The organism is Allostigmatella hybrida, from assembly GCF_020103775.1.
GTDB lineage: Bacteria > Myxococcota > Myxococcia > Myxococcales > Myxococcaceae > Hyalangium > Hyalangium aurantiaca.
Genome location: NZ_JAHXBH010000013.1, coordinates 57,672 through 115,342, shown reverse-complemented (window position 1 = coordinate 115,342; position 57,671 = coordinate 57,672). Strand labels below are relative to the sequence as shown.

The window sequence follows — 57,671 nt, the reverse complement described above, 5'->3', positions numbered from 1 at the left end:
CGAGGTGGCAATCAGTTCGAACTGCTCGGCCTGGCTGCGCTGGCGGTGCTCCTCCGGAAGGAGGGACATCGAGATCTTTCCGCAGCACTCCGTCATGCCGTAGGACATGAAGAGCTCGCAGCCGAAGATCTGGAGGAGCTTGTCCACCGAGCCTGCGTCGAGCGCCGAGCCCCCGCAGGAGAGGATCCGCAACCGGCTGAAGTCGTGCGTCCCCACGCCGGGACTGTGGATGAGGAAGTGCGCTGCGGCGGCGGCGAGGTTCGTGCACGTGATGCGCTCGCCCGCGAGCAACTGCAAGAAGTGGGTTGGATCCGGGTCCGAGACGATGACGTGCTGGCCGCCCAGCCACGTCAGCGCGTAGATCGCGAAGGCATCCACCACGTGGTACATGGGCGAGAAGTGCCCCCAGACATCCTCGCCGGTGATGCGCATTTCCTCCGCGGTCGCGATCGCGTGATGGAACACCTGGCGATGGGTAAGGAGCACTCCCTTGGGAAAGCCCGTCGTGCCGCTCGTGTAATAGAGGTGGAACGCGTCGAACTCGGAGCCTCGCTCCGGGACGAAGGGAGCGTTTGAACCGGTGAGGGCCTCCTCGTAGCCGTGCGCCATGCCGGGCTTCAGGGCCTGCCCGGGAGGCGCCTGGCGCTCCTGTCCGCTGTGGGTCCACAGCACGCCGTTGAGCTGCAGGCCACCGAGGCTGACGGCCTCGGAGAGGGTCTGCGCGAAGTCCGGCGATGCGACGATCCAGCTCACGCCCGACTGCTGGAAGATGTGGTGCAGCTCGCGCGCGGTGAGCCGCACGTTGACGTTCAGCACGACGGCCCGGAGCCCGGCAGCGGCGAAGTGGGTCTCGATGACCTCCGTCCGGTTGCGGAGCATCACCCCCACGACCTTGCCTGGACCGACTCCTTGCTCCCGGAGGAACTGCGCGAGCCGTGACGCCCGGGCATGCAACGCGCCATACGTGTACTGCCGGGCACCGTCCCGGATCGCCACACGCTCCGCGAAGTGGGTCTTCGCGCGTTCGATGACGGCCCACAGGTCGCCAGGGGGCCCTTCGACGGAGGGCAGCCGCGGGAAGGCCTTGGGCACGGGGACCGCTGCGGACGCGAGGGCCCCCCGGAAGAAGTACGACTTCTTCTCGGGATCCACCAGGCACTCGATGAGCGTGCTCTGGCCTGCTTCCCAGGCGGTCCGCGCGGCCTGAACGCACGGGGCCAGCTCATCAGGGGTGGAGACCGATGCGAAGCGCAGGCCTGGGCGCCGGTCCTTGAACGCGCTCAGGTCGAACTCGGCGAGCTGGGTGCAGACCTCCGGCCGGTTCGTCGCCCGCTGGATGTCGCCGATCATTCCAAGGCGGCGGTCCCGGAGCACGACGGTGATGAGGGCTGGGGTGCCGGGCTCTCCCATCAAGCCCTTGAGCCCCGTCATCAGGAACGCGCCGTCGCCCACGAAGGACACCACGGGCACCGAGGGGTGCGACCAGGCGGCGCCGAGCGCGGCGGGGACCGAGTAGCCCATGCTGTTGTAATCCGCTGGGCAGAGAAACCGGTCCGGCGCGCTGAGCCGGAGCGCCTCGAGCGTGTGGATGGTCCCATTGCCCGAGTCAGCGCAGAAGATCGTCTCCGGAGGGAGCTGAGCCTGGACCGTGCGAACGAGTTCATACGGATCCAGCCCGCTCCCCAGCTGCCTCCGGCCACGAAGATCCTCCTCCACCCAGGCGTGGGCCGCCTGGAGCCGCTGGATCGTGCCGTCCGCCTGACGGGGAAAGTCACCGCGGTAATGCCTGTCGAGATGCTTCAGCAAGGACTGGAGAAAGACCCTGGCATCCGAGGTGATCCCGATCGCGGCAACCGCCTTATTCGGGACCGCTGGGTCGATATCCACATGGAAACAATACGGGGGGAAGCGCGCGCGATAATGAGCGCTTCCCAGCTCGCTGAGCCGCGCTCCAAGGATGAGCGCGCCGTCGCACTCCTCCGCGAGGGCCTTCATCGGGGGAGGAGTCAGGGGACCGAAGCCGCCCCACAGCCACAAGGGGTCCGTCTCGGGAAACACGCCCTTGCCGGAGAGCGTCGAGGCGACGACAGCGCCCGTCCGGTGCGCCAGCTCCACGAGCTCGGCGGAGCACGCCCGCGCGCCACGTCCCACGAAGAGCACGGGCTGCTTCGCGCGGAGGAACATCTGCGCCACGGCGTCCAGCTCGGCCTCCGTGGGAGCAGCGGCGGGAGCCTGCTGCTGGACCTTCGGCGCTGCGGGGGACGGACCGCCAGCCGATGCGCCGAGGGCCACGGGACACACCAGGCAGACGGGGCCTGGAGCGGAGGACATGCTGAGCTGGACCGCTTCCTGGAGGGCGCGTGTCATCTCCCCGGCCGAGGAGAGGACGGTCACCGACTTCGACAGGTGTCTCAGGGACCCAAGCCAGGGCATGGACGGAGAGGAGGCCACGATCAGGACCACGAGGGGAACCTGGTCGAGGTGGGCCTCACCGACTCCCGACAGGACCGAGGAGAGCGCCCACTCCTCCGGGAGGATGATGGCGGCGGGCTGCTTCGATGAGCGCGAAGCGCCGTCCGCGACGAACCCCAGGTTCTGATCATGACGCACGGTCTTGACGGGCAGTTCGCCCGAGGACAGGGCCTCGGCCACGGCTTGCAGCCGTGCGTCTCCAGCGATGAACACGGAGCCGAGCCCGCTGGCCTGGATGCCTTGCTGCAAGGCTGGGAGCCACGAGGCGCCGAGGGCCACGGGGCTGGGAGCCACCGCCTGGGCCGCGGCATGGCTGACTTCGCAGATGACCACTTCGGGAGTGCGAAGCGTCTCCACGAGCTGGCGGGCCAGGGCCGCCTCGTCCGTGGCCCGGAGGAGCCGGACACGGGCGAGCCGTGAGACGAGTTCGAGGCTTTCATCCTGGGCCGAGCCGCGCCCGGCGAGAATCACGAGGGGAAGGCGCCGCTCGGCCGCTAGGGTGAGCTCTGGCGCGAAGGCCACGAGCGACTCGGCATCCGTGGCCGCGACCGCGAGCTTCTGCGAGAACGCGGCGCCCAGCGCCAGGGGAACCGCGCCCCGGCGGGAGGGAACTCCCTGGTGGTTCAGGTCGCTGACGGCGTAGAGCCCGCCACGCCCCAGAGTGGCCGCACAGGTCTCCAGTGCGCTGGCCAGCGCCGGAGGGAGCGAGGCGTTCTGCCACGTGGAGGCGCTTCCCAGGGGCCTGACGGCCTGCGCCGGGCCGCGGAAGGCCGACGTCCGCCGGAGCAGGTGCATGGGCACCTCGAGCGCGCACGGACCGGGCTCGCCCCCCAGCGCGGCATCCACGAGCCGCGCCACGGTCTCATGCACATCATCGTCCTCGGTCAGACGGTGGACCGCCTTGCAGAGCGGGGCGAGGACGCCCAGGTTGTCGACATCGTGCAGCTGGTACGAGCGGCCCTCTTCGCGCCCACAGCCCGTCGTGAGGATGAGCAGGGGCGTCTGCGTGCGGAACGCGAACTCGATGCCCGGCAGGGCGTGGGTGATGCCGGGGCCGCCGATGACGTTGACACAGCCGAGCTGGCCGCTGCTCTGGTACTGCCCGGCGGCAAGGTACGCCGCACTCGCCTCGTTGGCGATGAGCACGGGCTCCACCACGCCGCGCCCGAGCATCTCGTACAGGCGCAGGTTCTGGACTCCTGGAATCCCAAAGCAGCGAGGGATGCCAGCGGCCCGGAGCGCAAAGCCGAGGAGCTGACTGGTGTCATAGGTCTCGTGGAGCGTGGGACGCTCGAACAGCTCACTCTGTATCCGCATGCTTCGCCTCGCGTCTTCCCGCTTCCCGCCAGGCCGGAAGCGGTAACCATGTCCCGTCAGGGGACCTCTTGTAGTGCGAAACCCCGGAAGACCCCGACGGGCCTCCCCCGCTCATCCCAGGAGACCACGTGGAGAGACTGCCGGCTGTCCTGGGTGCTCTTCCGCCGGGCGAAGACCTGCACCGGGCCCTGGGGAACGGCATAGAGATCCGCGGCCTCGATCTCCAGGGGAAGCAAGGTTCTCGCGCGCGACAGCACGCCCAGGGAGAACCCCACGTGGAGGACGGCATTGAGCAACGTGGAGGGCCACCCGGGTGTGTCCGGGGCTTCCTGCCAACCGCGCTGGGGCCGGCCGGGAGAGGCGACGGCCGCGAGCAGCTGATCCGGTGAGCGGTGCCGGTAACAGACGCCCGCGAGGAAGGCCGGCCCGTGCCGGATCTCCTTGGGAAGGGCATAGAGCTCCGCGTAATCCGCGGCACCGGCGAAGTCGACCCGCTGAAACCGCGCGGCGCGCGCTTCCGGCTCGCCCATCAGCACCTCGCCGGAGGCATGCGTCCGGAGGATGTACGGCGAACCCCCCCGGGGCGGAGCCATGCGGGACGAAATGACGACGGAGATCCGGTCCGGTTCCGTCTCCACGGGCTCCGCGGTGACCGTGAGCTGGAGGCTGCGGTGGCCCTTGAAGCGTGCGGCCTGGACAAAGCGCACGTTGCGCACGCCCCGCACCGTCCGGTGCGGCAGCATGCGATGGGCCGCCTGCGTCATCAGCCCCAGGAGGTACGCGGCGGGAAGTACCGGCAACCCCTCGACGACATGGTCCAGCAGGTAGGGATCCGTCTGGATATCCATGGCGCGCTCAAAGCGCCACGTTCCTTGCTCCACGGAGACATTCCCCAACTGCGGCTCGTAAGCGCTCATGCCGAGGCTGCCTCCGCGATGTGGAGCACCGCCAAGGCGTAGCCGCGGCCCAGGGCGATGAGCCCCGTCACCGTCCCTCCGGCGGGGCGGGTAGGGTGCAGGGTGATCAACCGCGAGAAGGCCTCTGGCTCATCCGTGAGCCAGGGGATGGCGGCGGGCACCACTCCCTGCTCCGTCCACCGGGAGAAGCCCACCTGCAGGAGGGAGTCCCGAAGGCCATGCCCCGTGCACTTCACCATGGCTTCTTTGATGCACCAGCCCAGGCTCCACAGCTCATCGGGCGTCCGGCCATGGAGACGCTGGCAGTGCATGAGCCAGTCTTGCTCGGCGGCGGTGAACACGTCCTCCAGGAAGCTGGGCTCCCGCTGCCTCACCCGCTCGAGATCGACGCCCACGCGTCCTCCTTCCGTGGTGCTGGCCACCGCCAGCTCGTGAGAGTGGGTGATCGACACGTCACAGGCCGGACACCCGGGAGGCAGCTGTGCCATGGGGCGTCCCTGCTCAGGGCCCGCCATGATCTGGCAGAGCCCCAGGTCGTGCGCCGCCAGTGGGACTCCGCCGAGCTGGAGCTGGTGGAGCAGCGCGGACTTCGCGGCCACCCTCCCGGCCAGGTGCGCCACCCTGCGCTCGGGCATCCGATGCATCCCGCTCACGGCAAGCTCCGCCTGGGTCAGGACCGTGGCGAGTGTTCCCTGAGGGTTGGACTCCCACGCCTGGCGCACGAGGGGCTGGGGCACCACCGCGAGGGTGATGTGCGGGCCTCCTGGCAAGCTCACGCGGAGCGGATCCACCTGGCACCATTCAGCCATGGGGGGCAGTGAGCAGCTGCTTCAGCGCCGGACCAATCCGCCGGTGGAGAGAGAAGCGGAGCTCATCGATCTCCGCGTACACCTGGAGGGTTTTCGGATCAAAGGCCACCACGCGGACCCTCGCGGTCTCCTCGGTGCTTCCCAGGTAGGTGCACAGCACGCAGATCTCCTGGTCATAGGGCAGAGGCGCATGGAGACGAAGCGCCTCGGCTCCCGCCGGCAGCGCGATCCGCTCATGGTGGAAGTAGGTGAGGATTCCGCCCGCGTGGTGGATGGAATCCAGCGCCAGCGGCGCCACCCGCAGCTCCGGCTTCTGCGCGAAGGAGAAGAACTCACCGGCACGCTCTTGTGTGATCCACGCGGCCATCTGGTTCCCCTCGAGGAACCGCAGGTGCCGGAACCCCTGCATCAGAGGGCCCAGGAACACGTCGTGCGTGGGGTTGTAGACCTTCCGGGCATCGCTCCGGCCGGCGGCGGTGAACAGCGCTGCCGTGGCTGGCGCCACCTTCGCAGGAGCGGGTGGGTGAGAAGCCAGCAGGACGGTGGCGGAGGCCAGCTTGCGGCGGATCGGCGCCAAGTCCGCGCGCGGCCGCAGCTCCATGTCCATCTGGACGGTGAGGGGCAGGGGCCCTGGTGCGTGTTCCTTTCCCTCCTGGACGGTGACCACGAGGCGGGTCGAGCGTCCGGGCCAGACCTTCGCGGGGTGGTGGAACTGGATCTGCCGCATCCCCACCACCTGCATCCCCGGCTTCAGCCGCAGGCTGGCCTCCGCCATCATCTCCATGGCGAAGGAGCCGGGCAGGACCGAGACCCCCTCCACCTGGTGCTCGCGGAGGTATGGGTCGCTGTCGAGGTGCAGATTCCTCGCGGCCTGCAGGGAGTCCGCGGTCCGTTCGAGGACTTCCTCGATCAGGGGGTACTCCTCCCGGCCGTGAGACGCGGCCTCCCGAGGGCTCTGCCGGCCCTGATACTCCTCGACGATCAGGTGGTAGTTGGTCCCGCCCATTCCAAAGGCGCTGATGCCGGCCCTGCGAGGGCCCCCATTCTCAGGGGAGGGCCATGGCCTCTTCTCGGTGTTGACCGCGACGGGCAGCTGAGCCCAGGGGAGGTCGGGGGTGGGGCGCTCGCAGTGAATCTGGGGCGGCAGGACCTTGTGCTCGAGGCTCTTGAGAACCTTGATGAGGTTGACCACCCCCGCCGCGGAGTGGAGGTGGCCGATCATCGACTTGACCGAGCTGATGGCGACCGAGCCGGGCGGCCGTCCCGCGAGGACCTGGGAGTAGGTGGTGACCTCCGTGACATCCCCCACCGGTGTCGCCGTCCCATGGCAAGCGATGTACTGGATGGAATCGGGCTGGACTCCCGCGTTGGCCAGGGCTTGCCGGACGGCCAGCTCCTGGCCTGCCGAGCTGGGCGCCAGCAGGGACTTGCCCTTGCCGTCGCTGGAGGCGCCAAGGCCTCGGAGGATCGCGAAGATCCGGTCACCGTCCCGCTCCGCGTCCTGCAAGCGCTTGAGGACCACGACGCCCGCGCCTTCTCCTGGGATGAAGCCGGAGGCGCCGGCGTCGAAGGGACGGCTCCCCTTGTCGCTCAGCCCCTGGAAGGTGCAGTTCACGGTGTACAGCTCCGCCGTCATGTCCGCGAAAGAGCCGCCCGCCAACACCGCATCCGTCTCCCCGAGCTGGAGGCTTGCCACCCCTGCCCCGATGGCGGCCATGGAAGAGGCACACGTGCTCTCGAACGTCCCGGTGGCGCCCTTGAAGCCGTAGCGATGGGCAATCAGCGAGGACTCCGTGCTGCCCGAGGCTCCCGCCATCGAGAAAGGGGACAAGGGGGCAATGCCCTCTTTGAACTTCCGCTCGGTCTCACCCGCGATCCGGCTGGCACTCTCCTCGGAGAGCCCGCAGGAGACGAGCACCTGGTGCAGGCCCGCATCCATCTCGGAGTAGCCGACACGCACCTCGATCTCACGCTCTCGCTCGCGCCAGGGCATGTCCGCCATGAAGACGGCGGTCCGCTCCGCGGCGGGGGGAGAGATCTTCGCCGTCCGCATGGCCTCGGCCGCGGCGGTCAGCGCGTACTGGTGGGTCCGATCCAGCTGCGGAACGAGGGACGACGGAAGGCGAGCGGCCTCCGCATCGAAGCGGAACCCATGTATGAAGCCGCCGAGCGGGCAGTAGATCTTCCCCACCCCTCGCTGCGGATCGTAATAACGCTCGAGCGCGAAGCGCTCGGGTGGCACTCGAACGATCTGATCCTTCTTCTCCAGGATGTTCTCGAAGAAGGTGCCGCTGTCCTGGGCGCCCGGAGTCAAGGAGCCGAACGCCACGACGGCGACCGGCACTCGCTCGGGCTGCTTCCGTGTCTTCGCCGCCAGCCGCGCGTGGAACTCCGGGACGTACTCCTCCAGCGTGAGGTGGTAGGCCTGTCCCCCCATGGCCAGCGCGTTCAGGCTGGCCCGGCGGGGAACTCCCTGAGCGGGGGCCTCCCAGGCGGCAGGCTTCGAGAGAACACGCAAGGGCGAGCCTTCCGCCCGCAGCTCGGGACGCAGCTGGCGCACGTGCCGCTGCGCCGGAAGCTCCCGGTGCTTCAGGGCCATCAAGGTCCGGATGAGGCCGGGCACCGCCGCCGCCGCGTGGAGCTCGCCGGCCATGTCCTTGGCCGAGCCGGCCGTCACACTGCCAGGGGCCACTCCCTGGAACACCTCGCCCATGGCGGCAAGCTCCGCGGTCTCCAGGAAGTCCACGCCGTTGGCGTGACACTCGAGCAACTGCACGGATTCGGGCCCGTATCCTGCCTGGGCGTAGGCACGCCGGGCCGCCAGGGCCTGGGCCCGGCCGGGAGGGGTGAGCAGCGCGCCAGGGCTGCCCTGGTTGGCCCCGCTGATCCCGCGGATGACCCCGTGGATGTCGTCCCCGGCCTCGAGCGCATCCCCGAGCCGCCTCAAGGCAAAGAAGCCAACGCCCTCTCCCAGCAGTGTCCCGCTGGCCCGCGCATCGAACGGGCGGGGGAGTTCCTCTCGGGTCAACATGCCCATGCGATCGAACGAGACGAAGCTCGCGGGCGATAGATATGCGCTGGCGGCTCCCACGAGCGCGAGATCGTAGTCGCCCAGGGCCAGGCCCCGGGCGGCATGTTCGAGCGCCGCCAGCAGGGACGTGCTGGCGGCGTTCACCATGTAGTGAGGGCCCTTCAGGTCGAACAGCGCGCAAGCCCGGCCCAGCGCCAGGCTCATCCCCGCCACGGTGCCGCGAGTGACCTCTCGATGGCTGATGCCGCTCAGCGCCCGGTCCGCCTCCGCGAAGAGGCGCTGGCGGTCCTGTTCGGAGCGCCCGGACGTCTCGAGCGCATGCTGAAGCGCATCCCGCAGCTGAGGCATGTAACGGAGGTAGGGGTGGGCGATCCGCAGGTCCAGCCCCAGCTCCGCCCCGCCCAGGATGACGGCCGTGCGCTCCCGTGCGAAGGGACGCTCATGCAGGCGGGCATTCTCGAGGGCCCGGCGGATGGCCTCCACCGTGTAGAACTCGCTGCGGGGCAGCTCGTCGAGCATCTTCGGCCCCATCTTGTATTCCCGCCACGGCACCTCCAGCGGCTTGAGGAAGGAGCCTCGCCACACGGCGCCCTTGTCCAGCTCCGCGGGGTTGTTGCTGTGGTACGTCTTCCAGGAGAAGCGGTGGGAGGGAACCTCGGAGAAGCCAGGCGTGCCACCGGAGAGGTGTTGCCAGAGCTGCTCCGGCGTCTCCACGCTTCCGACCAGACACGAGGCTCCGATGATGGCGATGGGCATCGCGGCCCGGCCAGGTGACTCAGCGCTGGGGTTCATTCCACATACTCTTCGAGGACAGCGTGGTAGTTGGTCCCGCCAAGCCCATAGGAGTTGACGGCGGCCCGGCGTGGCGTCCCCTGGGTGTGCCAGCCCTGGGGCTCGCGAGGGAAGGCCAGCTGGCCGTCCCACGGGACGCGCGGGTGGAGGGTGGCCCCCGTGAGGCTCGGCGGCAGCATCTGGTTGCGCAGCGCGAGCACCGTGCGGATGAGGCCCGCGGTGCCGGAGGCCACGTACGAGTGCCCGATGATCGGCTTCAGCGCGCCGATGGAGGCGGGGTTGTTCTTGCGGCCATAGACCTTGAGCAGGGCTCCCGCCTCGGGAATGTCGCCTTCGGGCATGGCGGACCCATGCGCCTCGATGTACTGGATGCTCGCAGGCTCGATGCCGCCAGCCTCTAGGGCCCGCCGGATGGCCAGCTCCTGGCCTCGCTCCTGGCTGGCGAAGAGGGACCGGGTGAACCCATCGGAGGAGCCACCCGTGCCCCGGATCAGCGCGTGGATGCGGTCGCCGTCACGCTGGGCGTCCGAAAGCCGCTTCAGGACGAGGAGCCCACACCCCTCGCCATGCACGAACCCATCCGCCTCCTGGGCGAATGGCTGGGACCGGCCTGTCGGGGAGATGACCCCCGCGTAACACATGCTCACGCAGAAGGGCACGGTGATCTGGGACCACGCCCCTCCGGTCACCGCCACGTCCCAGCGGCCGTCCCGCAGGCCCTGGATGCTCAAGGACACGGCGGTGAGCGACGAAGCGCAAGCGGACTCCACGGTGAAGGCCGGGCCGCGTGCATCCAGGGCCCGCGCCAGCCGGGTGGCCGGTGCGCTGGTGAGGATGCCCGGGAGCGTCTCGGAGGAACTGGGCAGGGTCTGCCGCTGGAAGAGCTCCCGGGCCTCTTCGATGAAGGATTCCACCCGCTCCGCCGGAACCCCCGCGCCCTGGAGCGCCTTCCGGTAGACGTCCGCGAACTCCGGGTACGCCAGCCGGGCTTCGATCAGGGTCTCCCGGTGGTTGCCCGGAGAGGTGGCCACGATCACCGCCGTCCGCTCGGAGGGGAGGGCTCGCCGCGGACCATACCCCGCGTCACGCACGGCATCCCTGGCGACCTCGAGACACCACAGATGGGTATGGTCCATCTGGGCGACCGCGGTGGGCGGCAGGCCAAACTCCCGGTAGGGGAAGGGCCTGCTCTTCACCAGCGCGGCCTTCGGCGTGTAGACCCGGAAGAAGGCCTCCCGGTTGCGCGCCGCCACCTTGCCGGGCTCGTGATAGAGCGACACGGGCCAGCGCTCCTCGGGCAGATCCCCCACCGCGCTGCGCCCCTGGATCGCGCGCTCCCAGAGAGACTCGGGATCATCCGCGCCCGCGTACCGGCAGGCCATCCCCACGATGGCAATGGGCTCCACCGGGGGCGGAGGGGCGGAGACCTGGGGCCTGGGCCGCGAGTCCCCGGCGACGTACTCCTCCAGCACCGCGTGGTAGGCGATGCCGCCAAAGCCGGCGGCGTGGATGGCCGCGCGCAGGGGCCCGTGTTCAGGCAGGGCCCGCTCCTCGTTGATCCGGAAAGGGGTGGCCTCCAGCGGGAGCTCAGGATGCCGCGTCCGGAAGGTCCGTTGAGGCAGGAGCTGCCGGTGGCGCAGCGAGTGGATGACCTTGAGCATCGCCGCGAGGCTCGACGCGGCCTGGAGATCCCCGACGGATTCGGCGACGGCGCCGAGTGAGACTTGGCGCGCGCCCTGGTAGGCGCCCCCAAGGCCCGCGATGAGGTTCGCGTCCCAGCCCGGCACGCCCGTGGCCCCCGTCTCCAGGTACGCGATCGAGTCCAGGTCCACATGGGCCCGCTGGAGTGCCTCGGCCGCCGCCCGCTGGTGAACCTGGGCGTGCGTTGCCGTCATGACGGGGCCGCTTCCCTGGTTGACGCCCGCGACTCCGCGTAGGACGGCGTGGATGGTGTCGCCATCCCGCTGAGCGTCCTCGAGCCGCTTGACGAGCAGCATCACCGCGCCTTCCCCGAGCGCCGTTCCATCGGCCCGGGCATCCAGCGGGAAGGCCCCGTGAGAGGACAGCCGGCGCAGCTTGCTGTGGAGCACGTACTCCATGGGCGAGAGGGCGGGGCTGGCGGCTCCCACGAGTGCCATGTCCCACTCGCGGCTCATGAGCCCCTGAACGGCGGTCTCCAGGGCCGCCAGTCCCGAGGCCGCATGGGCATCCACGCAGAAGTGCGGTCCCTGGAGCCCGAAGAAGCCGCAGATGCGGCCCAGCACCGGGCTGACGAAGCCCCAGAAGGCCCAGTCATCCGATTGATCCACGTACTGCTGGATGAACTCCTTCTGGACGGTGTCCAGGATGTGCCCAGCTTGTTCCGCGGGCATCTGCTTCAGCGCTGGGGACTGCCGGGCGGCCGCGAGCAACTCCGGCAGCCGCCACTTGAAGTTGAAGCACTGGTTGCTCTTGCGCCCCATGCCCGAGGAGCCAGCGATCACCGCGAACCGCTCCCGGGGGAAGCTCCGCTCGGGCGTGTACCCGGCGCCCATCATGGCTTGATAGGCGGCCTCCAGCAGCATCAGCTCCATGGAGTGCAGCAGCCGCGTCTCGATGGGCGGCAGCCGGAAGCGCTTCCAGTCGAGCCGCAGCTCGCCGGCGGGCGCCCCCATCAGGGAGTAGGTGCGATCGATCGCCTCCAGCTCCTCGCTGCCGTACTTGCTCCAGTCCCAGCGAGGCTCCTTCAGCTCCCGGACGGAGACATGCCCGGACTGGAGGTTGCGCCAGAACGCCGGGACGTCGTGCGCATCCGGCAGAATGCAGCCCATGCTGATGATGGCGACGGGCTCTTGCCGTGGGCTACCCATGGGCCAGGCTCCTTTGCGCGCGGAGGAATCCGGACGGATCCAGCGAGCTCACGAGGGATGACTTCTGCTGGGGCGTGTAGGCATCCACGCTGATCGAGCAGTAGTCACGGGCCTCGAGGCAGACCCTTCCCTCCTCATTCCACACGGTGAAGTTGTAATAGAGCAGCTCCCCCTCCTCCCGGGTCAGCTCCGCCCGGCACCAGAGCCGCTCTCCCGGCTTCGGGTCGCATCCCAGCGACAGCCGGCTGGCGGCCTTGGGCACGGGGGCCCGCAGGTTGTGGAGGATTCCCAGCGTGCCGGCCAACTGGAAACATCCATCGAGGAAGAACGGATCCACCCAGAACCGGGCCCGGGGGACGGAGGCAAAGTAGCCATCGGGCTCGGGCACGCGCAGGCACGCGATGGCCTGCCGGGGGCTCAGGTAGCTGATCCAGTCGACCCGCCGGAATCGTTCCCCCACGTGGAAGTAGGCGTCCTCCACGTAGGAGCGGCTGAAGGGGATCTCCCCATCGGGTCCGCGGGCTGCTCCGAAGCCCGGCTCCACGCGCCTGTCAGGCCGTGGGCCCAGCAGGACCGACGCCCGGTAGTGCAGCACCTCCGGGCGCAGCACGGGGCCTCGCGGGTGGTGGATGTCCACGTACGCGGAGAGCTCCCATCCTTCTCCCCGGGGCTCGCTTCGCACCTGCGCCTTCACGGAGCGATCGGGCCGCACCCGGATGAACTTCTCCAGGGAGACATCGCGCAGCTCGGCCACCTCGCCACCGCCCACGAGCGCGGCCACCTCCGCCAGCCACTCGATGGCCGCCGCACCGGGCAACACGGGGGTGCCGTTGACGAGGTGCTCCTGGAGATACACATCCTCCTGGAGATCGAACGTGCGCTCCCGCCCTCCGGCCTGCCGGGCCGTCCCCAGCATGGGAAACCGGCCCACGGGCTGAACCGGAGCCGCAGAGGCGCTCTCCACCTCGGGGAGCCGGTCCTGGAACAACGGCCGGAGCGCCAGCCGGCGCCTGCGCTCCAAGGCGGCCGGAATCCCTCCCGCGGCGAAGTCCATCGTCAGCGTGGTGGGCTCGTAGGCCATGCTGAGCACGTTGTCCGCCCGGCAGAGGGTCCTCATCGAAGGGGAGGCCCCGCCGCTGGGTTCACCGCAGTCCCGCAGGAACTCCACGGCGGTGTCCAGGGTGATACGGCCCCACCGCTCACCGATGAGCTGCTCCATCCGGCGATAGCGGTGGATCGAGTCCTCCTGCATTTCCTGGAGCATCTCCAGGGCGGCGGCTTCATGGCCCCGAGCCTGCTTGTGTGCGGCGACGAGGTGATTGGAGGAGACCACGAAGTCCTTGCCGGCTCCGGTCCTGTACTGGCCGGAGTAGGGGCCCGTCTGCTCCCAGACCTGCGCCGTCCCGGAGCGGTGGGCCAGCATCAGGTTCCAGCTGCCCCCGCGCGGCAGTCCTTCGAGAATGCGGGACGCCTCGTCCATCGTCCTGGCGCGGGAGAGCAGCTCGCGGTTCTGGAACGTGAGCGGGTAGAACGTCCGCCGGTCCATGGGGGCCACCGGGACGTTGATGCCCAGGCTCAACCCTTCCGCATTCATCCCGGCGCACGCTCCCAGTGCGCCGGCCCAGAAGGTGATCGAGACATAGGGAATGCGCCCCGTCACCCGGTAGACGATGCAGCATGGCTGCATGAGCCCGGCCAGGGTGGGGTAGGGGATGTCCAGGTTGTGCCCATGGAGGACATTCCCATGGGCGGTGGCCTGGCCCAGGACGGCGAACTGAGAGCAGCCGATGGGCGCGCCGGACACGATGTCCAGGATGAGCGCGTAGTAGAGGAGCGTCTCCCGGGCAATGCCGCTGGTGTCGGCAATGCCCTGGAGCTCCTCGTGAACGTCGGGTGGCAACAGGGCGGCCAGTCCTGACATCCGCGCCGTCACGTCCTGCGCCTTCATTCCCAGCTTCGTCAGGACGGGGCGGAGGGCGGACGCTCCAAGCGTCACGGTCCGCTCGAGCTCCTGCCGCATGAGGCTGCCGTACTGCCTGCCCACCTCATACGGACTTCCCGACAGGACCAGCAGCGGCAGTGACGCTGCTGCCTCAGATGGCATAGCGGGTTCCACCCGCCTGCTTGGCGGTTACCTGGAGTGCCTCCTTCTCGTGACGCGGCCACCCGCGGGAAGCGAAGGTCCTGTCATCCGCGATGACGACCTCGCCCGCCCTGCCTCCGTACAGCAGCTCGCCCACGAACCAGTAGGCCCCCTCGGCGGTGTCGATGACGCAGACCCCCGCCTTGCCCAGGCGCTCCAGGTAGTCGCGGTTGTTCTCCACGATGCCGGCGCCCACCCAGACGGGCCAGTCAATCGTCACGCTCCGCACCTCGGGCCGCAGGGCGCCGTACACCAGCCCGGCCTTCGCCACGAGGGCGTTGGCCGCGGAGTAGTCGGTCTGGCCCTGGTTTCCGTAGCGGCCACTGCCCGAGCCGAAGTTGATGAAGAATTGAAGCGCATCGCCCCGGGTCTCGTGGGCCAGCACCTGCCAGAGGTGCGCCTTGGAGGCCAGCGTGCGGACAATCGCGTCCGCCGACTTCATCGGCAGGCTCTTGGACTCCTCGATCGTCGCGCCATGCACGATGCCGTCGATCCGGCCGTACTGCCGGCGAACCTCGGCGAGCAGGCCCCGGACGGCGGCCGGGTCCGTCATGTCACAGACCTTGTAATCCAGCTGGAGCCCCTGGGCCCGGCAGTCCTCGAGGCTCTGGTGCAGCTCCCTCCGGCGCGCGATGTCCGTGTCAAAGGCCTTCATGCCCTGCACCGGCGTGGCCCCCGGATGGGCGGCCATGTAGCGCTTCACGAAGCTCATCCGGTAGGCCGGCAGGTCCGCCTCGGGGATCTTCAACCACTCCTCGTTCCCGTTCGGAGGCACCGTGCGGCCCGTGATGATCACGCGCGCACCGGTCACCTGAACCAGGAGCTTGGCGCAGTGATAGACGACCCCGCGGCCTCCTCCCGAGACGAGCACCACGGAGCCCGGAGGGATGGACGCCGCCGGCCCGGTGGCCGCGAGAGGCGTCTCGATATCCCGGAAGACGTACCGGCGCCCGCCGTTGTAGCCGGTCTCGACATCCGGATCGGAGCTGACCAGCTCCGTCCAGAGCTGCTCGGCCCAGGCGGACGGCTCGCGAGGATCCAGGTCCACGGCCTTGCACCGGGCGCTGGGCAGCTCCCGCTTCAGGCACTTGATGAAGCCTCCCGCGGCACCGGCCAGAGGAACTTGGCCCTGGGCGTTCCGATGGCCGAAGAAGCCGCCGCCCGCGGTCGCCACCAGATACCAGCCGCCTCCCGCCATCTCGCCAATCCGGTCATATACGGACAAGGCGCTGTGGTAGAGGCCCAGCGTGAACGCATTCACGGTGGAGGCCCACGTGGCGGCATCCAGCTCCGCGAGCTTGGGCGCCGGAGCGGTGGTGTGCAGCAGGATCAGCCCATCGAGCGGCTGAGCCGGGGCCGCCCCCGGTTGCAGGACGGCCACCCGGGCACCCGCTGACTCCAACCGCTGCGCCAGCTGCTTGTAGGTCCCCTGGGCGTCGGCGGTGATGCCCAGCGTCTTGCCTCGCAGGTGAGCGATGTTCTCACCCTTGGGCTGCGTGGATTGCTCGACGGGGTGGACCTCATACCGCTTCGCGGAGAACTGGGCCGGAGGGGTGAGCGGTCTGGCGGGAGCGTCCAGCTTGCCGCGGAGGTGCGCGGCCAGCCGCCGCAGCGACTCCGCATCTCCAGTGGCCTCACAATGGGCCACGAACCGGCGGACATCGTCGAGGCTCAGCTCCCCCTGAACGGCCGCAGGCGGGGCCAGAGGCTCGGGCCTGGGCGGGGCGGCGCTCTCCGCGCGGGGCGGGCTCGCGAGGCAGGCCGCCATCTTGCGCAGGGTGTTGCAGTCGCGTACCCGGAAGCGCTCATCCGGGGGCACGCCGAACGCGGCCTGGGCGGCGGAGAAGGCTTCGAGCTGGGTCTGGGGATCGATTCCCAGGTCCACTTCCAGGTCGAAGTCGGGGCCCAGGACCTCCGTGTTGTAGCCCGTCTTCTCCTGAAGGGTGGTGGTGAGGAACGCCAGGAGCTGCTCCTCACGGGTTGCCACGGCGGCAGGGGGGGCCGCACTCCCAGAGGCCTTGCCCACGAGGTAGTCCACCATCTTGCGGAGGGTGTTGTAGTCGCGGAGCCGGAAGTTCTCGTCCTTCTCCACGCCCAGGTTGACCCGGACCATGGCGAAGGCTTCCACCTGCTTGACGGTATCAATCCCAAGATCTGCTTCCAGATCCAGGTCCAGCTCGAGCATGTCCTCCGGGTAGCCGGTCCGCTCCACCAGGGCGCCCACGAGCTGCTTCGTGATGGCGTCAGCCTGGGCCGCAGGGGCGGCGCTGCGAGGCTGCGGGGTGACAGGAGCCGGGGTAGGGGCAGGCACTGCCTTGCCGGTGGCCGGAGCGGAGCCCGAGGCTTTGCTGGTCAGATACTCGGCCATCTTCCGGAGCGTGTTGTAGTTGCGGACCCGGAAGTTCTCGTCGCGCTCGAGCCCGGACTGGGTGCGCGCCACGGCAAACACCTCGATCTGGGTGATGGTGTCGATGCCCAGATCGACCTCCAGGTCCAGGTCGGGCTGGAGGATGTCCAGCGCGTAGCCCGTCTTCTGCGCCATCGCGCCCTGGAGGAACTCCAAGGTCTGTGCGACGGAGCCGGCCGGAGGGGCCACCGGGGGCGCCACGGCCACGGGGGCGGCTCCGCCCGGGGCCCGCTGCACCAGGTAGTCCACCATCTTGCGGAGCGTGTTGTAGTCCCGCAGACGGAAGTTCTCGTCCTTCTCCACCTTCAGGCTGACCCGGGCCTGGGCAAAGGCCTCGACCTGCTTGACCGTATCGATGCCGAGATCCGCTTCCAGATCCAGGTCCGGCTCCAGCATGTCTGCGGGGTAGCCCGTGCGCTCGACCAGAGCGCCTGTCAGCAGCTTCATCACCTCTGCGGCGGGGACGGGGGCCTCGGGGGCTCCTGGCCCGGGCGCCGCGGCACCTTCCTTCTTCGCGGCGTCCATGCGGGCCAGAGCACGGTGCGTCTCCTCCAGAAGGGTCTCCAGCGGGGGGCGCTCGTTGCGCAGCGCGCAGCCGTCCACGAAGGCGAGGACCTGGGTGAGCGTCACCTCCCGGCCCGAGGCGGCGGGCCGTTCCTGGGGGAGGCGCTTCAGAATGCCTTGCGCGATCGATGCGATGGTCGGGTGCTGTTCAGGATGCAGGGCCATAGGCGTGGGAATGCCGAGCTTCCGTTCGGCGGCGGTGACAGCGTCGTTGATCTCTTCGGGCGTCATTCCAAGGTCGTTCACCAGATCCACCTCATGGCCGAAGAGCTCAGGCGGGTAGCCCACCCCTCTCACCAAGGCGGAGATGACTTCTTCCTGGATCGACTCCAATGTCGCGAGAGCCATGCGGGAGCCCCTAGCTGCCCATGAGGTGGTGGACGTGGCTGAAGGCCAGCAGGCGGTGGAATTGCTCGGTCTCACCCGTCTTGGGGTGGCTGCTTGCTTGAGCCATGTACGGTTCGCCTTTGAGCGTTGCCTGGATGAAAGCCGTCAGGGACCACTTGGGCCCGGACTCGAGGAAGATGCGGACTCCGTCCTCATGGAGCTGGCGCACGTGCTGCCAGAATCGCAGGGGCAGCACGTATTGCAGGGCCAAGTGGCGGGCCATGAAAGCCGGCTTCACCGGGGTGGGGTAGTAGCGGCCATGCACACTGGAGAGGACTGGCAGCTGAGGCTCCATCCAGGCAAGCCGCCCCAGCTCCGCCCTGAAGGTGGGCACGGCCTTGGCGATGAGCTGGGTATGGTAGGCGTGAGAGACGGGCAGCGCCCGGGCCTCGAACCCATTCGCGCTGCACCAGCGCAGGACGTACTCGACGGCCTGGGTCTCTCCGGCCACGATTCCCTGCCCTGGAGCGTTCTCCGCGGCCACGGTGGCGTACCCTGGGGCCTCCCGGATCACCCCACGGAGCCTGTCGAAGTCTCCGCTGATGCTGGCCATCAGGCCTGGCGTGCCAACCGGCAGCCGGGTGACCGCGAGCGTGCGCTGGTAGATGGCGCGCAACGCCTGCTCGAGAGAGAGCATCCCGCTGGCGGCCAGCGAGGCGTACTCGCCAGAGCTCTGCCCCAGCAGCACATCCACCCGGATGCCCCAGGAGCGAATCAGACGGAAGAGCGCCACGTTCGCCAGGAAGACGGCGGCATGCGCGGTATCGTCATCCTGCCGGTACGCGCCCTCGGTGCCCGGAGGCACCCAGAAGGTGTCAGAGAGGCGGCGACCCGCGAGGGACTCGAAGGCCGCGTCGGCCTCCGCGAAGGTCCTGGCCACCACGGGGTACTCCGCGGCCAGCTCCCGGAGCATGTTTACGTACTGGGGCCCCTGACCCGGGAAGACCACCGCCACCTTGCCCGAGTGCAACTGACGCGGGTCCCGGGTGTCGTAATAGAAGAGGCCCTGCTCTGGCAGGCTTGGCGTCCCAGCGCCGGCCAGCAGCCGGCGCGCCCGATCCAGCAGCTTGCTCACGGGCTGTCCCTTCGGCAGCGTCATGGCGAACCGGCAGGGAACTTCGGTGCCGGTCCGAGGCGTCCGAAGGTCCAGCTGGGGCTCACGTGCCACCCTCTGGATCAACCCCTCCACCTGCTGGAGGATGTCGGCCTGGCGGGTTCCCTCGAGATGAAGGAACGGTGGGCGCTCCGGCTCCACGGCGGTCACACGCGCGGTCCGGCGCACAGGGCTCGGCGGAGCCTCCTCCACGATCGCGTGGAAGCTGGTTCCGCCCAGCCCGAACGAAGAGATACCTGCCCTGCGGACTCCGTGGGCGGAGGCTTCCCAGGGCACTACCTCCGTGGGGACCCGGAAGGGGATCTGCTCCCAGGGGATGCGGGGAGTGGGGCGCTCGAAGCCCAGGTTGGGCGGCACCTGCTTGTGGTGCAGCGCCAGGGCGACCTTGGTCAGCGCGGCCGCTCCGGCCCCGGAGTTCAGGTGGCCGATGTTGGACTTGATGGACCCCAGGAGGATCTTCTCGGTGCGAGAGGCTTGGCCGTAGACCGAGTGGTAGGACTCCACCTCGATCGGATCGCCGACAGGGGTTCCCGTCCCATGCCCTTCGACGTATTGGATGGTCTCGGGGGACACTCCGGCCTTCTCCACCGCCCGCCGGACCGCCTGCACCTGGCCTTCCGAGCTGGGCGCCCAGATGGAAGCGCTCTTCGGATCCGTGGCGCCAGCGACCGAGCGAATCACCGCGTAGATGCGGTCCCCCGCAGCCTGGGCATCCGTCAGGCGCTTGAGCACGAGAAGGGACGCCCCCTCACTCGAGATGTAGCCATCCGCCCGGGAGTCGAACGGGAAGGAGCCCGTCTGTGACAGGCCTCCGAAGGAGCAGCACTGGCTGAGGGCATCCACGCCCAGCGAGGCGTACATGCCACCCGCGAGCATCAGGTCGCACGCGCCCGTGCGCAGCTGGCTCATGGCGATGTCGACCGCCGCCAGACTGGACGCGCAGGCGGACTCCACCATGAGCGCGGGCCCCTGGAAGTCCAGATGGTGGGCGATGCGGCTCGCCGAGAGGCTGCCCAGATAGCCCAGCAGCGTGTCCTCCGTGACGGGCGGCAGCTCGCGCTTGTAGCGCTCCTCCGACTCGCTCCGGATGCGAGCCGCCGTCGCCTCATCGATGCCGTGCCGTCTCAGGTGCGCGGCCAGGCGCCCATCGAACTCGGCGTAGTACACGCGGGCCTGCGTCTGGAACTCGCGCTCCAGAGGCGGCAGGTACCCCATGACGACCCCCACTCGCCCCGAGTCCACGGCCGCCGGGGTATAGCCCGCGTCATCCAGCGCCTGCAGGGCCGCCTTCATGGTCCAGCTGTGCCCGCGGTCGATCTGCGAGGAGACCTTGGGGGGAACGCGGATCCGCTCTCCGGGCCAGGAGCCGTCGACGATGGAGCCCGCCAGGTCCGTGTAGGGCCTGACCTTGCTCTGGCGGGTAGGGTCCAGATAGCGGCCAATGGGCGCGCGCTCGGGAGGGATGGAACCAATCGCACAGCGCTTGTCCAACAGGTTGCGCCACAGCTCTTCCGGGGTCGCGGCCTGAGGAAAGACTCCTCCCAGGCCGACGATCGCGATCGGCTCGGAAGAGGGAGGGGCTGGCTGCGTCTTGGCCAGCCGCGCGTGATACTCCGGGGAGTGCTCCTCCAAGGTGAGGTGGTAGCTGATCCCCCCGAAGCTGAAGGCGCTGACGCCGGCGCGCCTCAGCCCTCCCTCCACGCCCGGCCAGGGCCTCTCGTGGTTGGAGATGTAGAAGGGGGTGTTCTCGAACTCGAGGCCTCGGGCCGGCTCCTGGAACGAGTGCTGCGGCGGCAGGCGCTGGTGGGACAGCGCGAGGATGGCCTTCATGAGCCCCGCGGCCCCTGCCGCGGCTTGGAGGTGGCCTGTCAGCTCCTTGACGCCTCCCAGCATCACGCTGCTGGCGGCAGCCTGGCTGCCGAAGACTTCCTTCAGGCTCTCGAGCTCCGTGCGATCGCCCAGGGCAGTGCCCGTGGCATGGCACTCCACATACTGCACGTCCGCCGGGCCATACCCGGCCTGGGCATAGGCGCGGCGCATCGCCAGCACCTGCCCCCGGGAGTTGGGCGCCAGCAGGGACTTGCCCTTGCCATCGGAGGCGGCCCCAACGCCACGGATGACGGCGTAGATCTTCTCTCCGGCGGCCAAGGCATCCTCCAGCCGGCGCAGGACGAAGACGGCGGCGCCCTCGCCCAGCAGCGTCCCTGACGCGCGGCGATCGAAGGGCGTCAGCGAGGAGACCGCCAGGCCCCCCAGCTTGCTGAAGGCCACGAGATCATGCGGCGTGAGCAGCTGGCTGCAGCCCGCCGCCAACGCCACGTCACAGTCGCCGAAGTGGAGCTGGTGGCTGGCCGTCTGAATGGCGGCGAGGGTGGAGGCGTACCCCGCGTCAACGGTGGTGTGAGGGCCTCGGAGGTTGAAGATCTTGGCCGCCCGGCCCACCCACACACTGCTGAAGGAGGCAATCGCCTCGTCCTCGGTGAGCCCCGCCATCTCGGCTTCGAGCTGCTGGACGGCCGAGGCGCGCACCTGGGCGACGGTCTCCTCGCCCAGGGCCGCCAGGGTGGGGGACTCGGAGAGAGCGCGCACCATGTCCAGCAGCCGCGTCCGCACCCGGGTGTCCGGGCGGAGTCCTCCGCCCAGGGAGCCGAGGGTGAAGCTCACGCGCTCTGGGCGCACCCGCGCCAGGACGGCCCGCGCATCATCGAGCGCCTGCGAGACCGCCTCCAGGAAGGCCAGCTGCGTCCGGTGCATGTCCTGGAACGTCTTGGGGGGGATCCGGTACTTCCGGTAGTCGAGCTTCAGCTCCTCCAGCAGCGCGGCATGCTTGCAATACGTCCGGTCTGGAGCCGTGGGATCTTCGTCGTAATACCAGCTGGGGAGCTCTTGAGGGCCGTCACTCAGCTCACGGATGGCGATGCGCCCCGTCTGAAGTTGCTCCCAGAAAGCCTCCACGCCAACGGCTTTGGGAAAAACATTCCCAAGGCCCACAACGGCGATCGGCCGGAAGTGAGGAGCTTCCATAGCGCGTTCATCACCCACGTGTGAGCAAGGCCCAGCGGCCTTGTGTGTGCGCAAGGGTGGGAATTCCTGCGATGACCGCTGGCGCCTGCTGTTCAGTTATTAACTTAATTGATGCACCTGTGTCAAATATTTCTAAATCTACAGTGCTAACGTGTCTCTGAAGAAGGACGTGACAGACCGGTTTGAACTCGAACGACTTACCAGCATGGATTTTTCCGGGGCAGGGCTCCCAACGGCTCGGAATGGGGCAGAGGGTGCTGGAGCGCTCGCCGGCTGCCCGCCGGGTGTTCGAAGAGGCCTCCGAGGCCGTGGGGATGAACCTCACGAAGTTGTGCCTGGAAGGTCCACCGGAAAGGCTCACCGCCACCGAGAATGCTCAACCCGCCATTGTCACATGCAGCGTGGCATGTCTGGCCATGCTGGAAGAGCAGGGGCTGCAACCGGCTGCCGTCGCCGGGCACAGTGTGGGAGAGTTCTCGGCCCTGGTTGCCGCCAGGGCCCTGACGCTCTCCGCCGCGGTCCGGGCTGTGCGCAAGCGGGGCGAGCTGATGGCCAGTGTCACGGCGCCTGGAGGAATGCTCGCGGTCATGGGGCTCGACGAGGCGCGGGTTCGTGAGCTGTGCCAGACGGCGAGCCAGGGCGGCATCCTCGCGGTGGCGCTCCACAACAGCCCGGGGCAGTTCGTCCTCTCGGGAGAGCACGCGGCCCTGGAGCGGTTCAAGCAACGCGCCCTCTCCTCGGGGGCCCGGGAGTGCGTGCTGCTCCAGGTCAGTCACGCCTTCCACTCACCCCTGATGGGGCAGATCCTGGAAGAGTGGCGAGCGGTGGTGGCGGGCATTCCGCTTCGCATGCCCCGGTACCCCATGGTCCTCAACACCACGGCCCGGACGGTGAAGACGCTGGTCTGTATCCGGCGGTCCATGGTGGACCAGCTGATCTTCCCGGTGTTGTGGATGCAGTGTGTTCAGGCGCTCGTGGGGATGGGAGTGACCCGGGTGCTAGAGGTAGGGGACAGCAAGGTGGTCTCTTCCCTGGCGAGGCGCACGGAGCCCTCGCTGCAGACGGCGACGGTGGATGCCTTTCTGTGAGCAGTTCTCCCGGGGAGGTGATGACTCAGATTGCCTCGGTTGGATGGAGTTGGAATATCCCCATGGCGAATGTCTTCCAGATGGCCCACGTGTATTGGTGACTTGTGCGCGTGTGGCGGAAAAGGTGTCGCACGGCTCTTCATACGCACAGGGCTTGTCATTGGCATTCATGTCTCGGGGCCGTTTGCCTTGAGGAACATGGCTCCTGGAGGTTTGGCTCACGTGAGGAGCGCCGGTCAGCAGGCGGATGAAAACAACGCGCTCAACCCTTCCCGATACATTGGGTGCGGTATGCAGTAAACCCTACTCAATGAATTGGAATCTCAAAGTGTAAGAAACTTATTCTGTGTTTCGCGGGAACTCCTTGTTGACCGGTGTTTCTTGCCATGGGGTAGTGTTCAATACTGTGCGTGACCCCATCGCGATTGTTGGCATCGGTTGTCGGTTTCCGGGAGGTGCGAAGTCGCCTCGTCACCTCTGGGACCTTCTTACACAAGGACGCAGTGCGATCGTCGAGGTGCCGAAGGACCGCTGGGATCATCGCCGCTACTACGATCCTGATCCGGACAAGCCGGGCAAGACGTACGTCCGCCACGGCGGCTTTCTGCAGGAACCGATCGACGTCTTCGACGCCGCCTTCTTCTCCATCTCGCCACGCGAGGCGGCGACGCTCGATCCGCAGCAGCGCCTCCTCGCCGAGGTAGCCTGGGAGAGCCTCGAGGACGCGGGCTTTCCGCCGGACAGCCTGGCGGGCAGCCAGACCGGCGTCTACATCGGCGGGTTCATGCTCGACAGCATGCTCACGCACATGGGCTCGAAGAACCGCGAGATGATCGGCCCGCACACCGCGGTCGGGTCGACCATGACGGTGCTCTCCAACCGGCTGTCCTTCATGTTCGACTTCCGGGGGCCGAGCATCTCGCTGGACACGGCGTGCTCCTCCTCGCTCGTCGCCGTCCACCTCGCCTGTCAGGACCTGTGGAGCGGTACGACATCGCTCGGGCTGGCCGGTGGCGTGAACGTCATGTTCCGGCCCGAGATTTTCGTGGCGATGAGCAAGGGCAAGTTCCTGTCGGCCGATGGGTACTCCAAGAGCTTCGACGCGCGCGCCGATGGTTACGGCCGGGGAGAAGGCGCTGGCATCGTGGTGCTCAAGCGGCTCTCTGACGCGGTGCGCGACAACGACCGCATCTACGCGCTGATCCGGGGGACAGGTGTCAATCAGGATGGGCACAGCGACTCGATGACGGCGCCAAGCGCGCGTGCACAGGAGGCGCTGGTCCGTCAGGTGTGTGCCAGCGCCTCGGTGAATCCGGCCGAACTCCATGCCTTCGAGGCCCATGGGACGGGAACCGCCGTCGGAGATCCCGCGGAGATGGGCGGGCTGGGCGCCGTCTCGAAACGGCCCGGTGGGCAGGGGCCGTGGGTCGGATCGCTCAAGGCCAGTATCGGGCACCTCGAAGCGGCGGCCGGCGTGGCGGGGTTGATCAAGGCGAGTCTGTGCCTGCAACACCGGCAGCTTCCTCCGCAAGCCAACCTCCAGAAGCTCAACCCGGCCATCCCCTTCGAGAACCTGGGGCTCCGGATTCCGCAGCGCCTTGAGGCGCTTGAGCCCAGGAATGGCGAATCCCTGAAGATGGGCGTCAACTCCTTCGGCTACGGCGGGACGAATGCGCACTGCTTGCTTGAGCAGGCGCCGCCCGGCGGCGCGCGCGCGCCCTTCCCGGAGGCGCAGGCGAAGCGCTCCGTGAGCCTGTCCGCGCCGGTGATTCTCCCGCTCTCTGCCCGCAGCCCCGAGGCGCTTCGCGCGCTCGCTCGATCCTACGCCGGTCTCCTCTCCGCTCCGGACCACGCGCCGCTCGCGGACATCTGTTTCTCCGCAGCGGTCCGGCGGAGCCACCACGAGCACCGCCTCGCCCTGGTGGCCACCGAGGATGCGGCCGGGCTCGCGGCACGGTTGGAGTCTTTCGCCGCCAACAATCCCGCCGAGGACGGCGCCTCGGGCCGCACGCTTCCAGCGGAGGCGGCGAAGCCGGTCTTCGTGTTCACCGGCATGGGGCCGCAGTGGTGGGCCATGGGCCGTGAGCTCTACGAGCGGGACGCGCTGTTCCGCTCCACCCTCGATCGCTGCGACGCCATCTTCCAGCGGCTCGCGGGTTGGTCGTTGCTGGCTCAGATGCTCGCTGACGAAAAGTCCTCCAATATGGCGCGGACGGACATCGCGCAGCCCGCGAACGCGTTCCTGCAGATTGGCTTGCTCGAGCTCTGGCGGCGCGCGGGCGTCGAGCCTGCCGCAGTCGTAGGCCACAGCGCGGGCGAGGTTGCCTCCGCCTACGCCGCAGGGCGTTTTACCCTCGAGCAGGCCATGCTCGTGATCTACGAGCGGAGCCGGATCCAGGCCAAGGCGGCGGGGCTTGGCAAGCTGCTGGCGGTAGGCCTCACAGAGGAAGGCGCCCGCGCCGCCATCAGAGGGCGTGAGGACGTGGTCTCGATCGCCGCGATCAACGGGCCGAGCGCTGTGACCCTCTCCGGAGCCGCCAAGGCGATCGAGGAGATCTCGGCCGAGCTTGAGGCCCGCGGTGTCTTCCAGCGCATCTTGAAGGTCGAGGTTCCCTACCACAGCCCCGCGATGGATCCGCTCAAGCCGGAGCTTCGCCGGTGTCTCGCCACGCTCCAGCCCTCGGTTGGGAACCTTCCCATCTACTCCACGGTCACGGGCGGCCTTGTCGAGGGCATGTCCTATGACGCCGAGTACTGGTGCGACAACATCCGTGAGCCCACCCTCTTCGCGAAGGCCGTCCGCCAACTCTTGAAAGACGGCTACCGGCTCTTCCTGGAGGTGGGCCCCCATCCCGTCCTGCTGGCCTCCATCAAGGAGTGCTGCGCGGAAGCGCGTGTCGAGGGACGGATGTTCTCCTCGCTCAAGCGGCAGGAGCCCGAGCAAAAGACCTTCGCCAAGGCCCTGGCAGAGCTCTATGTCGCCGGGGCCCGGAGCCCGTGGGCCGGGCTCTATCCCGAAGGCTGCCGCTTCACCCAGCTTCCCAGCTACCCCTGGCAGCGGGAGAAGCACTGGCACGAGTCGGAGGAAGCGCTCACGGATCGCCTGGCTTCGAATGAGCATGCGTTGCTCGGGCTCAGGGTCTCCGCGCCCACGCCCACCTGGGAGCGCGGTTTGAACGCGCGATTCCTGCCCTGCCTCGCGGATCACCGCGTCCGGGGCGCGCTCGTGGTTCCAGGTGCCGCCTACGTCGAGCTGGCGCTCGGCCTGCGCCGCGAGCTGGGGCTCTCCGAGCCACACATGCTGGAGGACGTGCGGTTCGAGAACGCGCTCGTTGTCGCTGGGAACGACGAGCCCGTGGTCCGGACCAACTATGACGAAGTGACTCAGACGGTGGTGATCTACAGCCGCCCCCGCGATAGCCGCACCACCTGGACGCGGCACGCCACCGCGCGCCTCCGGCGGAGCCTCCTGACGCCCCCGCCGGAGCACGTCCAGCTTGCCAGCCTCGCCGCGCACGCCGCGCCCCAGCTCGACACGGAGACGCTCTACCGGATGCTCGGCGAGCGTGGCCTCGATTACGGTCCAAGCCTTCGAGGCATCCGCTGGTTGCGCCGGGGTGAGACAGATCTCCTCGCCGAGCTCATGCTCCCTGCCTCGGAGGTGGCGCGGATCACCGCCGATGAGAGCATCGTCCTGGATCCGGTCTGGCTGGATCCTTGCTTTCAGGCCATGGTGGCTTGGCTGCCCGCGGACGATCAGCGGCTCTACCTACCGATGGGGTGCCGGAGCATCCGATTCTACAGACGGCCCGATCCCCGCGAGCCGCTGTTCTGCCACGCGCAAGTCCGGAAGCAGGTGGCCAACGCGCTTGAGAGCGACATCACCTTGATCGATGGTGGTGGCCAGGTGGTGGCCAGGCTCGTGGGCGTCGAGTGCGCCGCGCTCGCGGACCACGAGGAGAAGGCCCCCAGGCCGTCCTTCTACGACTGGACCTACGAGCACGTCTTTGAAGAGGCCTCGCTCGAAGAGGCGGGAGCGAAGGGCAGCGGCGGCTGGGTCGTGTTCGCGGATCGCGGCGGGATGGGCGCCGAGCTTGGGCGCGCGCTTGAGCGGGCCGGAGTCCAGGACCTGGTACAGGTGGTGCCGGGGGAGTCGTTCGCCCGCGAGTCGGCCACGCGCTTCCAGGTTCGTCCTGGGGATGCGGAGGATGCCCGTCGTCTGGTGGACGCCCTCGGCCTCGCACGGTTCCGGAACATCGCCTACCTTCTTGGCCTGGATGCGAGTCAGGTGGCGGGAGCAGGCGACGTGCTTGAGTTCCTCCGCGTGGTGTTGGCGCTGTCCCCGGGGGAAGGTGCTTCGATCCGCGTCGTCACGAGGGATGCGCAGCGCGCGCTTCCAGAGGATGCGTTGTCCTCGCTCGCCGCTGCGCCCCTGATTGGCTTCTCGCGCGTGGTGGCGGCCGAATTCCCGCATCTGCGGATGCGCACCATTGATCTCCCCAAGGGAGCCTCGGCCGCTCAACCGGAGATGATCGAGCGCCTCGCTCGCGAGCTCCTGGCGGAGACCCAGGAGGACGAGGTCGCGCTGCGTGACACCCGGAGACTTGTCCGGCGCCTCAAGCAAAAGCCACTCCCCGAGTGGGAGGAAGGGACAACGGAGCCAAGGGGCTCCGAAGAGAAGGAGCAGGTCTTCGAGGTCTCCCTCGACGGTTCGGAGCGGCGGCCGAGGAGGGTCTCGCGGCGGCAGCCGGGACGTGGAGAGATCGAGATCAAGGTCGCCAGCGTGACGCTGACGCGCGGGGCCGCTACTCAAGGCCGACGCTCGGCCACCTCCCTCTGGCCGGTGGAACTGGGGGGAGTGGTTGTCGCGGCCGGTGAGGACACGCCAGGGTTTGCGCCCGGACAACGGGTGCAAGCGCTGATCGCGCAAGAAGCGTCCGTGATCGGGACGCACGCGCTGGTGCGGTTGGGACGCGATTGGATCCGCACGGGTGCCTCGCAGGGCCAGTTGCTGCCATTCCTCGCAGCGGAGTATGCCCTCCACACCCACGGTCGGCTCCTGCCCGGGGAGCGGCTCCTGGTCCTCGGAGACGCCGCAGGGATTGGCTCTGCGGTGCTCGAGCTTGGGCGAGCCGCAGGTGCTCAGGCTGCGGCTGTCCTGGACCTTGATACCGGCTCGGCGCCACAAGGGATCCGCGTCTTCGATCGGCGTTCCCCCACGCTCAGGGACGAGATCATGGAATGGACGGGTGGCGGCGGCGTGGATCTCCTGGTGAATGCGTCCCGCGATCCGGAGCCTACCCTCACCAGCGTTCTCGGGGACTTCGGCCGCTTCGTCGATGCGGGGCCGATCGCCCCGGCGGACGGTCTCTTCGCCACCGCCTGGCCTCGAGGCATCTCCTGCTCCAGGGTGGATGCCGCGGCCATGTTGCAGCAGCGCCCCAAAGAGGCCTCCGCACGGCTTCAGGCGGTCCTGGAGCGGTTTGGAGAACTCCCGGCGCTCTCGTCAGAGAACTGGCCGGCGGCCCGCGCGGGTGACGCGCGGCGCTGGCTCTCGGAGCGCGCGCGGGAGGATGGGATTGCCCGCCTCACGCTCTCGTTCACGGAGGCCGGGCCGGTCGCGCTCGCACCCGCGGCGGACGAGCGCTTGTTCGACGCGAACGCGGCCTACCTCGTGACCGGTGGCTTCGGGGGCTTCGGTCTCGCCCTCGCTCGCTGGATGGTCACCGAAGGGGCACGCCACCTTGTGCTCACTGGCCGGAAGGGGGCTTCCACCCCTGAGGCAAGACAGCTGATCCAGGAGCTTGAGGCGGCAGGGGTCCGCGTCACCGGGGTTGCTGCGGACGTCAGCAACAGGGATGAGATGCGGGCGCTGTTCGCACGAATCGATGCCACGCACCCCCCGCTCAAGGGTGTGCTGCATACCGCGGCCGTGCTCGATGATGCGCTTCTGCCTGATCTGGGCCACGAGCGCATCCAGCGTGTCATGGCCCCCAAGGCCGGCGGCGCGTGGATCCTCCACGAGCTGACGCAGGACCGCCCGCTGGACTTTTTCGTCCTGTTCTCCTCGGTCGCTGCCCTGATCGGCAATCCCCGGCAGGGCAACTACGTGGCCGCGAACAGCTTCCTCGATGCGCTCGCGGAGCACCGCGCCGCGCGAGGTCTGGCCGCGACCAGCATCCACTGGGGTGTCCTCGGGGAGATCGGGATGGCACAGGAGGAGGCAGTGCGTGCCTACCTCGAGTCTCTCGGCCTCCACGCGATGCCTCCAGCCTCGGTGCTGGCGGCGCTCAAGCGGGTGCTTCGAATCCGTCCCCCCCAGATCGGGATCTTCGATGTCAACTGGCCCCAGCTCGGGCGCGCTGCTCCGAACCTCGGCCGGACTCCGAGGACGGCGCACCTGATCGGAGCCTCCCAGGGAGGCGCGCAGAGCGATGCAGAGGGGCTTCGCCGTCACCTGGCGGAGCTGAGCCCAGAGGCCCGGCAGACTGAGATTGAGCGCTTCCTCGCGCAGCGCATCTCCCTCATCCTCCAGGTTCCCATCGACCGCGTGGATCCGCAGAAGTCTCTGTCGATGTTGGGGGTGGACTCCCTCCTGTCGATGCAGGTCCAGGGTGCCATCCGCGAGGCGCTCGGCGTTGAGATTCCAGCGCTTGAGCTTCTTCGAGGAGGAAACCTGGTGCAGGTTGCCAGCACCGTGTCCGCGAAATTCGACAGGCCAGCCGCCGTGGTACCCGCGCCGGCGCCTGTCACTGCAGAAGCCCAGATCGAGCAGCAAGTGAACAACATGTCAGAGAGCGAAGTGGAGACGATCCTCCGTGCCATGCTGGAAGCCCAGGCAGGACAGGGGGAGGTCAAGTCATGAGCACCCCCCGCGACAACATGAGCGGCCTCAGCCTCGAGGAGAAGCGCAAGCTCCTCGCTGAGCTCCTGGCGAAGTCAGGGAAGAGTGCCCCCCGCATCTTTTCGCTCTCCTCGGGGCAGAAGGCGCTCTGGCTTCTGCAGCAGCAGGCTCCGGACGGAGCCGCCTACAACACGCCTTTCGCGCTCCGCATTCGGTCCCAGGTCGATGTGGGGGCATTGAAGCGCGCCTTCGAGATGGTAGCCGCGCGCCACCCGAGCCTGCGAACCACGGTCTCACCGACTGCGGACGGCCAGCTCCTCCAGACGAGCCACCCCGTGCTCGAGCCGCACTTCGCTCACATCGATGCGGCGGGCTGGAGCGCCGAGCAGCTCCAGTCTGCGGTCGTTCGCGCCTATCGCCAGCCGTTCTCGTTGGATCGTGGTCCGCTCCTCCGGGGCGATCTGTTCAGTTCCCAGCCCGATGACCACGTGCTCCTGATCACTGTTCACCACATCTTCTACGACGGGTGGTCGGCAGGGATCGTTCAGCAAGAGCTGACGCAGCTCTATCAGGTGCTCTCGCGTGGCGAGCAGCCGTCACTGGCGCCCGTCACGGGCAGCTATGCCGACTTCGTCGCACAGCAGGCGGAGATGCTTTCGGGGGCGGTGGGGCGCAAGCACTGGGAGTACTGGCAGAAGAAGCTTTCCGGAGAGCTGCCTGTCCTGACGCTCCCTGCGGATCGGAGCCACTCAGCCCTCGCGGCGAATCGGAGCGGAGCGTGCTCGCTCAAGCTCCAGCCCGAGCTGACGAACCGGATCAAGGAACTCGCGCAGAGTTCAGAGGCTACTCCCTTCGTCGTGCTCTTGTCCGCCTATGCAGCCCTGCTTGGGCGACTGGCCCGGCAAGACGACGTCCTGATCGGCTCCCCGACAGCCGGGCGCCCGGACACGGCCTCGCATGGGGTGGTGGGCTACTTCGCCAACTCCGTGGCGCTTCGAGCGGATCTCTCCGGCGCTCCGTCCACCCGGACGCTGATCGCGCGGATGCGCGATGTGGTGCACGAGGCGCTGGAGCACCAGGACTTCCCGTTCGCGTCGCTCGTGGAGCGGTTGGGAATCGAGCGCCGCCCTGGAGTGTCGCCCATCTTCCAGGCGTCCATGACATTCCACTCCTCGCGCGAGGGTGGGGGCGCCATGGCGCTCTGGGCCACGCCTGATGAGGTAACCCGCGTCCGTTGGGGGGTCCTGGAGCTCGAGCCCTATCCCCTCAGCGATCAGGAGACCCAGTTCGATCTCACCCTTGAGATGTGGGAGGTGCGCGGCGCGTTCGCTGGCGCGTTGCGCTTCAACCGGGCGCTTTTCAACGACAGCACGGTTGGCCTGTGGCGCGGCTACTTCGAGAAGCTCCTCGAACAGATGGTGCGCGCTCCGGATGAGCCGATTGCCCGGCTGGCGCTAGCAGTTCCTGCCCCGGCCGCGCAGCTCCGGGCGGACACGCAACCTGCGGCCCGGCGGGACCGCGCTGGCGAGAGCACCATCACCGCTTGGTTCGAGGCGCAGGTTGCGCGAACCCCAGAAGCGGTCGCACTCAGCTTTGGGGACGTGCATCTCAGCTACGCCGAACTCAACGCCCGCGCGAACGTTCTGGCACATGAGGTTCGAAGCCGCGGCGTCGGCCCTGAGTCCCTGGTGGGCATCTGTGTCGAGCGGAGCGCGGAGCTGGTCATCTCCATCCTGGGCGTGCTCAAAGCCGGCGGAGCGTATGTACCGCTGGATCCGGCCAGCCCGAGAGAGCGGCTTGCGCTGATCCTCGAGGACGCGGATGTCTCCGCGCTCGTTACCGAGACCCAGCGCACCGGTGAACTCCCTACGGAGAAGGTGCCCACGATCTTCGTGGACTCGCTCCAGTGGCATGGAGGGCCGCGTGCTCCGAATCCGGCGCCTGGCCTCACGCCGGACAACGCCGCCTATGTCATCTACACCTCCGGATCCACTGGGCGCCCCAAGGGAGTGATTGTCACCCACGCCAACGCCACGCGCCTGTTCACCACGACCGAGGCGCTCTTTGGTTTCGGGCCGGACGATGTCTGGACGCTGTTCCACTCCGCTGCTTTCGATTTTTCTGTCTGGGAACTCTGGGGGCCGCTTTTCTATGGAGGCCGCCTGGTCGTCGTCCCTCACTGGATGCCCCGCTCTCCCGAGGCCTTTGGCGAGCTGATCGCGCGCGAAGGGGTGACGGTCCTCAACCAGACGCCGTCTGCATTCCGGGCACTCGTTCGTGCGCCTTCGATCGAGGATGGGGTAGGGGGCCAGGGGCTCAAGTGGATCATCTTCGGCGGTGAAGCGCTCGATGCCTCGACCGTCCGTCCATGGTTTGAGCGGTATCCGGGTGCGGACACGCAGCTGATCAACATGTATGGCATCACCGAGACCACGGTGCATGTCACGTACCACCGGGTGATCGAGGCAGACCTCGCATCCGCTGCGAGCCCAATCGGCCGTCCGATCCCGGATCTCATGATTCGCCTGCTCGATGAGCACGGCCAGCCTGTTCCGGACGGCGTTCCTGGGGAAATGTATGTAGGTGGGGCCGGGGTCGCGAGGGGTTATCTGAAGCGGCCGGAGCTCACCGCGCAGCGCTTCATCGAGGACCCGGCCTTTCCTGGAGAGCGCCTTTACCGCTCGGGCGACCTCGCCATCCGCCAGCAGGACGGAACCTTCTCGTACCTCGGCCGCATCGACGATCAAGTCAAGATCCGCGGCTTCCGCATCGAGCTCGGCGAGATCCAGTCGGTGATCGCCCGCCACCCAGCCGTCGCCAGTGCCTACGTCTCCACCTATGAGCGGAGCGCGGACGATCGGCGGATCGCCGCCTACGTGGTGCCCAGGCCGGGAGCGGCGGAAACGCTCCTCTCCTCCAGCTCGGACGGGGGAATCGGTGACACCCACGTGGGCGAGTGGAAGGCGCTCTACGACGAGCTCTACGCGCGCTCCGCTGGCGAGTCACAGACGGATCCCAGCTTCAACATCGCAGGTTGGAACAGCAGCTACTCCGGCGCGCCGCTCAGTGCCGAGGCCATGAAGGAGTGGGTCAACCACACCGTTGAGCAGATCCTTGAGCGGAAGCCGTCGCGGGTGCTTGAGATCGGATGCGGGACGGGCCTCCTGCTCACGCGGATCGCACCCTCCACGGCCGCGTACTGGGCGACCGACGTCTCCGGAGTCGTGGTCAACATGCTCCGCGGGGTGACGAAGAAAACCCCGGGCCTTGAGCATGCGCAGCTCTTCCACTGCGCTGCGGACCAGCTTGAGGGCATCGACTTCGGCGGCGAGCGCTTCGAGGCGGTGATCTTGAACTCGGTGGTTCAGTACTTCCCGAGCGCGGAGTACCTCGCCCGTGCCCTGGAGTCTGCCTCGGCGCGCGTGAGCACGGGGGGCTTCATCTTCGTCGGGGACGTGCGGAACCTCCGTCTGCTCGAGGCGTTCCATGCGTCGATTGTTCTGGCACAGAGCTCAGGCACCCTCGATCCCCACACGCTGAAGGGGCTCGTGGCGCGGCGGCTGGCCGGAGAGGAAGAGCTGGTACTCGATCCAGGCTTCTTCTGGGCCTTGAAGCAGCGCATCCCCCGGTTGAGCCATGTGGAGATCCGCCCGAAGCGTGGCGAGTGCCTGAATGAACTCACACGCTTCCGCTACGATGTGCTCCTCCACCTGGACACCTCACCGGCCCCCGCACCCGACGTGGCTTGGGGTCCGGGCAATGTGAGCCTGCCTGAACTCCGGGCGCGTCTCGGCCGGGAAGGCACCCAGCGCATCGGTCTGCGCGGCATCAGGAATGCCCGCGTAGAGGCGGCCCTCGAGGCCCTGGTGAGCCTGAGCGAGCAGGCTCCCGTGCGGCCAGGCTCGTTCGAGAAGCTCCGCAGGCGCCTGTTGGATCGCGACGGCTCGGTCCCCACCAGCGAGCCCGAGCCCGGGATTGATCCGATGGCCCTTGAGCAGCTTGCCCGGGAGGCCTCATGCACCGTCACCCTGGACTGGTCTCGTGGAGGGGTGGACGGCTCCTTCGACGCGGTCTTCACGCGCCGGAGCCCTTCAGGCGAGCCCGCAGCCCCAGGACGCTCGGCCGAGCCGATCGCGCTCTTCGGGACAGCGCCGGATGCCGTGCCGGGTGCACGCCACGCCAACGATCCACTCCGTGGGCGCCTGGAGCGCCGCTTGGAGAGCGACCTTCGGAAGACGGCGCAGGAGCACCTCCCCGAGTACATGGTGCCGGCGAGCATCATGGTGATTGACGAGCTCCCGCTGACCGGGAACGGCAAAGTGGACCGGCGAGCCCTGCCGGTTCCTGCGGCTCCGCATGGCCTGGGGATCGCGTACGTCGAACCCAGGACCGGCGAAGAGGAGATCCTGGTGAGCATCTTCGCCGAGCTGCTCGGCGCGGAACGGGTAGGCGTGCGCGAGAGCTTCTTTGACCTGGGGGGGCACTCGCTCCTGGCCACGCAGGTGGTCTCGCGCGTCCGCGCGGTCTTTGGTGTCGATGTTCCGCTGCGCACGTTCTTTGACAACCCGACCGTCGGGGGGCTCGCGGCGGTGGTGCAGCAGCTGCGCAAGCGCTCGGGCTCCGCTGTGCTCGACTTCACCTCGCCGATGGAGCGGCCGCCTCAAATCCCGCTCTCCTCCTCTCAAGAACGGCTGTGGATCCTCGATCGCATCGTGGAGACGCGGGCGCCCATCTACGTCATCCCCCTGGTGCTTCGGCTCCGTGGCCCGCTCCAGCAGGATGCGCTCCGTCAAAGCCTTGACGGGATCATCCAGCGCCACGAGGTGTTGCGCACCCGCTTCTCCGTGGTGGATGGACAGCCCATCCAGGAGATCGCCGGGGAGCTGCACGTGGAGCTTCCGCCTGCTGAGGCGCTCGGCAACGGCCCGGGGGCTACCGAAGCGGAACTCACGAGTCTCATTCAAAACGAGGTGGGACTCGAGGTCTCCCGTCCGTTTGATCTCGAGCGCGGCCCGCTGATCCGGATGCGCCTCTTCCGCATCGCGGAAGGCGACCACGTGCTCGTCCTGACGATGCATCACATCGTCTCTGACGGTTGGTCCGTTGGGATCCTCGCGCGTGAACTCTCGGCTGGTTACAACGCGCTCTGTTCGCGGCGCGAGGTGGTGATGCCAGCGCTCCCGGTTCAGTACGCGGACTTCGCCCTCTGGCAGCGGCAGCTCCTGCGAGACGGTGCGCTCGCCGAGTCCATCGAGGCCCACAAGCAGCGGCTCGCCGGGGCACCCACCTCCCTCAACGTTCCCACGGATCGGCCCCGGCCAGAGACCCCCTCGTACAAGGGTGGGGTGGTCCGCTTCGCTGTGGATCGGGCCCTCTCGGCACGCCTCAGGGAGATGAGCCGCCGCGAGGGTGCCACGCTGTACATGACCCTGCTGGCTGCCTTCTCGGCGTACCTTTCGCGTCTGAGCGGTCAGAAGGACCTGATCATCGGCTCGCCGGTGGCGAACCGGAACCGCGCCGCGACGGAGCCGCTGATCGGCTTCTTCGTCAACACGCTTGCGCTCCGGATGGACTTGTCCGGAGCCCCGACCTTCCTCGAGCTTCTGGCGCGCGTCCGGCGGACGGCGCTCGACGCGTACGCGGACCAGGACGTGCCCTTCGAGAAGCTGGTGGAGGTGGCCGCGCCCGAGCGGAGTGTCAGCCGCCAGCCCCTGGTCCAGGTGATGTTCGCGCTCCAGAACGCGCCGTTCTCGCCTCCTGCGCTCGATGGCCTCCACGTGGATCTCCTCGAACTGGACAGTGTCACCTCCAAGTTCGATCTGACGCTGTCCATGCAGGAATCCGCGGATGGTCTGGCGGGCCTCTTCGAGTACAGCGCGGAGCTGTTCGACCGGGAGCGCATCGAGCGGATGGCCGAGCACCTCGTGGTGTTTCTGCGTGAGGCCGTGGAGCACCCGCAGCGGCATGTGCATGAGCTCGACTTCCTCGGCGCGCGTGAGGCCGGACTGCTGGCGGAGTGGGCCATGGGCCCCAGCGCCCCGTCCGCTCCCGCCTCGGTAGTGGAGCTGTTCCAGGCCCAGGCCCAGCGCACGCCGGACGCGATTGCGCTTGAGCAAGGGGACGTCAGGCTCAGCTACGCGGAGCTCGATCAGCGCTCCACACGTTTGGCACGGCACCTCGTCTCGCTGGGCCTGGGGCCGGAGAAACGGACCGCGCTCTGCCTTCCGAAATCGGTCGAGTTCATCGTCGCCTTGTTGGGCGTGTGGAAGGCCGGTGGGGCGTATGTCCCGCTGGATCCGGAGTACCCCGAGGCGCGCCTCAGCCACATGCTGGAGGACTCGGGCTCGGAGCTTTTGCTCACGGTGCGCGCGTTAGGCGAGCGGCCAGGCTTCCGAGGGCGGACGCTGTGGATGGACGAGGCGCTGCCAGACGGTGCGGAACCATCCACCCTGGCGCTCCCGAGCGCGGGCTCGATGGCCTACATCATCTACACCTCGGGCTCGACGGGGAAGCCGAAGGGTGCGGTGCTGGAGCACCGTGGGGTGGCGAACATCGCCGTCGCCTCGCGGGAACTCCTGTCGCTCGGCCCGGACAGCAGGGTCCTCCAGGCGGCCTCTACGTCCTTCGATGTCTCGGTCTGGGACATCGTGATGGCGTTCGCGAGCGGCGCCCGGTTGGTGCTGCCCATGGACGAGACTTCGCGTGCTGGCGAGGGCCAGGCGGCGCTGCTGCGGGAGAAGCACATCACCCATGTGTGCCTGACGGCGTCGGCGATCGCGGCGCTGCCGGAAGGCCCGTATCCGGATCTCCGCGTGCTCACCACCGCCGGAGAGGCCTGCCCTGCGGAGCTGGTGAAGAAGTGGGCCACGGAGTCGCGGCGCTTCGTCAATGCCTACGGCCCGACGGAGACGACCGTCATCGCGACGCTCACCGCCGTCCAGAAGGGTGAGACGGGAGCTCCGCCCATCGGCCGCCCCCTTCCGGGACTGGTGGCCCGGATCCTCGATGCAAACCAGCGTCAGGTTCCCATCGGTGTCCCCGGCGAGCTGCACGTGGGAGGGCTCGCCGTTGCGCGCGGGTATCACGGGCTTGATGAACTCACCCGTGAGCGCTTCATCCGGGATCCGTTCTCGAGCAGCCCCGGCGCTCGGCTCTACCGCACCGGCGATCTCGCGCGCTGGAGAAGCGACGGCAACATCGACTTCCTCGGCCGCCTTGACCACCAGGTGAAGCTCAGGGGCTTCCGGATCGAACTGGGTGAGGTGGAAGCGGTCATCGACGGCCATCCCGGAGTCCAGCGGTCGCTCGTCATCGTCTACAAAGGCCAGCTCGCCGCCTACGTCGCGGGCCGTGGCGGCGCCGCATTCACGGTCCAGGCGCTCCGGGAGCATGCGAAGAGCCAGCTCCCCGGATACATGGTGCCAGCGCACTTCATCCTCCTTGAGGCGTTTCCCCTGACGCCGAGTGGGAAGATTGATCGCAAGAAGCTGCCGGATCCCGTGGAAGCCCAGGAGCCCACCACCTTTGCCGTTCCCCAGTCCCGCGAGGAGCAGATCCTCGCCGAGATCTGGGCCACGGTGCTGAAGAAGGGGCCAATCGGAATCAACGACAACTTCTTCGCGCTCGGGGGGGACTCGATCCTCGGCTTGCAGATCATCTCGCGCGCCACCCAGCGAGGGCTCCGCCTGAGGCCGCGCCAGCTGTTCGATCACCAGACGATCGCGGAGCTGGCCCGAGTGGCTTCCAGCGCCCAAGTGATTCACGCTGAGCAAGGGAAGGTGACGGGGAGCGCGCCGCTCACGCCCATTCAGCACTGGTTCTTCGAGCAGGAGCGCGCCGAGCCACAGCACTTCAACATGGCGGTGTTGCTCGACGTTGAGCCTGGCATCGATCTCGCCGTGCTCCGCCGCGCGCTCGATGCGGTGGAACTCCACCATGACGCGCTCCGGCTCCGCTTCCGCAGGGACGGCACGGCCTGGAGCCAGTACCACGCGGAAGGCGAGGCGCTGGGGATTCCCCTGGAGGAATGGGACGTCGCCGGAAGCGACGCAGTGGAGGGGGCGCTCGCCAAGCTCCACGGGGCTCTTGATCTTGAGCGTGGCCCGCTCCTGCGTGCCGCGATCCTGCGCCTGGGACCCGGCTCCACGCGGCTCGCCCTGGTGGCCCACCACCTGGTGGTGGACGCCGTCTCGTGGGGAATCATCTTCGAGGATCTGCTGACCGCGTACGGCCAACTAGCGAGCGGCCAGCCGGTCGGGCTCCAGCCGAAGACGACGTCCTTCCAGCACTGGGCGAAGCGCCTCGAGGCCTACGCCGGCTCTCCGAACGCCCGGGCCGAGTTCGATGCGTGGCTCGCCGCCTCCCACCGGGACGCCTCGCATGAGTTTCCGCTGAATGATCCCACCGCCTCGGACACGGTCGCCGATGCATCCAAGCTTGTGTCCTGGATCGAGGAGGACGAGACGCAGCTCCTGTTGAACGAGGTGCCCAAGGCCTACGATGTCCAGGTCAACGAAGTGCTGATCGCCGCATTGGCCCGGACGCTCTCGGTCTGGACTGGCCACAGCACTGTCCGGATTGATCTGGAAGGCTACGGGCGTGAGTTCCTGTTCGAGGACGTCGATGTGAGCCGCACGGTGGGGTGGTTCACCGCGCTCTTCCCGCTTCGCCTGCATGTCGGAGCCAAGGAGAGCGTGCGAGAGGCGCTCGCCCGCGCGAAGGATGCCGTGCGCCGTGTTCCCCGAGGTGGGGCCGGCCATGGAATCCTCCGCTATCTGTCCCCGGACGCGTCGATCCGATCGAGACTCCAGGCCGCTGGGCATGCGGGAGTTGTCTTCAACTACCTCGGGCAGATGGGCTCCGTCCCGGCGCAAGGGGTGATCCGCGGTGCCGCCAAAGAGGGTTTGGGCCCGATCCACTCACCTCACGCCGCCAGGTCCCACCGCATCGAGCTCAACGCCGTCATCGAGGCGGGGCAGCGCCTGCGCTTCGACTGGACCTTCGGCGCCAAGGTTCTCCGCAAGGAAACCCTTGAGAGCCTGAACCAGGCGTTCATCTCCAACCTCCGTGAGCTGATCCGGGAGCGCGCGCAGCCAGCCGCAGCGGTCCGCGTGGCTGCGGACTTCCCAGCCGCGCGCCTGAGTGCCAAGGACCTGAAGAGCGTCCTCAAGCAGACGAAGAAGCCGCGATGAGCCCAGTGAAAGGTGCAGCAGAGGGGACCGTGCAATGACTGAGGCGGAGTTGATTGAGGACATCTACGAGCTCGCGCCCATGCAGCACGGCATGCTCTTTCACTCGCTGCTGGAGCCCAGCGAGGGCATGTACGTAGAGCAGTTGAGCTGTGAAGTGCGAGGCAATCTGCCGCTCGAACGGTGGAAGGCGGCCTGGCAGCACGTCCTCGGGCGGCACGCCATCTTGCGCTCTTCTTTCCTCTGGGAAGGGCTCGAGAAGCCAGTCCAGGTCGTGGCGGTGGAGGCAGAGCTTCCATGGCACATCGAGGATCTGAGGGGCGCCAGCGGGGAAGAGCAGGAGCGCCGCATCGAGAGCTTCTTGCGCGAGGATCGTCTCCGGGGCTTCGACCTGGCCTCTCCGCCTTTGCTCCGGTGCGCGCTGCTCCGGCTGGGCGAGGAGCGCTACCGCTTTGTGTGGACCTACCACCACCTCTTGCTGGACGGATGGTGCTTCTCGATCGTCCTGAGTGAGGTGCTGGAGTCCTTCGCGGGGGGCCTGGAGGCCCTGCCGCCACCGGCGCGCCCCTACCGCGACTACATTGCCTGGCTGCAGGAGCAGGATCCTACCCGGGCCGAGAGCTTCTGGCGTGACATGCTGCGCGGCTTCGAGCAGCCCACGCCTCTGCCTTTCATGGAGCGCCGGCAAGCCGGCAAGTCCGACTCCGGTGCACAGCCAGAAGTCGTCAGGCACCTGCCGCGCGAGCTCACGGCTCGCCTGGTAACGTTCGCCAAGGAGCACCGGCTGACGCTCAACACGCTCGTTCAAGGTGCCTGGGGGCTCGTCCTTGGGCGGACGACGGGCACGGACGACGTCATCTTCGGTGTCACCGTCTCCGGCCGCCCCTCGGATTTGGCCGGCTCCGAGTCCATCGTCGGGCTCTTCATCAACACCGTGCCACTGCGGGCGCGTCTAGAAGACACCGCGACGGTCCCCGCGTTCCTGTCGGCCCTGCAGGTCCAGCAGAGCTCCTTCGAGCCCCATGGCTACGTCTCGCTCGCGGACATCCAGCTCTGGTCGGATGCACCGCATGATCGCCCGCTCTTCGAGAGCCTCCTCGTATTCGAGAACTATCCGATCGACCGGTCGACGCTCCTTGAGCGCAGCGGCCTTGAGATCAGCTCCATCCACGCGCACGAGCGCATCAACTACCCTCTGGCGGTGGTTGCCATCCCAGGCGAGTCCCTCGAGCTGCGGGTGATGTACCAGGAGGACACGTTCTCGCGCGCGGCGGCCGAGCGGATCGGACGCCTGCTCGAGGTAGCGCTCGGGACGCTCACGACCGCCAAGACGATCGGCGAGATCAACTTCCTGGATGAGGCGGCCCGGAGGGTGCTGGCGGAGTGGGGGCAAAACCCCCGCACGTTTGACTTTCGCGCCCCGGTGCACGAACTCATTGCAAGAGTGGCCCGCGATACCCCTGGCGCTCTGGCCTTGGTGGGCGCGGACGGCCAGAAGCTCAGCTACCGTGAGCTCGACGAGCGAGCCGATCGCGTCGCACGGCGTCTTCGCCTGCTCGGCGCTGGACGAGAGACCATCGTCGGCGTGTGTATCGGCAGGTCCGTGGAGTTGGTGGTAGGCCTGCTGGGCGTGCTCAAGGCGGGGGCGGCCTACATGCCGCTCGATCCCAACTACCCGCGGGAGCGGCTCACCTATCTCGTGGGTGACGCATCCCCTGCGGCGATTCTCAACACGGGCGCGGATCCCGTCCCGGACACCCGCATCCCACGGCTCGATATCTCGCGGGCCTCCCTTGAGGCGGGGGCGCCCGATGCGCCTGCGAGGGAAGCGTCTCACCTGGAGGATCTCGCCTACGTCATCTACACCTCCGGCTCGACCGGAGCGCCTAAGGGCGTCCTCGTTTCGCACCGGAACCTGCTCAACCTGGTCTCCTGGCACACAGAGGCGTTCGGGCTCACGGCGAAGGATCGGACGACGCAGCTTGCCAGCGTCGCTTTTGACGCTGCGGTCTGGGAGATCTGGCCGACGCTCACGGCAGGCGCCACGCTTCACCTCGTCCCGCCTGAGCTGCCTGCGGCTCCCGCCGAGCTCTCGCGCTGGCTGGTGGAGCGGCAGATCACCATCAGTTTCCTTCCGACGGCGGTCGCTGAGGCCGCGCTCTTGCTGCCTTGGCCCGGGAATTGCGCGCTCCGCTTCATGCTGACTGGCGGCGACCGGCTCCACGTCGTACCTCCGCCGGATCTTCCGTTCCGGCTCGTCAACAACTACGGCCCGACGGAGACGACCGTCGTCGCGACCTCCGGCACCGTCGGCGCGGAGAGCCGGAACGGGCTGCCCTCCATCGGTAGGCCGATCGCGAACGCCCGTATCTACATCCTGGACCGCATGCGGCGGCCAGTCCTCCCCGGCGTCATCGGCGAGCTGTACATCGGCGGCGCAGGCGTCACCCGGGGATACCTGAACCGGCCGGAGCTGAGCGCCGACCGGTTTTTCCCCGATCCCTTCTCGGAAGTGCCCACGGCGCGCATGTACGCGAGTGGAGATCTCGCGCGGTTCCTTCCGGATGGAACCCTCGCGTTCCATGGCCGTGTGGACCGTCAGCTCCAGGTCCGGGGTGTCCGCATCGAGCCCGGAGAGATCGAGGCCACTCTGGCCGAGTATCCGGGCATCAGCGCCGCCGCCGTGGTGGGGGAAGATGTATTGGGCAACGGAGACCTCCGGCTGGTCGCCTTCACGGTCTGCGCCAGCCAGAGCCCGCCCGACGCTGCCGCCCTCGCGAGCTACCTGGGGAAAAAGTTGCCTGAGGTCATGATCCCCAAACAGATCATCTCCCTCGGCGAACTCCCACTCACGCCGAACGGCAAGGTTGACTACGCCGCGCTCCAGGCTCGCGCCAAGCAGGAGCAGGTCCACACAGAGCACATCGCCCCCAGAACTCCCCACGAGGAGATCCTCGCAGGGATCTGGAGCGCGGTGCTGGGGCTGGAGCGGATCGGGGTCGAGGAAGACTTCTTCGCGCTCGGCGGCCACTCGCTCAAGGCGACTCAGGTCATCGCCCGCGCTCGTGAAGCCTTCGGCATCGACCTGCCGCTGCGGACGATCTTCGAGCGAAGGACGATCGCGCTGCTGGCCGAGGCAGTCGCCGGGCAGGGCGGCTCCACGGAGCCGATCCCCCGCCTTGAGCTGTCAGGTGACGGGCCCCTTTCCCCGGGACAGGAGAGCCTGTGGTTCATTGATGCGTTGGGCGGTAACACCGAGGCCTACAACGTACCTCTCGTGATCCAGCTCAACGGCACGCTGGACTCTGCGGCTGTCACCCGGTCGCTCGCGCTCCTTGTCGAGCGCCATGAGGCGCTGCGCACCACCTTCCACGAGCGCGCGGGGACTCCCGTCCAGAGGATCGGGCCGCCCCCTTCCTCCGTACTCTCGTACGAGGACGTCACTCCCGAACTTCTTGAGCAGCGGATCTCCGAGGAGATCACCACTCCCTTTTCGTTGACGACAGGTCCGTTGTTCCGGGCCCGGCTTTTCCGGCTGGCGCCCGACACGCACACCCTCGTCATCAACCAGCACCACATCATCGTGGATGCCTGGTCGCTCGGTGTCCTGCTCCGCGAGTTCTGCATCGCGTACGCCGCGTTCGTGAGCGGTGTACGGCCGGAACTGCCGGAGCTGCCGAACCGTTACACCGACTGGGTCGCCTGGCAGCAGCAGCGCCTCGGGGCTGGCCGGACCGAGGAGGGCCTCGCCTACTGGAGACAGGCCCTGAGGGGCGCTCCCCAGGTGCTCACGCTGCCGAGTGATCGCCCCCGCCCCACACGCCAGAGCTTCCGCGGGAAGACGCTGTCCTTCGCCCTTGAGGGCTCGATCGGCCGCAGCCTTGAGGCGCTCTCGAGGGGTTCGGGCGCGTCGCTGTTCATGACCCTCCTCAGCGCCTTCGCCGCATACCTCGGCCGGCTCAGCGGCCAGGATGAGGTCGTGATCGGCTCGCCCACGGCCAACCGGGACCGGCGCGAGACGGAGAATGTGGTCGGCTACTTCCTCAACACGATCGCACTCCGCATCGATCTCTCCGGAGATCCGTCCTTCACGGAGCTTCTCCAGCGTGTGCGCAAGGCGGCGCTCGACGGCTATACGTACCAGGACATTCCCTTCGAGAAGGTGGTCGCGGCGCTCGAACTGCCGCGAGCCCTGTCGCACAACCCCCTGTTCCAGGTGATGTTCTCCCTCCAGGGACAGAGCGGAGGTGAGATTCAGCTTCCGGGCGTTCGCGCCACGCTCCCCACGCCCGAGAGTCCGACGTCGAAGTTCGATCTCACGCTCTTTGTCGAGCCTCGGGAGGACGCCTTTGCGTGTCTCCTTGAGTACAACACCGACATCTTCGATGAGGATCGGATCCGCCGGATGGCCACGCACCTTGTCCGGGTGCTTGAGGCCGTGGCCGAGGATCCTGAGCTGCGCATCTCGGAGGTCCCCCTCCTGTCCCCCGAGGAGCGGCAGCTGATCGCACAGCTCGGTCAGCCGGGGCGCCCGGACGGCAGCCGGACCCTGCTGGAGCTATTCGAGAGGCAGGTCGAAAAGACGCCCGAGGCCACCGCGCTCGAGCACCGCGGCGAGGTGAGGACCTATCGCCAGCTCAACCAGGAGGCCGGAGCCCTTGCTGATCGGCTCGCCGCGCTGGGCGCCGGCCCGGACGTCCGAGTGGCCATCTGCCTGGAGCGTTCAATCACGGCCCCGATTTCTGTCCTCGCGGTTCTCAAGGCCGGTGCCACATATGTTCCGCTCGATTCCACCGAGTCACCCGAGCGCCTCCAATCCGTTCTCGGGGACGCGAAGGCCCGCGTCCTCATCACGGAGAAGAAGTACCGCGGCCTGAGCCTTCCGCACGGCACCGAGGTCATCTGGGTGGATGACAGCGCTGCACCTGCGGTGAAGGCTTCGCGGCCCCGGATGGAGCCCCATCACCTCGCTTGCGTCCTCTACGCCTCTGGATCGGGTGGCGAGCCGAAGGGCGTCGCCATGCCGCACCGGGCGCTGCTCAACCTGGCCACCTGGCACCTCGCGCAGTCCCGGCCCTTGCGGACGCTCCAGTACGCCTTGCTCAACACCGGGGCCTCGCTCCAGGAGCTCTTCTCGACCTGGTGCTCGGGAGGCACGCTGGTGCTTGCCGGTGATGCGAACCGGCTCGCCCCTCACGCGCTCGTTCAGCTGCTCGAAGAGGCTCACATCCAGCGCCTCTTCCTGCCTGCGGGAGCGCTCCATCCCCTCGCGCGTGAAGCCGTGAACGCCCCCCGGCCGGTGCCTGGCCTGGAGGAGATCATCGCTGCGGGCGAGCAGCTCCGGATCACCGAGCCGATTCGCCAGTGGTTCTCGTCCAGCAAGAAGAGGCTTCGCAGCCAATACACCGTCGCGGAGGCCTTCGTTGCCGCGGAGCATGAGCTCACCGGCAACCCCGAGAGTTGGCCGGGGCTCCCCCCCATTGGACGGCCGATCCCCAACACGGCCGTCCACCTGCTGGACACCCACCATCGCCCTGTTCCCGTTGGCGTTCCTGGAGAGATCTATGTCTCTGGGGCCTGCCTTGCCGAGGGCTATCTGTCACGGCCAGAGCTCACCGCTGAGCGCTTCCTCGAACTCAGCATCGATCCTCCCGTGCGCGCGTTCCTGACGGGTGATCTCGGGCGGCTGTGCTGGGACGGGACGGTCGAGTTCTGCGGGCGTGCGGACGGCCAGATCCTGGTCCGCGGCATTCACGTCGAGCCCGGTGAGGTCGAGCGTGCGCTATGCGCTCACCCCAGCATCCTGGATGCCGTGGTTGTTGCCGCCGGAGACCCGTCGCGGGAGCAGCGCCTCGTCGCCTACCTCACGCCCGAGACCGCGCGGATCGAGGATTTGCCAGCGTTCCTTGCGGCGCGAATCCCCGATTACATGGTGCCCTCACAGTTTGTGGCGCTCCCCGAGCTGCCCCGGACGCCGGGAGGCAAGCGGGATCGCCGCGCGCTCCCTGTGCCTGGCCAGACGGGGAGGGGAGAGGCTGCTACTGGGCCCCGTACGCCCATGGAGGCTCTCGTTGCTCAGGCCTTTGAGCAGGTGCTAGGGCGGAGCCCCGTGGGCTTTCACGAGGACTTCTTCCAGCTTGGAGGCAATCCACATCTGGCGTTACAGGCCGTCGCGCGCATCAGCGCCGCTGTGAATGCGGAGGTCCGGGTTGCGGATCTCCTCAAGAACCCTGCCGTTGCGCCTCTGAGCCGTGCGCTCAACGAGCGTCAGGGCAGCCGGGCATCGTTGCCCTCCGCAATCGAGCCCGCTCCGGAGAGCGCTCGCGCGGCTTTGTCGTTCTCGCAAGAGCGGCTCTGGTTCCTCGACCAACTCTACCCGGGCAATGCGGTCCACAATCTCTCCATGGCGCTCAGGCTGAAGGGCGCGCTGGATACGGGCGCGCTCATGGAGAGCCTGGCGGGGCTGATCCAGCGGCATCCGGTTCTGGGGATGCGCTTTGTCGAGCGGGACGGCCGTGTCTGGCAGGAGCCTCGGGTGAAGGGCGAAGTGCCCTGCGAGCTGTCCGTTCCCGGTCCTCTCTCGGCCACGGAGCTTCGCCGCCTCCTCGTGGAGGAGGCGGTGCGTTCCTTCGATCTGGCCAACGGTCCGCTCTTCCGCGCACGGCTCTTCCGGATCGATGACAGCGAGCACGTCCTTGTCACGACGATGCACCAGGCCGTGAGCGACCACGCGTCGCTCCGCGTCTTCGTGCGGGAGTTCTCTCAACTCTACGCCGCGCACGTCTCTGGACGGTCCGCCCAGCTTCCCGCGCTGCCCCTGGACTTCCTGAGCTACGCGCGTGAGCAGCGGCACTCACTCCAGGGGAAAGCCTTGGAGGAGCGGCTGGGTTACTGGAGGCAGAACCTCCATGGCGCGCCGGGAGCCCTGGGCTTGCCAGCGGATCGGGTTCGGCCACCCCAGCCTGGCTTCCGGGGTGCCACTCAACGGCTCGCGCTCAGCCGCGGGCTCAGCGAGGGGCTCAAGACGCTGAGCCATCGCCTGGAGGTGGCGGGCCTCGAGGTTCTCTTGAGTGGCTTCGCGGCCTATCTCGCGCGCATCACGGGCCAGGAAGACATCGTCATCGGCCTGCCAGTGGCTCACCGTGACCGCGCGGAACTCAAGCCCGTGATCGGGCGTTTCGAGGGGGCCCTGCCAATCCGCATCGACCTGTCCTCAAACCCCACCTTCGAGGAACTCGTTGCCCGCGTTCACCGTGCCACCCTCGGCGCGTACGCCCATCAGGATGTTCCGCTCGAGAAGATCGTCGAAGCGGTCGATGCTGAGCGCGACCTGAGCCAGACGCCCCTGTTCCAGGTCATGCTCTCGCTTCAGGACGCGTCCGAGGGCAGCGTGGCCCTCCCGGGGCTGAACTTGGAGCCGCTCAGCCTGGAGCTCGGGACCGCGAAGTTCGACCTCGCGCTCATCTTCGAACCTGTGGCCGGCGAGCTGACAGGGATGATCGAGTACGGCACGGACCTCTTCGACCCGGATCGCATCGAGCGGATGGCCGGGCACCTCCTGACGGTCTTCGAGGACGCCGTGGCCTACCCAGGCAAGCGGCTCTCGGATCTGTTGCTCCTCCCCGAGGAGGAACGAAGGACCGTCTCCGCGTTCGCCAAGGGGCGTGTGCTTCCCCCGGCCCGCGAGGTCCCTGTCCACAAGCTCGTGGAGGAGCACGCGCGCCGTGCGCCGGACTCGATCGCGCTTGAGCTGGGCGGAGCGGTGTTGACGTATGGTGAGCTGAACGAGCGGGCGAATCGCGCCGCGCATCAGCTCATGGACATGGGCGCTGGGCCCGAGAAGTTGGTCGCGCTGGCGGTTCCGCGCTCCTTCGAGCTGCTCATCGGCCTGCTCGCGATCTGGAAGGCGGGCGCCGCCTACGTTCCGCTCGATCTGTCGTATCCCAAGGCCCGGCTCGACACCATCTTCGAGGACTCGGGCGCCAGGCTCCTCGTGAGCACCCGTACCGCCGAGGCCCGGTGGCGCGTCCCACACGTGAGCACGCTCTGGCTCGACGATCCCTCGAACTCCGAACTCAGCGGCAACCCGGACAGCGGCGTCCGCATGGAGAATGCCGCCTACGTCATCTACACGTCCGGATCCACGGGGCAGCCGAAGGGCGTCATCCTCGAGCATCGCGGCCTCGCGAATGTCATCGAGATGCAGCGGCACGAGCTCGGCGCGGACTCCAACTGCGTCATGCTCCAGTTCTCCTCGATCTCCTTTGACGTGTCGGTGTGGGAGATTGTCATGGCCCTCTCCAACGGAGGGAGGCTCGTGCTCGCCCCTGCGGACACGCTGCTCGCGGGAGAGGAGCTGGCCAAGGTGCTGATCACCCATCGGGTGACGCACATGGTGCTGCCACCGACCTCCTATGCGGTGCTCCCCTCCGACCGTGAGTACCCCTCGCTTCGGCTTCTGCTCGCGGCGGGCGAGGCCCTCCCTCCAGAGGTCGTGAACACGTGGGCCAAGCCTGGCGTGCAGTTCGTCAACGCGTATGGCCCGACCGAGGTGACCATCATCTGCACGCTCGGCCAGTGCAAGCAGGGCGAGCCCAGCGCCCCACCGATCGGGCGGCCCGCCTTGAACCTGGAAGGGTATGTCCTCGACAGCCACGGCGCGCTCCTTCCCATTGGCGTCCCGGGCGAGCTGTACCTGGGGGGCGTGGGTGTCGCCCGGGGCTACTTGAACCGTGAGGGACTCACGCGGGAGAAGTTCATCCCGCATCCGTTCAAGCCCGGTGCGCGGCTGTACCGCAGCGGAGATCTGGTGCGGTGGCGCAAGGACGGTAACCTGGAGTACCTCGGACGCATTGATCACCAGGTCAAGCTCCGCGGCTACCGGATCGAGCTGGGCGAGATCGAAGCGGTGCTCGCCACCCACCCAGGGGTCGCGAAGGCGGTGACGATCGTCCACTCCGCGGGCAACTCGGGCGGTGTGAAGCTCCTCGTCGCCTATGTCGTCCCGGCCGGTCCGGTGGACGCGCACTCCATTCGCGATCACGCCAGGAAGCGTCTCCCGGAGTTCATGGTTCCCGCTGAGATCATCCTGCTGGAAGAGCTCCCCCTCACTTCCAGTGGCAAGGTGGACAAGAAGCGCCTGCCTCCGCCGCGTCTTGAGGAGCACGAGGCGCGCGCGTCCTTCGTGGCCCCCCGCACGCCCACGGAGAAGACCCTGGCGGCGCTCTGGGAAGAGTTGCTTGAGAAGCGTCCGATCGGCATTGGGGATAACTTCTTCCAGCTGGGGGGACACTCGCTCCTGGCGGCCCAGGTCATGAGCCGTGTCCGAAGGACTCTTGGCGTTGAGGTGCCGCTCTCCGCCATCTTCGAGCAGCCAACGCTTGGGGCGCTGGCCTCGGTGATCGCTGCCAAGGAGGCCGCACCGCAGCTTCCGCCGCTGGTGCGGCTGAAAGGGGAGGGTGATCGTCCGCTCTCCTTCTCGCAGGAGCGCCTGCGCTTCCTCGCGGAACTCGAGGGTGACAGCGCGGCGTACAACATTCCGATTGCGTTCTCCCTGCGAGGGCAGCTCCACGAGGGCGCGCTGTCGCGAAGCCTCGCGCGGGTGGTGGATCGCCACCAACCCCTCCGCACCTGCTTTCCGCTCGTGGAGGGCCAGCCCGTGGCCCGTCTGATCGAGGGAGGCATTCCCCTGGTGACCGAGGATCTCCGCCGCTCCGGCGCGCCGCCGCTCGACAGGCGCCTGAAGGAGGAATCCTCCCGTCCCTTCTCGCTCGATCGCGGCCCCGTCGTTCGTGCGCACCTGTTCAAGGCCGCCGAGCAAGAGCATGTGCTCCTGGTGGTGATGCACCACATCGTGTCCGACGGCTGGTCGTTCGGCATCATGATGCGCGAACTCTCGGAGATCTACGCGGCGGAGGTTCGCGGAGAGAAACGGGAACTCCCGGAACTCCCGATCCAGTACGCGGACTACGCGGCGTGGCAGCGGAGCTGGCTCGAGGGACATGTCCGTGATCAGCAGCTCGCCTACTGGCGGAGCGCCCTGGCAGGTGCCCCGGCCGTGCTGGAGCTTCCGGCGGATCGGCCCCGGCCCATCGTCCGGAGCCACCGTGGCGCGGTTGAGTCCCTGGAGTTGGACCGTGGCGTGGCGCAAGCGCTCACCGCCCTCTGCCGCCAGGAGGGTGTGACGTCTTACATGGCGCTCCTCGCGGCATTCGGTGCCTGGCTCGGCCGTGTGAGCGGACAGGATGATGTGGTCATCGGCTCGCCCTTCGCGGGCCGCCGGATCGCCGAGACAGAGCCGCTGATCGGCTTCTTCGTGAACACGCTGCCACTCCGTGTCGATCTCGGTGGGGATCCGTCCTTTCTTGAGCTCCTCCAGCGGGTGCGCCGCCAGGTGCTCGCGGCCCACGAGAATCAGGACGTCCCCTTCGAGAAGCTCGTCGAGAAGCTCAACCCGGAGCGTGTCCTGGGAACCAGTCCGATCTTCCAGGTCATGCTCGCGTTCCAACCGGCGCAGCCGGACGGGATGGAGTTGCCGGGCCTCGAAGTCAAGCCGGTGCCCATGCCAACCGGGACCGCCAAGTTCGATCTCACCCTCTCGCTGGAAGAGACGGGTCAGGGAGTCCGGGGCTGGCTTGAGTACGATCTCGACCTGTTCGACGCCTGGCGCGTCCAGGCGATGGTGCGCCAGCTGACCCGCTTCATCACGGGCCTCACCACCACCCCGAAGGCGAGGATCTCGGAGGCGGAGTTGCTGAGCGCCGAGGAGCGCGTGAAGCTCGTCCCCAGCGCTCCCGAGGAGATGCCTCGTCTCCCGGCTGTCCACGAAGCCATTGCGGCGCAGGCAAAGAAGACACCCGCGGCCATCGCTGTCGAGGCCGAGGATGGCACGCTCCGCTACGATGAACTCGAGGCCCGCGCGGGTGCCATCGCCCACGAGCTTGTCCGGCGAGGCGTCACTCCGGGGACGCTGGTGGCCATCGCGGTGGAGCGATCCCTGGGAATGATGGCCGGGCTGCTCGGAATCCTCAAGGCAGGGGCGGCCTACGTCCCGCTTGACCCTGCGTATCCGCGAGAGCGGCTGGCTTTCATGCTCAAGGACAGCGGCGCCCGGGTGGTCATCACTCAGGAGCACCTCGCGCCGATGTTCCCGGAGGCCGAGGTGCTTGTCCTCAACGCGGCCAGAAAGGGTTCGTCCGAGCCGCGGAGCGGAGCGCTCGCCTACTGCCTGTTCACCTCGGGATCGACCGGCCAACCGAAGGGAGTGCTGATCGAGCACTTAAGCCTCGCCAACCACATGGAGTGGATGAACGAGGCCCTGCCGCTCGGTCCAGAGGACCGCGTGCTCCAGCGCACGTCGCTCAGCTTCGACGCCTCGGTCTGGGAGTTGTTCGCGCCGCTGATGGCCGGGGCCCGCCTCGTGCTCGCGCCACACGGCCTTGGCGCGGACACGGAGCACCTGGTCCGCGTGCTGCGTGAGCGCGGAATCACCGTGCTTCAGCTGGTCCCCTCGCTGCTGACGGCGTTGGTGGAGGAGCCCGGGCTTGCAGGCGTCTCCACGCTCCGGCGTGTATGCGTGGGCGGCGAGCCCCTGCCGTCGGCCACGGTGAAGAAGCTCTTCAGCGTCTGCAACGTGGAGGTCTGGAACCTCTACGGCCCCACCGAGGCGACCATTGATGCGATCGCGCACCGGTGCCGGCCTGAGGAGGTGGGCGCACATGGCGCGACCGAGCCCATCGGCCTGCCCATTCGCCGCATGAAGGCGCTGATCCTGGACGGGAGGCTTCGTCCTGTTCCGGATGGGCTGCCCGGCGAGCTCTACCTTTCCGGGCCAGGACTGGCACGCGGTTACCTGAACCGGCCTGAGCTGACCGATTCGCGTTTCATCGAGCACTCGTTCCCAGGAGGCCCGAGGCTTCGGATGTACAGGACGGGCGACATCGTCCGGCGTCAGGCGGATGGGACAATCCTCTTCACCGGCCGCGCTGACAGGCAGGTGAAGTTGCGCGGCTATCGGATCGAACTCGGGGAGGTCGAAGCCGCGCTCGCTCGCCATCCGGCCGTGCGGGAAGCGGTCGCACTGGTAAGCGGCACGAGCGGGGACGCCCGCTTGGTGGCCTTCGTGGTACCCAAGGCTGGCGCGAAGCAGCCGGAGGCTTCCGAGCTTCGGGGCTTCGTGGAGCAGCAGCTCGCGGCGCACATGGTGCCAGGACAGTTCGTTCTCTTGGAGGAACTCCCCCATGCTCCCAACGGCAAGGTGGACTTCCGCGCGCTGGGGACGATGGAGCTTGCCGAGGAGCGTGTCACCTCAAGTGGCGGCATCCCGCGCGACGCCATGGAGCTCGAACTCGTGCGGTTGTTCGAAGAGATCCTCGGCGCCCGCTCTGTGGGGATCCACGACAGCTTCTTCGAACTCGGCGGCCACTCGTTGCTTGCGCTCAAGCTGAAGCTCGCGGTCGAGAAGCGGCTCAAGCGCCCGCTCCCCTTGGTGTCCCTGTTCCGGAATCCGGCGCCCGCTCAGCTCGCGGAGCTCCTTCGGAGCGGCACCTCGGCGGTGTCCCCACTGGTGCCGCTCACGCCGTCCGCCCGCGCGCTCCTGGCCTCTGAACCCGTGGGCAGCGGCGCTCGCCGTCCTCCCACGCTCTTTCTGGTTCCGGGCGGTGGCTCCACGCCATTCTACCTTCTCTCCCTGGCGCGTCATCTGGAGGGATACGCCGTGTTTGGCCTCCAGCCGCGCGGGCTCGATGGGGAGGCGCCACCTTTCGAGAAGCTTGAGGACATGGCTGCTTGGTACGCGGATGCGATTCTCTCCGTACAGCCCGAGGGGCCTTACTTCGTGGGTGGCCACTCGATGGGTGGGCAGATCGCCTATGAGATCGCGCAACAGCTCCAGGCTCGCGGGCATGAGGTTGGCGTCGTGGCCCTCCTGGACGCCCTGGCGCCTCACCCGGAGGCGACGAGGCCGATGGGAGAGGGTTGGGACACCTCGCAATGGCTGATTCACCTTGCCGGAGTCATGGAGGCTTTCTTCAACGTCAAGATTGGCCTTGGGCTGAGCGAGGTGCGCGCGATGGGCGACGCCGAGCGCCTCGACGCTTTCGTGGTACGCCTTCAGTCCGCCGGAGTCCTTCCGGCCGGAGCGCAGCCAGGCCATGTGATGGGGATCCTCAACGTCACGCGAGCCCTGGACGCAATGAATTATCAGCCACGCCGCAGGCAGCCTGTTCCCCTTGCCGTGTTCCGGGCCGAGGACAGGGATGGGCCCACCTCACCTGAACTTGATGCGCTCTTCGCGGACGATACGCTCGGCTGGAACCGCCTCACGCAGGGCTCCAGCACGGCCTACCGGGTCCCAGGCTCGCATCTGACGCTGATCCGGGAGCCCCACGTCGGGATCCTCGCCCGGCACCTGTTGACGCTTCTGACAGGCCGTACTCGTGACTTATGAGCTTCCAGGTCCTGCTTAGACTCCTGCACCTCTTCGCCGTTGTGGCGTTCCTGGGCGACATTGCAGTGACCGCCATCTGGAGATTGCTGGCGGACCGGACCCGGGAGCCACGGGTGATTGTTTATGCCCTGCGCTTGGTGCTGATCACCGACAAGTATCTGCTGATGCCGAGTTCCCTGGTGCTTGTCGTCACCGGGCTCCTGATCGCCCACCTTCGCGATATTCCGATCTGGTCAATTCCCGCTTACGCCGTGGCGCAGATTCTTTTCATGTTGTCCGGCGTGCTCTGGAACCTGGTGCTTCGTCCCATTCAAGGTAAACAGTTGGCCATCGCCGAGTCCCTTGGCGCCTCGGGTGAGCGCTTCGATGAATACCTGCTGCTCACGAAGAGGTGGCTCCGCTGGGGCATCCTGACGATGGTGTGCGCCTTCGGGTCCATGGCCCTGATGGTTCTTGCGAGAGCCGCATAGGAAGCGTAGCCGTGCCCGCGATGTGCGGCGTCAGCCCCTCATGGGCATGTCTCTCGCCCCCCCCCGGATGGAACACCGGGTCTTTGGGGATTTGACACCAAAATCAATGCCGTCAGCGAACTGCGGTGCCGCGTTTTGTGACTTGCAACGGCGGGCCGGATTCGTAATGTGGTCGACATTTTCGGCGTTGGTGGTACTTGAGTAGAAAACGGGTTTAACCCGTTATCGCGGTGATGAGCCGGGGGTGGGGTCATCGGCTTGCTCACTTGCTCGGCAGAGGTCCAGGTGTCGGCGAAAGACAAAGTGCAGAAGGATGCTCCGGTTGAGGTTCAGGCGCGTCTGGTGGGGGTTCTCGCGCAACGGTTGGGGCTCGATGTGCGCAAGATCGATGTGCGCGAGCGCTTCAGCCGGTACGGGCTTGACTCACTGAAGGCCACGGGCTTCATCGTTGAACTCGGAACGATGCTCGGGCGTTCGTTGTCACCCACGCTCGTTTGGGAGTACCCGACCCTTGATTCCCTGGCGCGGCACCTCGCCGGAGAGCAGGAGGCTCCCGCCTCGCAGCCCGTGACCCGTGTGGCCCGGCAAGACGAGCCCATCGCGATTGTCGGCCTGTCGTGCCGCTTTCCGCAGGCACCGGATCCCGAGGCCTTCTGGCGCCTGCTCGCGGGAGGGACCCATGCCATCACAGAGGTCCCCCCCGACCGGTGGGATGTCAACCGTCTTTACGATCTCGACGCCACCGCAGCCGGCAAGGTGACCTCCCGCTGGGGGGGATACCTGGACCGGGTGGATGCGTTCGATCCGCTCTTCTTCGGCATCTCGCCCAAGGAGGCGCTCCACATGGATCCGCAACAGCGGCTCATGTTGGAGCTGACCTGGGAGGCGCTGGAGGATGCAGGGATCGCTGCGGATCGCCTGCAGGGCTCGCCTACGGCGGTCTGCTTTGGGGTGATCTGGACGGATTACGAGACCCTGTTGCAGCGGCTTGGCTTGCGGCGCATCTCTTCGCACACTGCGCCAGGGTTTCATCACAGCATCATTGCCAACCGCGTCTCCTATGTGCTGGGGCTCCGGGGCCCCAGCATGGCCATCGACACGGCCTGCTCCTCCTCGCTCTCGGCGGTGCATCTGGCCTGCGAGAGCCTGCGCACGGGCGAGTCGACGCTCGCCATCGTGGGGGGCGTGAACTTGAACATCGCGCCCGACAGCACGGTGTCAATGTCCAAGCTGGGGGCCCTCTCACCGGATGGGCGCTGCTATAGCTTCGATGCACGCGCTAACGGGTACGTGCGTGGCGAGGGGGCGGGCGTGGCTGTGCTCAAGCCCCTCTCCCAGGCCATCTCGGATGGCGATCCCATCTACTGCGTCATCCGCAGCAGCGTCATCAACAACAACGGTGGAAGCAACGGCCTCACGGCGCCCAACCTCCAGGCGCAGGCGGAGATGCTTCGCCAGGCCTATGCGCGCGCCGGCATCGAACCGGCCAGCGTGCAGTACGTCGAGGCGCATGGCACGGGCACACCGCTGGGGGATCCCCTGGAGGCCCGGGCCTTGGGCGAGGTGCTCGGCGCAGGGCGGCCCTCCGAGCAGCCGCTGCACATCGGTTCCTGCAAGACCAACGTGGGTCATCTGGAGGCCGCCGCAGGCATTGCGGGGCTGATCAAGGTCGCGCTGTCCATCAAGAACCGGGCGCTCCCGCCAAGCCTCCACTTCGAGACGCCCAATCCGCTCATCCCCTTTGGGGACCTGCGTCTGAAGGTCCAGAGCACCCTCAGTGACTGGCCCGAGCCAGACCGGAAGCTCATCGGGGGCGTCAGCTCCTTCGGATTCGGTGGCACGAACTGCCATGTCGTGCTCGAGGAGCCGGACGCGCCCCGGGCGGAGCTCGTGCACGTGTCGGGCGGCGATCCAGAGGCCCTTCGCGCGGCGGCACAGCGGCTGCTCGCGCGCGTGGATTCCGTCGAACACGTGCCCCTGGCGGAGCTTCTCCGCGAGGCCACCGCTGAAGACGGTGGGCACGCCCATCGCCTGGCGATGACCGTCCGGTCTCGGAAGGAGCTTCGGGAGGGCCTCAAGAGCTTCCTGGCAGGTGAGGCCAGGGCGGGGGTGATGACGGGAACGGTGGAGTCCGGGCACCCTCAGAAGCCGGTCTTCGTCTTCCCGGGACAGGGCTCGCAGTGGCCCAGCATGGGGCTTGCCCTGGCGCGAACCGAGCCAGTGTTCCGGGCTTCATTGGAGCAGTGCGACCGGCTCATTCAAGAGAACGTGGGCTGGTCGCTGTTGGCCATATTGGGGGCCGATGACGCTGCGGCGCAGCTGGGCCGGATCGACGTCACCCTGACCGCGGTCGTGGCCCTGGAGATCGCCTTGACGGAGCTCTGGCGCTCCTGGGGAATCGAGCCCGCTGCTGTGGTGGGTTACAGCAGCGGTGAGGTCGCGGCGGCGTACGCCGCGGGCATTCTGAGCCTTGAGGACGCCCTCCGCGTTGTCTGCACGCAGTCGCGGCTGATGGCCCGGCTCAGGGGCCAGGGCGCGATGGGGCTCGTCGGGATCTCCTGGGAAGAGTCCGCCAAGGTGCTGGCGGGCTACGAGGGCCGTCTGTGCCGCGCCATCGATGCGGGCGCGGGTTCGACGGTGTTGTCCGGCGAGCCAGCCGCGCTCGACGAGGTGCTCGCCACCTTGCAGTCACGAGGCGTGTTCTGCCGCCGGGTGGATACCGACGTGGCGGTGCACAGCCCTCAGATCGAAGTGCTGCGTGACGAACTTTCCGAGGCTCTGCGGGAGATTCGCCCCAGCCAGGCACGCATTCCCATTATCTCCACGGTCACCGCTTCGGTGCTCGCGGGGGGGGATGCCGATGCCTCCCACTGGGTGAACAACATCGCGATGCCCACGCTCTTTACGGGCGCGCTCTCCCACACCCTCGGCGACGGACATCGCGTCTTCTTGGAGGTCGGCCCGCACACGATTCTCAAACATTCCATGGAGTCGACCCTGCGGCACACAGGGCAGGAGGGGCTCGTTGTCCCCTCGATGAGGCGGCAGGAGGACGAGCGGGGCACGATGCTCGACACCCTGGGGGCCCTGTATGTCCGTGGCCAGCAGGTCCCGTGGGAGGCGATTTCCACGGGAGGGGGAGACCGTGGAGCGCGTCCTGCGCCGGGTGAGGAGCCGCCGGTGCGGCTGTTGCCCCTGTCGGCCCGCAGCCCCGAGGCGCTAAAGGCGCTGGCTGCGGCTTGCCGTGACTTCTTGGAGGGCGGTGCGGCCCAGGGAGTAGCGCTCGAGGACATCACCTACACGGCTGGAGTGCGGCGGAGCCATCACTCCCATCGTTTGTCGGTGGTGGGTAGCTCGCGGCGGGAGATCGCCGAGGCGCTGGATGCCTTCGCGCGGGGCGAAGTCCGTCCCGGCGTGAGCCAGGGCAGGGTGAGCCTCGAGGGACGGGCCAAGGTGGCCTTCGTCTTCCCGGGACAGGGCTCACAGTGGCTCGGCATGGGGTGCCAGCTCCTGCGCGAGGAGCCTGTGTTCCGGGCAAAGATCGAGGCCTGCGAGCGGGCGATGCGGGCCCATGTGGACTGGTCCCTCACGGCGGAGCTCCGCGCGGACGAGCAGCACTCGCGCCTGCAAGAGATCGACGTCGTGCAGCCGGTGCTGTTCGCGATGCAGGTGGCGCTGGCGGAGATGTGGCGCTCGTGGGGGATTGCGCCCGATGCGGTGGTGGGCCACAGCATGGGCGAGGTGGCCGCCGCGCACGTGGCGGGCGCACTGAGCCTGGAGGACGCGGTCAGGATCATCTGCCGCCGCAGTCTCCTCCTACGCCGCATGAGCGGGCAGGGGGCGATGGCCGTGGTGGAGCTTGGCCTGGAGCAGGCCCGCGAAGTGCTGGCTGGCTATGAGACGCGGCTCTCCATCGGTGTGAGCAACAGCGCTCGCTCGACGGTGCTCTCGGGTGACACCGGCGCCTTGGAAGAGGTGCTGGCGCGGCTTGAGGGGCAGGGGGTGTTCTGCCGCCGGGTCAAGGTGAACGTCGCCTCTCACAGTCCGCAGATGGACCCGCTGAAGGATGACCTCCTGCGCGTGCTGGAGGGGATTTCCCCCGTGAGCGCGGCGGTTCCCATCTACTCCACGGTCACGGGGCAGACGAGCGACGGGGGCGGCTTCTCTCCGTCTTACTGGGTCAGCAACCTGCGCGAGCCCGTGCTGTTCCATGGCGCCGTCGAGCAGCTCTTGGAAGACGGCTACAGTGTGCTCCTCGAGGTGAGCCCGCATCCCGTGTTGCTGGCCCCCATCGAGGAGACGCTGCGCGAGTCGAAGCGGGAGGGGCTGGTGCTCGCGTCGCTGCGGCGGCAGGCGCAGGAGCGGCGGAGCCTGCTGGAGTCGCTCGCGGCGATGTACGCGTGGGGCTGCTCCGTCGACTGGACGCCGCTGCACCCCTCGGGAGGGCGTGTGGTCGCGCTGCCCAAGTACCCGTGGCAGCGGGAGCGGTACTGGCTCCTGGATGAGGCGCAGGCGGATCCGCAGCAGGCGAGCGCCGCGCGCGAGGGCAGGGCAGGACATCCTTTCCTGGGAAGTTCGCTCTCCTCGTCCTTGCAGCCCGGTACTCATTTCTGGGAACGGGCCGTGAGCACGGAGGCGTTCCCGTATCTCTCCGACCACTGTGTGTGGGGGGAGGCCGTCTTCCCAGGGGCAGGGTACGTGGAGATGGCCCTCTCCGCCGGGGCGGAGGTGCTGGGGGAGGCAGGGCTCGTGCTTGAGAATGTCTCGATCAGCGAGATGCTCGCGCTCAAGCCCGGAGCAGTGAGGCG

Annotated in this window: 14 protein-coding genes (2 of these 14 cut by a window edge); 6 read left to right on the top strand and 8 right to left on the bottom strand. The window is 67.9% G+C overall.

The window, feature by feature from the left end:
* The 8 genes in view from KY661_RS20660 to KY661_RS20625 are tightly spaced (at most 56 nt apart) and all read right to left on the bottom strand, a layout consistent with a single transcriptional unit that may run on beyond the window.
* Positions 1–3,789 carry the 5' portion of an AMP-binding protein gene (locus KY661_RS20660; RefSeq protein WP_225411850.1) on the bottom strand. The gene continues 2,217 nt to the left of window position 1, outside the view, so 3,789 of the gene's 6,006 nt are visible here — the first part of the coding sequence; it begins with the start codon at positions 3,787–3,789; the stop codon falls past the left edge of the window.
* 56 nt (positions 3,790–3,845) lie between these two features.
* Complete coding sequence (locus tag KY661_RS20655; protein WP_225411849.1) at positions 3,846–4,706, bottom strand: polyketide synthase dehydratase domain-containing protein; 861 nt, start codon at positions 4,704–4,706, stop codon at positions 3,846–3,848.
* Positions 4,703–5,482 (bottom strand): 4'-phosphopantetheinyl transferase family protein, encoded by a 780-nt coding sequence (locus tag KY661_RS20650; protein WP_225411848.1) that lies wholly within the window; start codon positions 5,480–5,482, stop codon positions 4,703–4,705. Before KY661_RS20650 ends, KY661_RS20655 begins: the two co-directional genes overlap by 4 nt.
* A gap of 25 nt (positions 5,483–5,507) precedes the next feature.
* Positions 5,508–9,338 (bottom strand): polyketide synthase family protein, encoded by a 3,831-nt coding sequence (locus tag KY661_RS20645; RefSeq protein ID WP_225411847.1) that lies wholly within the window; start codon positions 9,336–9,338, stop codon positions 5,508–5,510.
* The gene (locus tag KY661_RS20640; RefSeq protein ID WP_225411846.1) at positions 9,335–12,187 is read right to left on the bottom strand and encodes a beta-ketoacyl [acyl carrier protein] synthase domain-containing protein; all 2,853 of its coding nucleotides are present in this window, start codon (positions 12,185–12,187) and stop codon (positions 9,335–9,337) included. The genes KY661_RS20645 and KY661_RS20640 overlap by 4 nt, the downstream gene beginning before the upstream one ends.
* Positions 12,180–14,291: a C45 family autoproteolytic acyltransferase/hydolase gene (locus KY661_RS20635; protein ID WP_225411845.1), complete on the bottom strand. Its 2,112-nt coding sequence runs from the start codon at positions 14,289–14,291 to the stop codon at positions 12,180–12,182. The genes KY661_RS20640 and KY661_RS20635 overlap by 8 nt, the downstream gene beginning before the upstream one ends.
* Positions 14,281–17,649: an SDR family NAD(P)-dependent oxidoreductase gene (locus KY661_RS20630; RefSeq protein ID WP_225411844.1), complete on the bottom strand. Its 3,369-nt coding sequence runs from the start codon at positions 17,647–17,649 to the stop codon at positions 14,281–14,283. The genes KY661_RS20635 and KY661_RS20630 overlap by 11 nt, the downstream gene beginning before the upstream one ends.
* Before the next feature lie 10 nt (positions 17,650–17,659).
* On the bottom strand, positions 17,660–21,757 hold the full coding sequence (locus KY661_RS20625) for a beta-ketoacyl synthase N-terminal-like domain-containing protein (RefSeq protein ID WP_398577217.1): 4,098 nt from the start codon (positions 21,755–21,757) through the stop codon (positions 17,660–17,662).
* A 251-nt stretch (positions 21,758–22,008) separates the two neighbouring features.
* Here KY661_RS20625 and KY661_RS20620 point away from each other — a divergent pair, with 251 nt between their 5' ends.
* From KY661_RS20620 to KY661_RS20595, 6 genes are all read left to right on the top strand, one after another.
* Positions 22,009–22,914 (top strand): ACP S-malonyltransferase, encoded by a 906-nt coding sequence (locus tag KY661_RS20620; RefSeq protein ID WP_225411842.1) that lies wholly within the window; start codon positions 22,009–22,011, stop codon positions 22,912–22,914.
* A 346-nt stretch (positions 22,915–23,260) separates the two neighbouring features.
* Positions 23,261–29,779: a type I polyketide synthase gene (locus KY661_RS20615; protein ID WP_225411841.1), complete on the top strand. Its 6,519-nt coding sequence runs from the start codon at positions 23,261–23,263 to the stop codon at positions 29,777–29,779.
* The gene (locus tag KY661_RS20610; RefSeq protein ID WP_225411840.1) at positions 29,776–38,949 is read left to right on the top strand and encodes a non-ribosomal peptide synthetase; all 9,174 of its coding nucleotides are present in this window, start codon (positions 29,776–29,778) and stop codon (positions 38,947–38,949) included. Before KY661_RS20615 ends, KY661_RS20610 begins: the two co-directional genes overlap by 4 nt.
* Positions 38,950–38,983: 34 nt before the next feature.
* Positions 38,984–52,393, top strand: a complete 13,410-nt coding sequence (locus KY661_RS20605; RefSeq protein ID WP_225411839.1) for a non-ribosomal peptide synthetase — start codon at positions 38,984–38,986, stop codon at positions 52,391–52,393.
* On the top strand, positions 52,390–52,863 hold the full coding sequence (locus tag KY661_RS20600; protein WP_225411838.1) for a DUF2269 domain-containing protein: 474 nt from the start codon (positions 52,390–52,392) through the stop codon (positions 52,861–52,863). The genes KY661_RS20605 and KY661_RS20600 overlap by 4 nt, the downstream gene beginning before the upstream one ends.
* Before the next feature lie 342 nt (positions 52,864–53,205).
* On the top strand, positions 53,206–57,671 hold the 5' portion of the coding sequence (locus tag KY661_RS20595; RefSeq protein ID WP_317987289.1) for a type I polyketide synthase. The gene runs 2,581 nt beyond the window's last position; 4,466 of the gene's 7,047 nt are visible here — the first part of the coding sequence; it begins with the start codon at positions 53,206–53,208; the stop codon falls past the right edge of the window.

What these genes read in the sequence shown, in the direction of transcription:
- KY661_RS20655 (WP_225411849.1), bottom strand. Translation starts at nt 4,706, where the DNA reads ATGAGCGCTTACGAGCCGCAGTTGGGGAATGTCTCCGTGGAGCAAGGA.
- KY661_RS20645 (WP_225411847.1), bottom strand. Translation starts at nt 9,338, where the DNA reads ATGAACCCCAGCGCTGAGTCACCTGGCCGGGCCGCGATGCCCATCGCC.
- KY661_RS20640 (WP_225411846.1), bottom strand. Translation starts at nt 12,187, where the DNA reads ATGGGTAGCCCACGGCAAGAGCCCGTCGCCATCATCAGCATGGGCTGC.
- KY661_RS20635 (WP_225411845.1), bottom strand. Translation starts at nt 14,291, where the DNA reads ATGCCATCTGAGGCAGCAGCGTCACTGCCGCTGCTGGTCCTGTCGGGA.
- KY661_RS20630 (WP_225411844.1), bottom strand. Translation starts at nt 17,649, where the DNA reads ATGGCTCTCGCGACATTGGAGTCGATCCAGGAAGAAGTCATCTCCGCC.
- KY661_RS20610 (WP_225411840.1), top strand. Translation starts at nt 29,776, where the DNA reads ATGAGCACCCCCCGCGACAACATGAGCGGCCTCAGCCTCGAGGAGAAG.
- KY661_RS20605 (WP_225411839.1), top strand. Translation starts at nt 38,984, where the DNA reads ATGACTGAGGCGGAGTTGATTGAGGACATCTACGAGCTCGCGCCCATG.
- KY661_RS20600 (WP_225411838.1), top strand. Translation starts at nt 52,390, where the DNA reads ATGAGCTTCCAGGTCCTGCTTAGACTCCTGCACCTCTTCGCCGTTGTG.